Source organism: Cytobacillus sp. FSL W8-0315 (assembly GCF_038002905.1).
Lineage (GTDB): Bacteria > Bacillota > Bacilli > Bacillales > Cytobacillaceae > Cytobacillus > Cytobacillus pseudoceanisediminis.
In genome coordinates, this window is record NZ_JBBOOC010000001.1 from 3,110,876 (window position 1) to 3,168,546 (window position 57,671).

The 57,671-nt window shown below is 40.9% G+C and carries 61 protein-coding genes and 1 pseudogene (2 of these 62 running past the window's edge); 45 read left to right on the forward strand and 17 right to left on the reverse strand.

The features are described 5' to 3' along the window. The 9 genes from MKY20_RS15885 to MKY20_RS15925 form a co-directional block, all read left to right on the forward strand. Window positions 1–604, forward strand: partial view of an ABC transporter ATP-binding protein gene (locus MKY20_RS15885; RefSeq protein WP_341001950.1) — the 3' portion only. 473 nt of this gene lie to the left of the window's left edge; 604 of the gene's 1,077 nt are visible here — the last part of the coding sequence; the start codon falls outside the window, past its left edge; it ends in the stop codon at window positions 602–604. Between the two features lie 5 nt (window positions 605–609). Further along, window positions 610–1,527 (forward strand): ABC transporter permease, encoded by a 918-nt coding sequence (locus MKY20_RS15890; RefSeq protein WP_009334213.1) that lies wholly within the window; start codon window positions 610–612, stop codon window positions 1,525–1,527. Next, window positions 1,524–2,324 carry an ABC transporter permease gene (locus tag MKY20_RS15895; RefSeq protein ID WP_192908697.1) on the forward strand — a complete coding sequence of 267 codons (801 nt, stop codon included), beginning with the start codon at window positions 1,524–1,526 and terminating at the stop codon, window positions 2,322–2,324. Before MKY20_RS15890 ends, MKY20_RS15895 begins: the two co-directional genes overlap by 4 nt. Window positions 2,325–2,339: 15 nt before the next feature. Then, window positions 2,340–2,663 carry a (2Fe-2S)-binding protein gene (locus MKY20_RS15900; RefSeq protein WP_019383441.1) on the forward strand — a complete coding sequence of 108 codons (324 nt, stop codon included), beginning with the start codon at window positions 2,340–2,342 and terminating at the stop codon, window positions 2,661–2,663. Beyond that, window positions 2,653–3,732 (forward strand): NAD(P)/FAD-dependent oxidoreductase, encoded by a 1,080-nt coding sequence (locus MKY20_RS15905; protein WP_341001952.1) that lies wholly within the window; start codon window positions 2,653–2,655, stop codon window positions 3,730–3,732. The genes MKY20_RS15900 and MKY20_RS15905 overlap by 11 nt, the downstream gene beginning before the upstream one ends. A 29-nt stretch (window positions 3,733–3,761) precedes the next feature. Continuing rightward, entirely contained in the window at window positions 3,762–4,091 is a 330-nt protein-coding gene (locus tag MKY20_RS15910; RefSeq protein WP_019383443.1) for a (2Fe-2S)-binding protein, read from the forward strand. Further along, complete coding sequence (locus MKY20_RS15915; RefSeq protein ID WP_192908696.1) at window positions 4,092–5,165, forward strand: NAD(P)/FAD-dependent oxidoreductase; 1,074 nt, start codon at window positions 4,092–4,094, stop codon at window positions 5,163–5,165. An 87-nt stretch (window positions 5,166–5,252) separates the two neighbouring features. Further along, window positions 5,253–5,585: a DUF1904 family protein gene (locus MKY20_RS15920; protein ID WP_217026683.1), complete on the forward strand. Its 333-nt coding sequence runs from the start codon at window positions 5,253–5,255 to the stop codon at window positions 5,583–5,585. Between the two features lie 16 nt (window positions 5,586–5,601). Beyond that, a complete protein-coding gene (locus MKY20_RS15925; protein ID WP_019383446.1) occupies window positions 5,602–6,729 on the forward strand; it encodes an NAD(P)/FAD-dependent oxidoreductase in 1,128 nt (375 codons plus the stop codon). 53 nt (window positions 6,730–6,782) lie between these two features. Here the strand turns inward: MKY20_RS15925 and MKY20_RS15930 are convergent, their stop codons facing one another. From MKY20_RS15930 to MKY20_RS15950, 5 genes are all read right to left on the reverse strand, one after another. After that, window positions 6,783–6,920, reverse strand: a complete 138-nt coding sequence (locus tag MKY20_RS15930) for a YvrJ family protein (RefSeq protein WP_019383447.1) — start codon at window positions 6,918–6,920, stop codon at window positions 6,783–6,785. A gap of 78 nt (window positions 6,921–6,998) precedes the next feature. Continuing rightward, window positions 6,999–7,217 carry a DUF2922 domain-containing protein gene (locus tag MKY20_RS15935; protein WP_009334227.1) on the reverse strand — a complete coding sequence of 73 codons (219 nt, stop codon included), beginning with the start codon at window positions 7,215–7,217 and terminating at the stop codon, window positions 6,999–7,001. A 43-nt stretch (window positions 7,218–7,260) separates the two neighbouring features. After that, window positions 7,261–7,479, reverse strand: coding sequence for a DUF1659 domain-containing protein (locus MKY20_RS15940; protein WP_009334228.1), 219 nt, complete (start codon window positions 7,477–7,479; stop codon window positions 7,261–7,263). Window positions 7,480–7,544: 65 nt separating this feature from the next. Then, a complete protein-coding gene (locus tag MKY20_RS15945) occupies window positions 7,545–8,048 on the reverse strand; it encodes a sigma-70 family RNA polymerase sigma factor (protein WP_019383448.1) in 504 nt (167 codons plus the stop codon). Window positions 8,049–8,246: 198 nt separating this feature from the next. Next, a complete protein-coding gene (locus tag MKY20_RS15950; RefSeq protein WP_341001957.1) occupies window positions 8,247–9,056 on the reverse strand; it encodes a hypothetical protein in 810 nt (269 codons plus the stop codon). Between the two features lie 604 nt (window positions 9,057–9,660). On the opposite strand from MKY20_RS15950, the gene MKY20_RS15955 reads away from it, so the two are divergent. Continuing rightward, a complete protein-coding gene (locus MKY20_RS15955) occupies window positions 9,661–10,056 on the forward strand; it encodes a hypothetical protein (RefSeq protein WP_217026677.1) in 396 nt (131 codons plus the stop codon). Window positions 10,057–10,347: 291 nt separating this feature from the next. After that, window positions 10,348–10,781, forward strand: a pseudogene (locus MKY20_RS15960) (MarR family transcriptional regulator). Between the two features lie 76 nt (window positions 10,782–10,857). Here MKY20_RS15960 and MKY20_RS15965 read toward each other — a convergent pair. Continuing rightward, complete coding sequence (locus tag MKY20_RS15965; RefSeq protein ID WP_251174460.1) at window positions 10,858–11,586, reverse strand: YwaF family protein; 729 nt, start codon at window positions 11,584–11,586, stop codon at window positions 10,858–10,860. 273 nt (window positions 11,587–11,859) lie between these two features. On the opposite strand from MKY20_RS15965, the gene MKY20_RS15970 reads away from it, so the two are divergent. The 10 genes from MKY20_RS15970 to MKY20_RS16015 all read left to right on the forward strand — a co-directional run bounded on the left by MKY20_RS15970 (window position 11,860) and on the right by MKY20_RS16015 (window position 19,382). Next, window positions 11,860–12,327: a flavodoxin gene (locus tag MKY20_RS15970; protein ID WP_251267153.1), complete on the forward strand. Its 468-nt coding sequence runs from the start codon at window positions 11,860–11,862 to the stop codon at window positions 12,325–12,327. Next, a complete protein-coding gene (locus MKY20_RS15975; protein WP_071157675.1) occupies window positions 12,320–13,207 on the forward strand; it encodes a hypothetical protein in 888 nt (295 codons plus the stop codon). The genes MKY20_RS15970 and MKY20_RS15975 overlap by 8 nt, the downstream gene beginning before the upstream one ends. A 15-nt stretch (window positions 13,208–13,222) precedes the next feature. Then, window positions 13,223–13,672: a flavodoxin gene (locus tag MKY20_RS15980; RefSeq protein WP_019381255.1), complete on the forward strand. Its 450-nt coding sequence runs from the start codon at window positions 13,223–13,225 to the stop codon at window positions 13,670–13,672. A 32-nt stretch (window positions 13,673–13,704) separates the two neighbouring features. Then, the gene (locus MKY20_RS15985) at window positions 13,705–13,845 is read left to right on the forward strand and encodes an FbpB family small basic protein (protein ID WP_157380234.1); all 141 of its coding nucleotides are present in this window, start codon (window positions 13,705–13,707) and stop codon (window positions 13,843–13,845) included. A gap of 532 nt (window positions 13,846–14,377) precedes the next feature. Continuing rightward, window positions 14,378–14,854, forward strand: a complete 477-nt coding sequence (locus MKY20_RS15990) for a small multi-drug export protein (protein WP_009334237.1) — start codon at window positions 14,378–14,380, stop codon at window positions 14,852–14,854. A 127-nt stretch (window positions 14,855–14,981) separates the two neighbouring features. Then, entirely contained in the window at window positions 14,982–15,296 is a 315-nt protein-coding gene (locus tag MKY20_RS15995) for a Clp protease N-terminal domain-containing protein (RefSeq protein ID WP_341001964.1), read from the forward strand. A gap of 62 nt (window positions 15,297–15,358) precedes the next feature. Further along, entirely contained in the window at window positions 15,359–15,778 is a 420-nt protein-coding gene (locus MKY20_RS16000; protein WP_341001966.1) for a GNAT family N-acetyltransferase, read from the forward strand. Between the two features lie 169 nt (window positions 15,779–15,947). Further along, entirely contained in the window at window positions 15,948–18,188 is a 2,241-nt protein-coding gene (locus MKY20_RS16005; protein WP_019381259.1) for an ATP-binding cassette domain-containing protein, read from the forward strand. 81 nt (window positions 18,189–18,269) lie between these two features. Continuing rightward, a complete protein-coding gene (locus tag MKY20_RS16010) occupies window positions 18,270–18,992 on the forward strand; it encodes a GNAT family N-acetyltransferase (RefSeq protein WP_251174464.1) in 723 nt (240 codons plus the stop codon). Between the two features lie 6 nt (window positions 18,993–18,998). Further along, window positions 18,999–19,382 (forward strand): DUF3221 domain-containing protein, encoded by a 384-nt coding sequence (locus MKY20_RS16015; RefSeq protein ID WP_236887885.1) that lies wholly within the window; start codon window positions 18,999–19,001, stop codon window positions 19,380–19,382. 452 nt (window positions 19,383–19,834) lie between these two features. On the opposite strand, the gene MKY20_RS16020 is transcribed toward MKY20_RS16015, so the two are convergent. Next, window positions 19,835–20,038, reverse strand: a complete 204-nt coding sequence (locus MKY20_RS16020) for a hypothetical protein (protein WP_251267155.1) — start codon at window positions 20,036–20,038, stop codon at window positions 19,835–19,837. A 233-nt stretch (window positions 20,039–20,271) separates the two neighbouring features. On the opposite strand from MKY20_RS16020, the gene MKY20_RS16025 reads away from it, so the two are divergent. The 10 genes from MKY20_RS16025 to MKY20_RS16070 all read left to right on the forward strand — a co-directional run bounded on the left by MKY20_RS16025 (window position 20,272) and on the right by MKY20_RS16070 (window position 30,658). Beyond that, window positions 20,272–21,447, forward strand: a complete 1,176-nt coding sequence (locus MKY20_RS16025; RefSeq protein WP_251267156.1) for an LL-diaminopimelate aminotransferase — start codon at window positions 20,272–20,274, stop codon at window positions 21,445–21,447. A gap of 25 nt (window positions 21,448–21,472) precedes the next feature. After that, window positions 21,473–22,954: an aldehyde dehydrogenase family protein gene (locus MKY20_RS16030; RefSeq protein WP_251265014.1), complete on the forward strand. Its 1,482-nt coding sequence runs from the start codon at window positions 21,473–21,475 to the stop codon at window positions 22,952–22,954. 114 nt (window positions 22,955–23,068) lie between these two features. Next, window positions 23,069–23,917 (forward strand): 3-hydroxyacyl-CoA dehydrogenase, encoded by an 849-nt coding sequence (locus MKY20_RS16035; RefSeq protein WP_252244942.1) that lies wholly within the window; start codon window positions 23,069–23,071, stop codon window positions 23,915–23,917. A 27-nt stretch (window positions 23,918–23,944) separates the two neighbouring features. Beyond that, window positions 23,945–24,676 carry a CoA transferase subunit A gene (locus MKY20_RS16040; protein WP_019381266.1) on the forward strand — a complete coding sequence of 244 codons (732 nt, stop codon included), beginning with the start codon at window positions 23,945–23,947 and terminating at the stop codon, window positions 24,674–24,676. After that, window positions 24,642–25,319: a 3-oxoacid CoA-transferase subunit B gene (locus tag MKY20_RS16045; RefSeq protein WP_019381267.1), complete on the forward strand. Its 678-nt coding sequence runs from the start codon at window positions 24,642–24,644 to the stop codon at window positions 25,317–25,319. The genes MKY20_RS16040 and MKY20_RS16045 overlap by 35 nt, the downstream gene beginning before the upstream one ends. A 16-nt stretch (window positions 25,320–25,335) precedes the next feature. Further along, complete coding sequence (locus MKY20_RS16050; protein WP_019381268.1) at window positions 25,336–26,112, forward strand: enoyl-CoA hydratase/isomerase family protein; 777 nt, start codon at window positions 25,336–25,338, stop codon at window positions 26,110–26,112. A 28-nt stretch (window positions 26,113–26,140) separates the two neighbouring features. Beyond that, window positions 26,141–27,313 carry an acyl-CoA dehydrogenase family protein gene (locus MKY20_RS16055; RefSeq protein WP_251267160.1) on the forward strand — a complete coding sequence of 391 codons (1,173 nt, stop codon included), beginning with the start codon at window positions 26,141–26,143 and terminating at the stop codon, window positions 27,311–27,313. A gap of 45 nt (window positions 27,314–27,358) precedes the next feature. Beyond that, window positions 27,359–28,552, forward strand: a complete 1,194-nt coding sequence (locus tag MKY20_RS16060) for a thiolase family protein (RefSeq protein WP_251267246.1) — start codon at window positions 27,359–27,361, stop codon at window positions 28,550–28,552. 20 nt (window positions 28,553–28,572) lie between these two features. Next, the gene (locus MKY20_RS16065) at window positions 28,573–29,568 is read left to right on the forward strand and encodes a hydroxyacid dehydrogenase (RefSeq protein WP_251267161.1); all 996 of its coding nucleotides are present in this window, start codon (window positions 28,573–28,575) and stop codon (window positions 29,566–29,568) included. Between the two features lie 10 nt (window positions 29,569–29,578). Next, a complete protein-coding gene (locus tag MKY20_RS16070; RefSeq protein ID WP_251267162.1) occupies window positions 29,579–30,658 on the forward strand; it encodes a tartrate dehydrogenase in 1,080 nt (359 codons plus the stop codon). Between the two features lie 87 nt (window positions 30,659–30,745). Here MKY20_RS16070 and MKY20_RS16075 read toward each other — a convergent pair whose 3' ends face one another. Continuing rightward, a complete protein-coding gene (locus tag MKY20_RS16075; RefSeq protein WP_251267163.1) occupies window positions 30,746–32,026 on the reverse strand; it encodes a CdaR family transcriptional regulator in 1,281 nt (426 codons plus the stop codon). Between the two features lie 185 nt (window positions 32,027–32,211). Here MKY20_RS16075 and MKY20_RS16080 point away from each other — a divergent pair, with 185 nt between their 5' ends. Further along, window positions 32,212–33,378, forward strand: a complete 1,167-nt coding sequence (locus tag MKY20_RS16080; protein ID WP_019381274.1) for an NAD(P)/FAD-dependent oxidoreductase — start codon at window positions 32,212–32,214, stop codon at window positions 33,376–33,378. A 54-nt stretch (window positions 33,379–33,432) separates the two neighbouring features. On the opposite strand, the gene MKY20_RS16085 is transcribed toward MKY20_RS16080, so the two are convergent. Continuing rightward, window positions 33,433–34,632: a CdaR family transcriptional regulator gene (locus MKY20_RS16085; RefSeq protein ID WP_019381275.1), complete on the reverse strand. Its 1,200-nt coding sequence runs from the start codon at window positions 34,630–34,632 to the stop codon at window positions 33,433–33,435. Window positions 34,633–34,706: 74 nt separating this feature from the next. Next, entirely contained in the window at window positions 34,707–35,381 is a 675-nt protein-coding gene (locus tag MKY20_RS16090) for a GntR family transcriptional regulator (protein WP_019381276.1), read from the reverse strand. 234 nt (window positions 35,382–35,615) lie between these two features. Here MKY20_RS16090 and MKY20_RS16095 point away from each other — a divergent pair, with 234 nt between their 5' ends. From MKY20_RS16095 to MKY20_RS16125, 7 genes are all read left to right on the forward strand, one after another. Next, window positions 35,616–36,419: a transporter substrate-binding domain-containing protein gene (locus tag MKY20_RS16095; RefSeq protein WP_019381277.1), complete on the forward strand. Its 804-nt coding sequence runs from the start codon at window positions 35,616–35,618 to the stop codon at window positions 36,417–36,419. Window positions 36,420–36,526: 107 nt separating this feature from the next. Further along, window positions 36,527–37,681 carry a saccharopine dehydrogenase family protein gene (locus MKY20_RS16100; protein WP_251174470.1) on the forward strand — a complete coding sequence of 385 codons (1,155 nt, stop codon included), beginning with the start codon at window positions 36,527–36,529 and terminating at the stop codon, window positions 37,679–37,681. A 54-nt stretch (window positions 37,682–37,735) separates the two neighbouring features. Further along, a complete protein-coding gene (locus MKY20_RS16105; RefSeq protein WP_019381279.1) occupies window positions 37,736–38,392 on the forward strand; it encodes an amino acid ABC transporter permease in 657 nt (218 codons plus the stop codon). Window positions 38,393–38,493: 101 nt separating this feature from the next. After that, a complete protein-coding gene (locus MKY20_RS16110; RefSeq protein ID WP_019381280.1) occupies window positions 38,494–39,246 on the forward strand; it encodes an amino acid ABC transporter ATP-binding protein in 753 nt (250 codons plus the stop codon). Between the two features lie 193 nt (window positions 39,247–39,439). Next, entirely contained in the window at window positions 39,440–40,531 is a 1,092-nt protein-coding gene (locus tag MKY20_RS16115; RefSeq protein ID WP_019381281.1) for an aromatic ring-hydroxylating oxygenase subunit alpha, read from the forward strand. 71 nt (window positions 40,532–40,602) lie between these two features. Then, window positions 40,603–42,018 carry an amino acid permease gene (locus MKY20_RS16120; protein ID WP_019381282.1) on the forward strand — a complete coding sequence of 472 codons (1,416 nt, stop codon included), beginning with the start codon at window positions 40,603–40,605 and terminating at the stop codon, window positions 42,016–42,018. Between the two features lie 72 nt (window positions 42,019–42,090). Continuing rightward, complete coding sequence (locus tag MKY20_RS16125) at window positions 42,091–43,410, forward strand: flavin monoamine oxidase family protein (protein ID WP_019381283.1); 1,320 nt, start codon at window positions 42,091–42,093, stop codon at window positions 43,408–43,410. Window positions 43,411–43,469: 59 nt separating this feature from the next. Here MKY20_RS16125 and MKY20_RS16130 read toward each other — a convergent pair whose 3' ends face one another. After that, window positions 43,470–43,577: a MetS family NSS transporter small subunit gene (locus MKY20_RS16130; RefSeq protein ID WP_019381284.1), complete on the reverse strand. Its 108-nt coding sequence runs from the start codon at window positions 43,575–43,577 to the stop codon at window positions 43,470–43,472. Next, window positions 43,577–45,094: a sodium-dependent transporter gene (locus MKY20_RS16135; RefSeq protein WP_341001981.1), complete on the reverse strand. Its 1,518-nt coding sequence runs from the start codon at window positions 45,092–45,094 to the stop codon at window positions 43,577–43,579. The genes MKY20_RS16130 and MKY20_RS16135 overlap by 1 nt, the downstream gene beginning before the upstream one ends. A 423-nt stretch (window positions 45,095–45,517) precedes the next feature. On the opposite strand from MKY20_RS16135, the gene MKY20_RS16140 reads away from it, so the two are divergent. Together MKY20_RS16140 and MKY20_RS16145 are read left to right on the forward strand one after the other, a co-directional pair. Then, entirely contained in the window at window positions 45,518–46,801 is a 1,284-nt protein-coding gene (locus MKY20_RS16140; RefSeq protein ID WP_019381286.1) for an NAD(P)/FAD-dependent oxidoreductase, read from the forward strand. Between the two features lie 86 nt (window positions 46,802–46,887). Next, window positions 46,888–47,877, forward strand: coding sequence for an ornithine cyclodeaminase family protein (locus MKY20_RS16145; protein WP_251174472.1), 990 nt, complete (start codon window positions 46,888–46,890; stop codon window positions 47,875–47,877). Window positions 47,878–48,004: 127 nt separating this feature from the next. Here the strand turns inward: MKY20_RS16145 and MKY20_RS16150 are convergent, their stop codons facing one another. Next, window positions 48,005–49,195: an ROK family transcriptional regulator gene (locus tag MKY20_RS16150; protein WP_341001983.1), complete on the reverse strand. Its 1,191-nt coding sequence runs from the start codon at window positions 49,193–49,195 to the stop codon at window positions 48,005–48,007. Window positions 49,196–49,376: 181 nt separating this feature from the next. Between MKY20_RS16150 and xylA the strand changes: the two genes are divergently transcribed. The 4 genes from xylA (at window position 49,377) to xylE (ending at window position 54,871) form a co-directional block, all read left to right on the forward strand. Then, window positions 49,377–50,708: a xylose isomerase gene (xylA, locus tag MKY20_RS16155; protein ID WP_341001986.1), complete on the forward strand. Its 1,332-nt coding sequence runs from the start codon at window positions 49,377–49,379 to the stop codon at window positions 50,706–50,708. Window positions 50,709–50,815: 107 nt separating this feature from the next. Further along, window positions 50,816–52,318, forward strand: a complete 1,503-nt coding sequence (gene xylB / locus MKY20_RS16160) for a xylulokinase (RefSeq protein ID WP_019381290.1) — start codon at window positions 50,816–50,818, stop codon at window positions 52,316–52,318. Between the two features lie 21 nt (window positions 52,319–52,339). Beyond that, window positions 52,340–53,377, forward strand: coding sequence for an aldose epimerase family protein (locus tag MKY20_RS16165; protein ID WP_019381291.1), 1,038 nt, complete (start codon window positions 52,340–52,342; stop codon window positions 53,375–53,377). A gap of 93 nt (window positions 53,378–53,470) precedes the next feature. Next, window positions 53,471–54,871: a D-xylose transporter XylE gene (xylE, locus tag MKY20_RS16170; protein ID WP_009334246.1), complete on the forward strand. Its 1,401-nt coding sequence runs from the start codon at window positions 53,471–53,473 to the stop codon at window positions 54,869–54,871. 246 nt (window positions 54,872–55,117) lie between these two features. Here the strand turns inward: xylE and MKY20_RS16175 are convergent, their stop codons facing one another. The 4 genes in view from MKY20_RS16175 to MKY20_RS16190 are tightly spaced (at most 37 nt apart) and all read right to left on the reverse strand, a layout consistent with a single transcriptional unit that may run on beyond the window. Further along, window positions 55,118–55,492, reverse strand: coding sequence for a metal-dependent transcriptional regulator (locus MKY20_RS16175; RefSeq protein WP_019381293.1), 375 nt, complete (start codon window positions 55,490–55,492; stop codon window positions 55,118–55,120). Between the two features lie 34 nt (window positions 55,493–55,526). Further along, complete coding sequence (locus MKY20_RS16180) at window positions 55,527–56,468, reverse strand: metal ABC transporter solute-binding protein, Zn/Mn family (RefSeq protein WP_251267170.1); 942 nt, start codon at window positions 56,466–56,468, stop codon at window positions 55,527–55,529. A 37-nt stretch (window positions 56,469–56,505) separates the two neighbouring features. Further along, complete coding sequence (locus tag MKY20_RS16185; protein WP_251156993.1) at window positions 56,506–57,363, reverse strand: metal ABC transporter permease; 858 nt, start codon at window positions 57,361–57,363, stop codon at window positions 56,506–56,508. Continuing rightward, window positions 57,363–57,671, reverse strand: partial view of a metal ABC transporter ATP-binding protein gene (locus tag MKY20_RS16190; RefSeq protein ID WP_251157008.1) — the final stretch only. 438 nt of this gene lie beyond the right edge of the window; 309 of the gene's 747 nt are visible here — the last part of the coding sequence; its start codon lies beyond the right edge, outside the window — the gene reads right to left on this strand; it ends in the stop codon at window positions 57,363–57,365. The genes MKY20_RS16185 and MKY20_RS16190 overlap by 1 nt, the downstream gene beginning before the upstream one ends.

Below are 57,671 nucleotides of genomic sequence, written 5' to 3' on the forward strand. Positions count from 1 at the left end.
TGAACCACTCAGCAATCTTGATGCAAAGCTGCGCCAGGAAATGCGTGAAGAAATAGTGGATATCCAAAAGCAGGTGGGGATTACAACGATATTTGTCACACATGACCAGGAGGAAGCATTGGCCATATCGGACCGAATCGCGGTCATGTATGAGGGCCGGATTGAACAGGTAGATGATCCGGCATCTATATATAACCATCCAAAGACTGATTTCGTGTCTCAGTTCATAGGGGAAGTCAACCACATTCAGGGGAAAGTCCTGGAAACCTATGAAAATAAGAAATGCAAAATGCACTTTTTTGGGAATGAACAGATCGTTTCAGTTCCATCTGTAAAGAATTCCGAAGTTCACTTTTTCATACGGCCGGAAAAAATCCAAATCGCCTTAGCACAATCAAATGATAGAAATGAGGCTTTTCAAACCAAGGTGGAAAGGAAAATGTTCCTCGGAGCCAAGACACGGTACATTCTGAAGGTACATGACCGGCATCTGATTGCAGATATTTCCAATACTGTTTTAAATCCCACCGAAATTAAAGAAGGAAACAGTGTCTACACGTATTGGAACCCTGAAGACCTGCTGCCTTCCAGAATGGCGAGGTGACTCACATGCAAGCCGGAATCGGAACGGAACATGACTTATTGCTTCAGCAAAAGAAAAAGAATTTGAATAAAAAACGGCTTGATACGTGGCTGCTTTTACTTCCGACGCTGGGGATCTTCATTTTCTTCTTTTTGCTGCCATTGTTTTTCTTATTTATTACAAGCTTTAAAAATTTTGATGCAAGCACCGGAGTGGGAAATGAGTGGACACTTCAGAACTACATCAAGTTCATGTCAGATCCTTTTTACCTTGGAGTGGTCTGGCGCACTGTGAAAATTGCTCTTTTAACGACTTTGATTACCATCATCATTTCTTATCCCGTAGCTTTTCAGATTTCCAGAGCAAAAGGAAGAACCAGGAATTATTTAACCCTTCTTGTGCTTTCCCCGCTTCTGATCAGCATGGTTATACGCTGCTACGGCTGGGTGATTCTTTTATCCAACAATGGTGTTGTTAATAATACTCTATTAAAGCTGGGCTGGATTGATCAGCCTTTAACCCTCTTATATACCGAACTGAGTGTGGTCATCGGGATGGTGCATGTTCTTTTCCCGTACATGGTGCTGAGCATCATGGGATCTCTTGAAAAAATAGACCCTTCTGTCATCAGAGCCTCGCAGAATCTTGGGGCCAGCTCCTTCAGAACTTTCTTTTCCATTTTGCTGCCGTTAACCTTGCCAGGCGTTTTCGCCGGTTCTGTTATGGTGTTCAGCTTAAGTGTCAGCTCATTTGTTACACCGGCTATTCTTGGCGGCCCGCAGGTGAAGGTTATGTCCTATTTAACGTATGAACAGGTAGCTGTCATGCTGAACTGGCCGTATGGAGGCGCAATTGGCTTCCTGCTAATCCTGATTGCCACCATTACCATCATCGCATACAGCAAAATCCTTGCCAGGTCTGAGAAAGGAGTGGCCATACAATGAGCAGGAAGCTGCCCAAGTATTTCTTTAACTTTGCTTGTTTACTGGTGTATATTTTCCTTCTGGCGCCAATCTTGGTTGTATTGCTTTCTTCCTTAACAACTACCGAATACATTGTATTCCCTCCAGAAGGCCTGACCCTCAGATGGTACACAGAATTAATTGAACATCCGGAATTTATGCAGTCCTTTACACTGAGCATTATTGTGGCGTTCGGAACCGCCATTATTTCCACCGCCATTGGCACTTTGGCTTCACTTGCGGTCGTCCGGCGCCAATTTAAAGGGAAGACAGCGATTGTTCAATTAGTGGGTTCGCCTCTCTTGATTCCATCTGTTGTGTTTGGTGTGGCTCTCTTGCAGTTTTACTCATGGATTGGCTTAGCTGCGAGCCCGCTTGCATTGATTTTGGGTCACATCATCTTAACGGTTCCATTTGTGATGCGCCTGGTTGTTGCAAGCCTTGTAGGCTTTGACCGTTCTATCGAACAAGCGGCCCTGAACCTTGGTGCAGGACCGATGAAAGTCTTCTTTCAAATCACACTGCCAATCATTAAATCAGGCGTGATAGCAGGCGCCATTTTTGCCTTTATTACTTCATTTGATGATTTAACAGTTGCTTTATTCATTGTCAGCACTGACGTTGTGACACTGCCAGTGCGGATCTACACATACATGCAATATCAATATGATCCGATTATTACATCCGTATCAAGCATTATGATTCTATTCACTGTTGTATTAATGCTTGTAATTGAAAGAGTGCTTGGTGTAGGGAAAGTGTTTTCCTCGAAAAATTAGATAGGAGAGGTCTTTATGCACATTGAGAAACATCCCGTTCTAAGCAGGCAGCTTCTCAAGCCTGTAACCATTTATTTCAATGATCAGCCATATCAGGCCTATACGCAGCAATCGGTCGCTGCCGCCTTAATGGCAAATGGAATTAAAAAATTGGGTGTCAGCAGAAAGCTGGTCCAATCCAGAGGATTATTCTGCTCGCGCGGGAGATGCTGCAGCTGCTATATGACGATTGATGGTGAGGATCATGTACGGAGCTGCATGACAGAAGTTGAAGAAGGCATGCGAATATACCCGAATATGGATGACCCCGAGGTAAGGAGGGAGTTTGATGAAGACTGATGTACTGATCATTGGAGGCGGTCCTGCAGGTCTATCAGCAGCAATTGAGACGGCATCAAGGGGACTGGATGTAACAATAGTTGACGAAGCTTCCAAACTCGGCGGGCAGCTTAACCAGCAGACTCAAGAGATGCGTCCGCTTCCTTCTGTATATGAACCCATGCGTGGCTTTGAATTGGCAAATAAACTAATCGAGCAGATTAAGGATTTTAATGTGAGGCCGCTCCTGAAACACCGTGCGGTTGGATTTTACGCAGATGGAAGTGCCGGAATTACCGATGAAGAAAATGTATTCCCTATAAAAGCAAAAAAGATTATTGTGGCTTCCGGAGCGGCTGAAAAGGCTGTGGCATTTCCAAAATGGACAATGCCGGGGATTATGACAATCGGTGCTGCACAGATATTGATCAATCGTGATTTTGTGTTGCCTGGGAGAGAAGCTGTTATTGTGGGCTCAAGTGATTTTGCCATGGAAACGGCAATGCAGCTAATGGCTGTCGGCACTCGGGTGAAAGCGATCATAGAAAAACAAAGTGAAGCTTCAGCAAAAGAGCAGGAAAAAGTAAGTGAACTGTTACGGAATGGAATTCCTTTTTATTTTAATAGTTTTATAAAAGAAGCAAGAGGAAATGGGCAGGTGGAACAGATTGATATTGAGATGCCAGACGAAGTCATTACCCTGAATGTGGACCTCATTTGCATGGATGGAGGCAGGATGCCCATACTGGATGTTTTTTACCAGCTGGGGTGTTCCTTTGGCTTTCAAGAGGAGCTGGGCGGCTGGGTCCCGCAATATAGTAATACATTCCAAACCGACAGGGAGGATGTATTCATAGCTGGGAATGCGGCTGGCATTAGCACTCAGGGTGCGTTGCTTTTAACAGGAATGATTGCCGGCATCAGTGTAAGTGAAGAACTGCAAACAATCAGCCCGGCAGAGGCAAATGAGATGAGAGAGGCACTTTGGAAAGAACTCGGATTATTGGAGTACAAAGAAGTGTACAGCGGAAGAGTTAAACATCTCGAGAACTTTACAAGCCCGGTACTGAAAGATCAATTTATCTCCTAGATAGGAAAAGAGAGAAGAAGGTGAATTAGTTGGATAAAACGACGATCATCTGCAGATGTGAAGAAATCAGCTGTGAGGAAGTGGAAGAGGTTATCAGCAATGGAGGAAGGACCTTTGATGATGTTAAGAGGATTACCCGCTGCGGAATGGGTCCTTGCCAGGCTAAAATCTGCACCAGCATGGTGGCAGAAATTATTCACCAGCAGACTGGGCTGTCACCTTCAGAGATTCCCCTGCCGAGGATGAGAATGCCGCTTTCCCCTATTAAGCTTGAAACACTGGGAACGAACAGTACATCCTTTAGTGCCGTCAAGTCTGTTCTGGATGAGGTGGAAATTGAAGAAGGGAAGGTGAGGTAATTGGAAACAAATTATGAAACGATTGTTATTGGAGGGGGTGTAGTGGGCAGCGGAATTGCTTACCACCTTTCTGAGCGATACAAAGAAGGCGTGCTTGTGCTTGATAAAAAATACCCCATGTCAGGCACCTCCGGATCCACCCAGGCCTGGGTATGGGTACATAATAAAACTCCTTCCTGGTATGCGGAATTTAGTATGTACAGTGCGGAACTCTATCCTTATCTGTCTAAAAAGATTGGAGACGTAGAATACAAACGGACAGGCGGACTTTCGCCTTTTTTCAATGAAAGTGATCGTGAAAAAGCACAGAAGCTCGCGGAATCTTATCGAAAAATCGGCATCAAAATCAAAGTCTTATCCAGGGAAGAAGTTCTCGAAAAAGAACCCTATATGAATCCGGAAGTAGCCGGGGCTACCTACAGCTCTATTGATGGCAATGTCAATCCATTCCGCCTTATTGATATGTATATGAGAGCAGCTAAAAGAAATGGCGTCCGCTATTCTGCTTATAATAAGGTAACTGAGATTAAAAAGCAGGATGGAACATATTTAGTAGTCTCAGATAAGGGTGCGTTTAAATGTAAAAACCTTATTCTGGCTGGCGGAACCTGGTCGAGAGAAATCGGTGACATGATTGGAGTTAAGATTCCTGTTAATCAATTAAGGGGGCAGATCCTGGTGTCTGAACCATTGAAGCCTTTCTTAAATTTTACAATCAGCGGATTAAGGCAGGCAAACAATGGGGAAGTTCTGATGGGCTATTCAATGGAAGAAGCAGGCTTTAATCGGGCAACAACGCTTGATGTGATTCAGGAAACAGCCAATATGGCAGTCCGATATGTACCCGGATTAAGAAAAGCTAAAATTGTCCGCGCCTTTTCCGGAATTCGGGCAATGCCTGAGGACGGCTTTCCGATTCTTGGTAAAGTACCAGGCCATGAAAGCCTTTATGTTGCCGCCACCCATAGCGGAGTAACACTATCTCCTTTAATTGGTACTCTTATAACAGAGTTAATCACGGAAGGGGAAACTTCGATTCCGATCGAAAGGTATTCTTTAAGCAGATTTGGTTAAAGAAAATAGTATTAAGTTATAATATTATAACTTTTTTAATAAGGTTGTCAGGAAAAACATTATGTATACAAAATTGGAGGAAATAGGATGCCGCATTTGTATATAAGAGGAATTTCAGTGGATCAGACGAAGGAAATCAGTACCCAGCTGGTGAAAGACCTGGCTCGGCTTTGTGAGTGTGGAGAAGATAACTTTACATTGGAAGTTTTGAATTCAACTTTTGTGTTTGATAAAAATGAAGTTCCAGCATATCCATTTATAGAAGTTAAGTGGTTTGACAGGGGCAAAGCAATTCAAAACCAATTTGCCGGGATTATTTCGAAATATGTTCGGTCGCTTGGAGTGCCGGAGGTAGAAGTTGCATTTTCAGCCTTTTTAGAGGCGGATTATTATTTGAATGGGAAAAGTTTTGCGGATTAAAAGGGGGAGTTCAACCATGAAAATAGCAGTCATAGGCTCAGGAATTACAGGTGCAAGTGCAGCCTATCATCTCACAAGGGAAGGTGCAGAGGTAGTTATTATTGATAAGGCACATCAGGGACAGGCAACTGCAGCAGGCGCAGGAATCATTTGCCCGTGGATTTCCCGAGCAGATCACAAAGACTGGTACACCATTGCAAAACGAGGCGCTCTTTATTATCCATCTTTAATAGCGAACCTTAAACAAGATGGCGAAGAGGATTTTGGATATGGCATGGTAGGAGCTCTGGCAGTCAGCAGCAGTTCTGATGAACTGGATGCGATCGAGCAAAGTGTTCGGCAAAAAAAAGCTGAAACCCCTGAGGTTGGAGAGATTACGAGATTAACAGCAGAGGAAGCCCGGGAACTTTATCCGCCGCTCCGTGAGGATCTGCAGGCTATCCATGTTACAGGTGCAGCCAGGCTCGATGGGAGGCTGTTAAGAGACGCCATGCTAAATGGTGCAAAAAAACATGGTGCAGCAATAATTGAAGGTGAAGGTGATCTTGTATTTCAAAATAATAAGGTTACAGGAGTAATAGTGAACGGGGAAGTCATTGCTGCCGATGCAGTTATCGTTACTGCCGGTGCATGGGCTAAAGACTTACTTAACCCGTTAGGCATTGATCTTAAAGTCGAGCCTCAGCGTGGGCAAATTGCCCATCTGGAAATAGGCAGTATGGACACCTCCAGCTGGCCGGTTGTCCTTCCGCAAAGCTCACACTACTTAGTGGCTTTCGATCATTCCAAAGTGGTGGTTGGAGCTACCAGGGAAACGGGATCCGGGTTCGACTATCGACTTACAGCGGCAGGTGTGAAAGAAGTTCTGGATGAAGCATTAACAGTGGCACCAGGATTAGCTGAAAGCACACTAAAAGAGGTAAGAATTGGCTTCCGTCCGGCTGGACCTGATATTTTGCCGCTGCTGGGTACGGTTCCAGCTGCAGAGGGGCTGGTTATCGCAACAGGATTAGGGGCATCAGGGCTTACAATGGGACCTTATGTGGGCACCTTGGCTGCAGATCTTGCTTTGAAAAGGGAGATGGAAATAGATCTAACACCTTATGATCCATTAAGAAAAGGCTTGGAAGCAGGAGTAAAGTGAAATTAATAAGCAGAAGCTGCCATACTGTTTTTGTGGCAGCTTATCTCTTTTTCCTATTCCTTCAATCGATCCGGCAATCCCTGAATGGAAGAAACCACAACATCAAGTTTCGCTTCGATCCGGTTCAGCAAAAAAAACGTGACAACGATCGGGAAGCCGAGTTCGCTGATCAATGTAATCATCTGTTCCATGGCAGCTGCTCCTTTCTTGTGAATTTACAATAAGCATTTTAAAAATGGCCGGGTTCCAAAGAATCCGGCCACTGCACCTTAAATTAATTCATAATCAGTTACATTACGCTCAACCAGCCTGACACTATCCGCTGTAATCAAGTCACCGCCATTGCCGTCAAAAGCGTTGGCAGCAATGATTTGTTCCATAGCTGCCTTCACAGCTGCAGGATCAATCGGCTCGATGGGGTTATCGACGGATAATTTCGTTGGCTTGCCCAGTTCTGACAAAAAGGTCATTTCTAATGTTTTAGCCATTATAATTCCCTCCTTTAATTTTTTTGTATTTTAATAGAATGAATTAGCCCAGGATTTCGAAGCTGTCATTTCTGTTCATTTCAGCCAATGGATAGCTGCATAGTCCAGAAATCGCTTGTCCCACTGAGAAAAGCTGGTCTGCTGTTGCCGATTGTTTTACGCTGCTGTAGGTTTTGGATTTGTGAATTGGCTTGCCCTGCTCGTTAAGTCCTGTTTCAAACACTAGACGAAGTTTAGAATCAGTGATAATTGCTTGTGCCATCTTTGTTCACCTCCTTTCACCCTCTATATACGTATTGCGGGGTGATAAGGACAGGGTAAAATAAATTAATCTTCAAAAAAGCGATTATTTTCCATTATAATTCTTAGCTTCTCACGGGCACCATGCCGCCAGTTTTTGACTGCTGACGGGGTGACTTGTTCTTTTTCAGCTATTTCCTTGACAGACATTTGATCACATAAGGTATACTGCAGCCATTTCAGTTGATTGGCAGATAGGAGTCTGCATCTTTTAAGCATCTCGTGTGTATGATCTATGGCGGGGAATGGGGAGGGGTCTTCAATAAGTTCCCAGAATTCATCTTTCGGATAGAAATATTGCTGGCTTTGTTTATTTTGATTGGTTAATTCGTTCATGATTTTTCCTTTTATCATACTGTAAGCATAGGAAAGCAAGGTCCCTTTTTCAGGGTCATGATTTTTCCACGCCTCCCAGAGTGTAATTAATCCCAGCTGGTAGAATTCCTCTTTGTTTTTATAGATGTTCAGGCTATGCATAATTTTATGAATCATCGTCTCATATTGGGCTGCTAACTGTTCAAAACTCTCCATGAATACGGTCCCTTCAAGGAAAGCGCGCTCTCTAAGTATTCCCGGGTAGCTCAAACATAGCGTGTAAACATTATTTTGGCGAATCTAGAAAAAGTGCCAGATGAGTCAGTTAACCCCTCTAACTCTGGAGTTAAGGGGTCTAAGTCCGTAGTTAAGGGGTCTAACTCACGAAAAACCGGGAGTTAGCTGTTTTTTTTATTATTTGTAAAAAAAATTCATGAAGAAGTCATTTTCTTCAGCTGAAAATCCCATTTTAAACAAATCCTCAAAGTACATTTCTTCAAATTTCTTAGTCAAGATTCCATAGAAATAAGCGACAGGATTAGTAATTGCGCGGGTTTTCATCTTCCCGATCAGCTGCTTAAACGAATGGATGGCTGTAGCCAAAACAGCGTTCAAATTTTGGTCACAATTGTTTTTATATGCTGCAGTGGATGCCATTCTCCAAAACTCCTCAATTTGCTTTGCTTCCGGAAAAAAGTATTTTACAGTGCTGGTGAATGATTCTGGTACACGATCATTTGTATAGGTGTGATCGAGGACGGTATCGTTACGTTTATTTATCTTTTGATTTTTATTAGCTTTAGAAAGATTAATAGTTTTATTAGGGTGGTTCAATTTTTCTTTTTTAGGTGGTTCACTCTTGGGAAAACGATTAAAAACATACAAATTACTCGACTGGGACCCGTTTTCTCTCTCAGTTTCAAGGACAGTGATAATCCCTAATTCTAAAGCTTTGGCAATCATCCTTTTAAAAGTGGATCGGGAAATGCCACTGCCGTTATATTCGTCGTGAATGGCTTTTAAAACGGTCCCGATCTTAGCATTGGAGACTCCAGGAATTTTCGCAGCAAAACGAACCAGCCTCTTTAAACCAACTAGCTCACCCTTTGAGAACTCTTCCTTATGCACCGAAAGCCACATCTCCACATGAGCATTAAACTCCTTAAGATTTTTAAACTGGGAATATCCTTCAAAATGCTCAATTCTGCCTGATTTTATATTCATATAAATGCACCACCCTTTCACCTTCTAAATACAAATGAAGGGTGGGGAAGGACAGGGGGTTTTTTGAGGGATTGTGACGGAATCGTGAACGGGGGTGTTTTTTTGAAATGCATGTGGAAAGCATGGAGGCGAAAGAACAAATATTCATAGCGCAAAGTCGCCATATAAGATTATGACGACGCTGCTTCGTTGGTTCAAAGAAAAATGTACGTCATTTGAGATTCATGTCTAAGAAACCTCGGAGGTCCAAGTGAAAACGGTAGACATAATAAGTCTATAACGACCAAAATACGGAGGTTCAAGTAAAAACGGTCGCCAAAAAAACCATAAAACTAAATTATCATAACTTCTCCGATTTCCTTGACAATGATAATCATTTTCACTTAAAATAAATTTTATTAATGATAATCATTATCACTCAATTGGGTTTACATAATAAGAATCTACTCTGAGGGAGGGATATAAGTCGATTAAACATCACATTTGCGGCTGGTGCGGTTATATGGCGGATACTGAATCTGATGATAATAACGAAGCCCAATGCCCTTGCTGCGGTTTGGATATTAACGAGGCAGCTGAATATGACATGTAGGAGGGTTGAGAAATGAGTGAGTTTTATATCGCAATAGATCATTTTGATCATCAAATCGATTGCTTTTGTCCGGATGCTGATCATGTGAATATACTGCATTTTCAAAAAGGAGATCTAATTGAGGTCACTCCTGAGCGTAAATCTACAATGCTGGGATGGTATGCGCTTGTGGTGATTAATGGACAGCAGGCGTTTTACATGGCTATAGAGGATATTGAGAGATATTTCATGAGTGAATGCATATCATCACAGTTAGATATAGACCTGAAAATCAATTATCTGCAATATAAAATTGATCAGGATCTTGAAGCGGGGGACAAGGACTCTTTTGCGGAGAATAGCAGAAAGCTGAGCGAAACCTGCAGTCTGAAAGAGGAATTGGAATATTACATAGCCAAGGCCATCTAAAATGAGTAAAACAGGAATAAAGCTAACGTATCTGAGCGTTAGCTTTATTTATCTTTATTCCGTTTCTATATCCCAATATGCATATAGAAAATTTCCACGCACGAAAACTGGCCGTTTGTTAATTGCCTTTTCTTTTTGATGCAAGGATATGTTCCTTCTACCAAACCTTATCATCCTCCCCTGACCTGTTACTGGTATTGAAGCAAAGCCATAAGTGGCAGCCAAATTAATACCACCCACCAGTTTTTATATAGTAGGGACGAAGATAAGATAAGGATTGGAGTGAATTAGTTGACTTCAAACTCTGAATTGCAGAATTTAGATCTGATAAATTTAATCAGTGAGCGGCATAGTTTAATCCGAAAAATAGCTGAGAAAGCATGGAATGATCAGAGCGATATATATATTTCAAATTCTGAATGGTATGGCCCGGATATACAAAAAAAGGCCAACCATCTCGTATGTGACAAGGAATGTTGAGATTTCCAGACAGGCGATACATAAGTTTATAAAGAATCTTGCTGCAAAAGGCCTGTCGACGTTCATAATGTCGAGAATAACAAAAAAGAGAAGTGTATTGAGCTTACTGCTTTAGGAGAAGAATGCTATGAGAAAAATGAAGCTCTGAAGGCTCGTCTTGAGCATAAAATTGCGGAGAAAATGGAGCCGGGCAAGTGAATAACTTAAAGGCTATTTTAAAGCTGGATTGGGGAATAGAAGAATAATTCCGCACGAGGTTTTGTAAAGAAAAGCAGCCATCTGCTGGCAGCTTTTCTTATTGGCTAAAATCAGCCCAGTTTATTAAAAATGAGAACGTCCTTTATGACTATTTTCCCGTTTTCGTAAGATAAACCATGCGATTAAGCTCAGAATCAGCAGTAAGCTCTCCAAAGAGAAGATATACCATGGATAGGGACCCAATACGTCAAAGAAACTTGGGGTTTCAGGTTTATGACGCAAAAACCAATAATTTCCTTTCGTTTGGTTGTTAATCAGGAGGATCACCGGCAAGAGCAAATTGATAAATACAATTAGCTTTATGACCGATTGAAATGATGGATAGTAATTTCTAGCCCACAAAAAATATAAGGCTGCCCATACAACCATCATGTGTGCATAGAAAAAGTGAAAAAAGCGAAAGTGAGGAAAGTCGTATGTTAAAGCTGGAGTAAGTATAGCTTGAGTAGCACCCAATATCGCAATAAAAAATAATAGTTCAAAAATAATCTTTTTCCTGGTCATGAGTAAAAGGATACATAAAATAAGTCCAATATTACACAATTCCAATGGCATGGATCGTCCAAATTTCCAGACTCCATTCTCTAACATCCATACGTGATTCGATATCTCGACCATTATTAAGGAAATGGCTGATCCAACTTCAAACCTTCTCCATCCAGCACCATTCAGCTTTTTCCGGTATAGAAAAATGGCGGATGAAACCAAAAAAAAGATTGCCAATGTAACAAGATGACTGGCTGAAAACATTTCAAAATTGTAATACTTATGACTTTTGCCAAACCACTCCATCCATGCACACCTCATGTCTTTTTAATGAATCAGGCATAAGTTGTGCATCTATTCTATTTTTTATACAGCTTTTCTGCTCCTTCGAAGATCAAGCTTATTTACAACTGCTAAGTTAACTCATTATGCAGTACATATTTTTTCCCTTTGCTTTTTTTATCACATTAATCAGGAAAAAGGTCACAAAATTAAAATATTCATTGACATTGATAATCATTATCACTTATGATCAATTTAATAATAATTGAAAATCATTATCAATTAGGAGGCTGTGAAATGAAGGCTTTCATTGGATATTTAAGTATGTCAGGAAATACAGAAGATATGGCATCCATTCTGAAAAAAGTTCTTGAATCTAAAGGATGTGAAGTGTATATGGATAGCCTGGATTTGACAGATATTCATAGTATCCTTGCCTATGACTGTATTTTCATTGGTGCTTATACATGGGGGGATGGCGATCTTCCTTATGAAGCTGAGGATTTTTTTGAAGAATTGAATGATCACGATTTAACAGGAATACATGCTGCATGCTTTGGTTCTGGTGATCATGCTTATCCAAAATTTTGTGCAGCAGTGGATACGCTTGCTGACAAATTGAGTGAAAGAGGAGCCAATGTTTTTCAGCAAAGGTTAAAAATAGAACTTAACCCTGAAACAGATGAGCAGATTCTTGAGTGTCAGCAATTTGCCGAATCTGCCTATGAATGGATAGTGAAAAATGAGGAGATGGAACATGTTTGATAAGGGCTCCACAGCAGTGCTATCAACCCCAAATCTTCCTTTCATAGTAGCAGTAAAGCAGGCGGGCATTTATTCCTTTGAGGATGGAGACTGGTTCCTTCAGTATGGGTTAACACAAAATATATACAAACTTGTGCAATTAGGTCATTTCATATTCGGAATCGGTGACAATGGCACAATTATCCGATACGATCTGCAGCGAAAAAAATGGAATCAGACCTCATTCCCAACCGCCCGGCGGCTGTGGGATATTACAGGAAACCAGATGGGATATATCGTAACTCATGGCGGCAGCAGCTTATACATATCAACTAATTTTGGTTCTGATTGGTCTGTCTTAAGTCCATTTCAAAATATGTCCCAAAAGCCCCTTATCCGATCTCTGCTATATCATCAGGGGAGCATTTATATTGGAACACAAATCAACTCCCAGAATGGAGGGGTATGGAGATATTATGTTGGAAGCGGGGAATTACAGCTCATAAAAAAAGAAAAGCATTCAATGATTTCCTCCATTTATAGAAATGAAAATGACCTTCTCATCATTGCAAAGGGAAACGCTAGGTCCGGTATGGGAACGATTGAGATTCTGAATCCATTTACAAATAGGTGGAGTGTATGCCAGCAGCCTATCTCAGAAAGAGCTTTCCTGGATATTTTTGAGGCGAATGAAAAAGTATATGCCACGACAAGTCAGGATGAAGACGGTTTTTCAAGAATCTACGAAGTCCATAAGAAAAGCATGTCCCTGATTCCCATTGAAACCGTAGCTGGACATGGATTCAGGGGTGCGGGCTTTAAAGACCAGCTTTTTATCTGTTCACATAGAGAAAGTAAATGGATCACCCACAGATATAACCCAACAGCATTAATTCATTGATAGGAGTGAAGAGGAATGAAAATTGGCGTATTTTATGCAAGTATGTCGGGGAACACAGAAGCCATTGCGGACATAATCGCAGGGGAGCTGAAGGATCAAAATCATGATGTGGATTTAGAAGATTTTATGAGTGTTCAAAGTGCTGCTGAACTACTAAACTATGATCTTACTTTTATTGGATTGTATACATGGGGAGATGGGGACTATCCTGATGAATGTCTCGATGTCATTGAAGAAATCGAACAGCTGGATCTCGAAAATCATCCCTTTGCCATCTTTGGATCAGGAGATACCTCCTACCCTGAATTTTGCGGCGCCCTTGATCACCTTCAAAAACTTATAGAAGAACAAGGGGGAACAGTTGTCGGCAGTCCCCTGAGGATAGAGTTCAATCCGGAACCGGAAGACGAAGAGGAAATAAAAAAGTTTGTCTCTGAAGCTTTGATGTTAAAGGAAACCTGCTGAGTATGGCGGCAAGCTTAGAAAGGATGGCATTAATGAAAAAGAAAACATTTCATAAACTAGTAGAAGAAAACATGAAAAATATCCTAAAAGATAAAGATCAATTGGAAGAAATATATCGAAGGGTTGATGAAAATATTTTGATGGAGACAGAAAAAACAAGAGTTAATCACTAGGAATATTCAGGCTGGAAAAGGAAAGAATTATGCGTTTCTGCAATGCAGGGACGCATATTTTAATGTCGGCAGTCCGTTGTTTATCATTTGGGGAAAACTGTATCTGTGTTATATTTCAAAAAAAATCCCCCCATGGGGAATGAAAGAGTAACTCATTATTTTGATTTTTTCTCATTCGACTTTTCCTTTTGAAGCTTTTCTTTTTCCAGACGTTCAGCATCCTTCTTAAACGCCTCCATCGCTTTGTAAAAAAGGAGAGTCATCGTTTTTTCACCTCCTTACCTGTTTACTTCGTTATCTGAATTCTTTATACCTCCTTCTATTTTTGGTGAAATCAAAATTTTGACAACGGGCGTCACTTTTAAGTACTAACAGCATCCTTTGAGTAAAAGGAATACTTCGATAAAGTCAGGTGGAATAAAGTGACAAAATTGTCACATCCAAGGGGGGATTGTAAGGTATTGCGATGGTGATTGTATGCTTTTTTTCATAATGTAAGAGTAAGCTGGATTTTTCATGGGAGGGAAGAGATATGCTGGAATGGGCACAAGATGCACCTATATACATGCAATATACAGTATTATTTTTGCTTGCGGCAGCACCCTGGATGGATGTATCAATTATTGTCCCTCTTGGGATTCTTTGGGGACTATCGCCTATCGGAGTCAGTCTCACTGCATTTACGGGAAATCTTCTGTTAATCCTTTTGCTCGGTGCCTTCTTTAAACAGGTTGAAAGCTTGCGGCAGGCAAGGAAATTAAAAAAGGGCATTACAGAACCAACAAGAAAAGAAAGGCGGTCTAAGGAGATTTGGCAAAAATACGGGATCCCGGGATTAGCATTATTAGCTCCAATCATTGTTGGAACCGATATTGCGGCCATTATTGCTCTGGCATTTGGGGCATCAAAATCGGGAGTGATAAGGTGGATGACCATAAGTTTGGCACTCTGGACTATCATTTTTGCTGTGGGTGCAGTGTATGGATTCAGCTTTTTAAATCTTTTATAAATAAAGTGGCAGGAATTTTTTATTTTGGGTTGAATATGAAGTGGTGTCCGGAAGCTGAAAAAGGGTTTTAAAAGGGGTGATTGTTCTGAGAAGTACAGCAAACTTTACGGATAGGATGAAAATAATCATGAAAAATGCCGAACGGGAAGCCAGCTTTTCAGAACAAAAAGTGCTCCATCCAGTTCATCTGTTTATCGCATGCCTGGAAGAAAAGACAGGAGCACTGGGTGAAATTTCTTTGAAAATCAATTTGAATAAACTTTCTTTAAGTGATTTGACTGGGAATATAAATGGCAAAACGCAAAGCGAATTTTTTAGCATGACTGTTACAAAAGAAGTAGTGCAGGTTTTTGAATCTGCCTTTAAGTATATGAAAAGGTATAATCAGGTTTATGTTAACGAAGGTCATCTTCTTAAAGCTTTATTAACAGACCCTCCATAAAACACCATTTATCTGAAGAAGATAAGCATACCATTTTAACCCTTGGTACAACCTCCAGGGACATGATCGCTCACCTTGGCAGATATACCTTCCCCAGGTTAAACTTCCAGACTATTCGTAAAGCAAAAAAAGATGATCAAATTATACTGGGAAACTTTGTTGAAGAGCATTTCTCCAAGGAATGGTCTTATACGATCCGCAGCGGATTCCAGCAAGAGAAGCCTTCCATTTATATTGCGCTTAATCAAAATGATGAAATAATTGGATTCGCAGCATTTGATGTCTACCGGAACAAAAAGGGATATTTCGGCCCTATGGGTGTAGTAAAAACCAGCAGGGTTAAAGGCGTAGGAAATGCATTGCTTCATCACTGCTTAAGAGATATGAAAGAAATAGGATATGAATATGCAATTATTGGTGGAGCAGGGCCAATTGAGTTTTATGAGAAAGCTTGCAGGGCTGTTGTCATTCCTTCTATATAATCTATCAATTACCGGCAGCAGTGGCCTGAGTTTATGGAAAGGACCGTTTTCCCCAAAAACTTTAAATGAATTAGAGAATATTGTTGCAATTTGATTTTCATTATTGGTATGATTGTTCTCCGCGCATATTTCATACATAAGAAAATTGATTTCAAAAGGAGCTGATTGTGTGAAGCAGGAATTCATCGAAATTTTCAATGCCAGAGTTAACAACCTGAAAAATATTGATCTGAAGATTCCAAAAGGAAAGATCACAATATTTACAGGTGTCTCCGGTTCAGGCAAATCATCTATCGTGTTTGATACGATTGCCCAGGAGGCAGGCCGCCAGTTAAATGAGACGTACAGCAGTTTTCAGCGGCTTTTTCTTCCGAAATATAGCCGTCCGGAAGCAGATGAAATCAACAATCTTTCTACTGCCGTTGTAGTCGATCAAAAACGGCTCGGCGGAAATGCCCGATCCACACTTGGAACCGCTACAGATATTAATCCTCTTCTTCGCCTGTTATTCTCCCGGTTTGCAGAACCTCATTTAGGTTACAGCAACGCATATTCATTTAATGATCCCAGCGGCATGTGCCCGAAATGTGAAGGGATTGGGAGAATTATTACGCTAAATCTTGATGCTGCTCTTGATAAGGAAAAAAGCTTAAATGAAGGAGCTATTCTGCTTCCGGGGTTTGGACCTGGAACATGGCAATGGAAAGCGTATGCGGAATCCGGATTCTTCGATATTGATAAGAAAATTAATGATTATACAGAAGAAGAATTTAATAAGCTTGTCTATGCAGAGCCGCAAAAAGTAACAGTCAGTTATATGAATAATGATATGAATGCAACCTATGAGGGCCTGGCAGTCAAATTTATGCGGCAGCATGTGAAGAGGGACAAAGAGACTTCAAAATCAGGCGAGAAGCTCCTGAAGAACTTCAGCACCATGACGGAATGCCCTTCCTGCGGAGGAAAACGCTACAATGAGAAGGTGCTTTCATCCACAATCAAAGGCTATTCCATTTTTGACTTGACGTCCATGCAATTGGATCAGCTAATCGAAACCCTTCCACAGGTTACATCACCGGAAGCTAAGCCAATCGCTGACGGGATCATGGAACGATTGGAAAACCTTTGTGACATTGGGCTCGGCTATATGGATTTGACAAGGGAAACGCCAACACTATCGGGCGGTGAATCCCAAAGGGTGAAAATGGTCAAATATTTATCCAGTAACTTAACCGGTCTTATGTACATATTTGATGAACCCAGCACCGGCCTGCATCCGCGGGATGTCCACCGGTTAAATGAATTGCTGGTTCGGCTGCGTGACAGGGGCAATACAGTACTAGTTGTGGAGCATGATCCTGATGTCATCCAAATAGCCGATCATATTGTTGATGTTGGGCCTCAAGCCGGAACACACGGGGGAGAGATTATGTATACCGGCAGTTATCAGGATTTCTTATCTTCTGACACATTGACTGCCAATTATTTAAACCGAAGTGCAGAGATCAACGCCAATCCGAGACCGGTTTCCGAGTTTATGGAAAGCAGGAAAAGCACCCTTCACAATTTGAAGAATGTGAGTCTTTCAGTTCCAAAAGGGATTTTTACTGTTATTACAGGTGTAGCTGGTTCCGGGAAAAGCACACTTGTGAACGAAGTGTTTGCGAAAGATTTTCCGGAGGCAATCCGTATTGATCAAAGCCCGGTCCACGCGAACATACGGTCCAATCCGGCAACTTTCACTGGCATTATGAATTCGATTCGCAAGTCTTTTTCAGATGCCAATGGAGTGGAGAGCGGATTATTCAGCTATAATTCGACCGGGGGCTGTCCGTCATGCGGAGGCACTGGAACGGTTGAAATCAATTTATCCTTTATGGATACAATGGAAGTCGAATGCAGCGAATGTTATGGAAGCCGTTTTAGGCAGGACGTGCTCCAATACCTATATAAGGGAAAAAATATTGTTGAAATCATGGAGATGTCTGTAGCGGATGCTGTAGAGTTCTTTGATGCAAAAGATATTCAGAAAAAACTCAAAGCACTGGAAACTGTCGGTCTTGGCTATTTGACATTGGGACAGCCTCTGACCACCTTGTCAGGTGGCGAATGTCAAAGGCTTAAGCTTGCAAAGGAACTGAATACTAAAGGAAACATTTATATACTTGATGAACCAACAACTGGATTGCATATGTCCGATGTCGCTAATATTCTGGAAATCATTAATAAATTGGTGGAAAAGGGCAATACCGTTATAGTCATTGAACATAATCTGGATGTTATCCGCAAAAGTGATTGGATCGTTGACTTGGGTCCGGATGGAGGTGCTGGAGGCGGTGAAGTCCTGTATGAAGGACCGCCAGGAGGAATTTTGGAATGTGAACGTTCGGTTACTGCTCGGCATCTGTAATGGAATAAGGATAAGACACCAAATGGCCTTGGAATTTATTCAATGGCCATTTTCTTTATCTCTTAAGTGGAGGTGATTACTATGGAGGAACTATTAAAAGACCTGAAAGCAGAAGGTGTACACAGTATAAAAAGTGATTCCGAAATTATTTTGGAAATCTTTCAAGATGAACTAAGAAGTCCTAATAAAGTAGATTATTTAATAAATAGGCTTCTTACCCTGGATAAGAGCAGAATTGAAAAAGTAAAGATTGAGTGCCCTCAAGGAATTTTGGATAAATTAGTTGTCACTCGAGGAAAAATGAAAGTGATTGGTGAAAGACTTATTTTTAAAAAGCAGTTTGCAGAATGTGAGAATAAAAAGGTCCCTCCTTATGAAGTTTGGCCGCGCCTTAACAAAAGTTCCATTACTTTCTTATCTGAGGTTATGAATTTTACTTATGAACAAACTGAGAAATTTTTAAAGAGCATGAAAACAGAGCTCCCTGAACAAGCAGATAAAATGTTTACGGTTTATACGGTTCATTCTGAACCGGCAGGAGTCGTTTTTCCTCATTTGGAACCTGGCCGGGATCGGGAAGGAAGGATGTTTTGGATCGGCATCCACCCTGATTTTAAGGGTAAAGGGTATGGTAAGAACCTGCATTTAATTGGACTCCATAGATTGCAGCATGATTTTAAAGCTGAAACATATCTCGGGGTAACCCGGGCCAATAATGGTGCCATGAGAAAAGTAATGGAAGCAAATGGATGTCTTCAGGAGAGTAATTCTGTCTTTTCCTTAGAGTATTCTTTTTCTGGATAATCAAGAATGATGTATGAAAACACGGTTGGAGAGAATAGAACAATGAAAAGAGCAGCAGCCATTTTTATCTTAATAATAGTATTGTTATTGCTTTGGCTGATAGGGATATTAAGTCAGCAGGCTCAGGTTAATGAGGGAGCGGCAACTTTGGAAGGAACAATCGTTATGAAAGAAAATATCATACTGCTTATTGAAGATAAAGGATTTACGTTGGCAGATGCAGAAACACAATCCGTCAATGAATTAATAGGAAATTATAAATCTGTGTATAAATTGAATAATGCTGTTTTGAGTGGAATAAAGAGTGGAGATATGGTGAAAATCTGGTACACAGAAATACTGGAATCCTTCCCGGCACAAATCAATGTGTTAAAAATAGAGAAATTATAAATAGAAAGATCGTTTTTGGGGGCTTTTCTAGATGGAACCATACACAGGCTTTTTCATTACACTGCTTCTGATTTTTATTATACTGGTGGGTAAAAAGAGTCATTGTTGCCTACTATATATGGGATGCCTATTATTTTATTACTGTAAAAAACAGTATTGAGAAGGAATTCGAAGGAGTATCACCTGTGCCTGATGCTTATTGGGATCAAAATCAGGATGGGTTGACACAATCACAAATTTCTGTTCCTGCCGCTTGCAACGACCCTGATTTACATTTATTTCAAGTAGTTTACCAAGGTCCAAAGTAAAAAGGCTTTATTTTCTTTTGCTTATGGCTAAGGGCCATAAGAGGCAAGGATGCTTTACTATCGATATTCATCTTCATAAGCATTTACTTATCGTCCGTTTTAGGGATTATCTTCTGTCTTAATCATAGCGGTTATCAAGAAGGCCTAAAATGAGCGGCTAGTCGTGATGAACACGTTTTTGCAGGCGGTTTCTTTTGCACTAATTGTATGGGGTATACAGCCTCGATTGGCGTTTAAATCGGGGAATCGACGGAAAGATAAAGTTCGAAAATCTTCAGAAGATGAAAGAATGTCCCAGACATTCTTTTTCTTTTTTTCATTTATTTCTTCCACCACTTCAATAATCACAGGAAACTTCCATGTGTGTTTAAAGGTTGAAAGTAAAAAATACATTTTATTATAAGATTTTTATTCTTTTAAAAAAGCATAATTTTGTAAAAAACGTACGGAATCTATTGGAAAATAGGATATTTTTTTGTACAAATCAACCATAGTGATTTATTAATAAATCCTTTAAATTAATAGTATGAATATTTAATTTTCAGAATTTACGAAAATTTATTGGTCAGGATGGTGAGCATTTGAATTTTTCATCAGATAGAATAGGGCAAATACCTCCCTATTTATTTGCAGAGGTTAATAAAAAGAAAGAAGCTATGAAAAGAGCGGGTATCGATATCATTGATTTGGGGATAGGAGATCCGGATTTGCCAACTCCAAATCATATTCTTGAGAAATTTATACAAGAGTCACAGGAGCCCGCCAATTTAAAGTATCCCAGTTTTGTAGGATGTATGGAGTTCAAGCAGGCGGTAGCTGATTTCTATTGGAGGCAGTATCAAGTAAGGTTGGATCCTGAAACAGAAGTTCTTGCCTTAATCGGATCTAAAGAGGGGATAGCCCATCTGGTCCCAACTCTTGTGGATCCCGGTGAATATGTGCTTATCCCGGATCCAAGTTATCCCGTTTACCGAATGGCCACACTGCTGGCAAATGGACGGTATCATAACATGCCAATGTCCAGGGAAAATAATTTTAAGCCAGATCTGAATGCCATACCTGATGAAATTTTGAAGCAGGCAAGGTTAATGTTTTTGAATTATCCGGGAAACCCGACTTCAGCTACAGTGGATATTGAATTCTTTGAGGAAGTGGTTGAATTTGCGCATAGCCATCAAATTCCGATTGCGCATGATTCTGCCTATAATATGGTCACTTTTGATTCCTATAAAGCACCTAGCATTCTTCAAGCGCAAGGAGCCAGAAACATTGCTGTAGAGTTTGGCTCTTTATCTAAAACCTATAACATGACAGGATTTAGAATAGGCTATGTGGTTGGAAACAAAAACATAATTAAAGCGCTTTCGGTGTATAAAAGCAATACGGATACAGGTCAGCTAACTTCCATCCAAAAGGCAGCAGCCTTTGCTTTAAACAGTGATCAAACGTGTATTGCAAAGCATAACGCTATATATAAAGAGCGGATGAATGCGATGCTCGACGGTCTGAGCCAGATTGGGATTGAAGTAGATCCGCCAAAAGGAAGCTTCTTCATATGGGCTCCAGTGCCTAAGGGATACACTTCTGCCGAATTTGTTTCCAGCGTTATGGAACAGACGGGTGTCATTCTTACTCCTGGCAATGCTTTCGGGCCCTCTGGAGAAGGGTATTTCCGAGTCTCTCTGTCTGTGCCCAATGATCGATTATATGAAGCAGTTAATCGAATTAAAGAGAAATTAAAAATTGTAATAGGATAATTACTAACTAATGGAGGTCCTTTAAATGAAGAAAGTATTAAATTTTATTAATGGTGAATGGTGTGAATCGTCAACTGGGAAAGTTGCTCCTGTATTAAACCCAGCAACAGGTGAAGTTCTTGCTGAAGTAACACAGTCTGCAAAAGAAGATGTTGATAGAGCTGTTGCAGCAGCGAAAACCGCGCAGAAATCCTGGCGATTAGTGCCAGCCCCTGAACGTGCTGAAATTCTCTATCATGTTGCTTTTTTATTGAAAGAAAGAAAGGAAGCCTTGGCCCAAATCCTTACCAGTGAAATGGGAAAAGTGATTGACGAAGGACGAGGAGAAGTACAGGAAGCTATTGATATGGCGTACTACATGGCAGGAGAAGGACGCAGAATGTTTGGAGATACAGTTCCGTCCGAGCTTCGCAATAAATTTGCCATGAGTGTCAGGGTTCCTGTTGGAGTGGCAGGATTGATCACTCCTTGGAATTTCCCGATTGCAATTGCTTCATGGAAGTCGCTTCCTGCTCTTGTAACAGGAAATGCTCTAGTATGGAAGCCGGCAACTGAAACTCCAATCCTTGCAGCTGAATTTGTGAAAATTTATGAAGAGGCAGGTCTTCCGAAAGGCTTAATTAACCTTGTGCATGGGTCGGGAAGTGTTGTTGGAAATGCAATGGTTGAACATCCGGACATCGATTTAATTTCTTTTACAGGATCGAATGAAGTCGGCAGAGATATTAATGGAAAAGCAGGAGCTTTATTAAAGCGAACTTCTCTTGAAATGGGCGGAAAGAATGCCATCACCGTGTTGGAGGATGCAGATCTTGATCTTGCTGTAGAAGGAATTCTTTGGGGGGCTTTTGGTACCAGCGGCCAAAGATGTACCGCTACAAGCCGTGTCCTTGTGCACAACGATGTAAAAGAAAAACTTGAAGGAAAGCTGCTGGATCGCATTGGAGAATTGAAGCTTGGCAATGGGCTGGATGAAACAGTTAAAGTTGGACCGGTCATAAATCGTTCTTCCCTTGAAAGAATAGACGAGTATGTAAAAATAGGCCAGGAAGAGGGAGCAAAGCTGCTTGCGGGCGGAAAAATTGCTGATGATGAGGATCTGAAAGAAGGCAACTACTACCTGCCGACTATTTTTACAGATGTAAAGCCAAATATGAGAATCGCCATGGAAGAAATTTTTGGGCCAGTCGTTTCCATAATTCCAATTCAAAGTATGGAAGAAGCCATTGAAATTAATAATATGGTAGAATTCGGTCTTTCCAGCGCTATTTATACACAAAATGTCAATCAGGCTTTTGAAGCTATGAGAGATTTGGATACTGGTATTGTTTACGTGAATGCAGGAACTACCGGAGCAGAAATTCACCTTCCATTTGGAGGAACGAAAGGAACGGGCAATGGCCATCGAGATTCTGGGGTAGCATCACTGGATGTTTATACGGAATGGAAATCGATTTACGTGGATTACAGCGGTAAGCTCCAGAGAGCGCAGATAGATAACTATTAATTTGGTATTAGGAGAGAAGAGGAGTTTAAGAAGTTTTTAAACTCCTTTTTTTAATATAAAACAAAAAGAATAATGAGAGAAACCACCATAATCTTGCAAAAGGAGCAATTTAGTATGGAAACTTTAACAGTTGTCGGTTCCGGCGTTATGGGCAGAGGAATCGCTTATGCAGCAGCACTTGGAGGATTTCACGTCTTTTTACATGACGTGAGCGAAGAGAATCTGGATAAGGCTAAAAAATATATTGAATCTGAAATGAGTAAAAGTGCTGAAAAAGGCTACTTGAACCATGATCAGGTAACAGCTGCTCTCAGCAGCTTAGAATTTACAACAGATTTAAAATCGGCTGCTGAAAATGCAGATGTAGTTATAGAAGCTGTTTTCGAAATGATGGAGTTAAAGATCGATATTTTTAAACAGCTTGATCAATATTGTCCGGAACGTACGATTCTCGCAACCAACACTTCCACCATGAGCCCCACAGAAATTGCCGCACAAACATCCAGACCGGAAAAATGTATTGCCATGCACTTTTTTAACCCTGTTCACAAAATGAAGCTTATTGAAATTATTAGAGGTCTGCAGACATCGGATGAGACCGTAGAAAAAGCAAAAGAAATAGGCAGGAAGCTTAACAAGGAGACAGTCGAGATAAACGAGTTTCCTGGATTTGTTACCAGCCGGATGAACTGTCTGATCGGCAATGAGGCTATGAATCTTCTGATGGAGGGTGTAGCCTCTGCAGAGGATATTGATAAAGCAATGAAGCTTGGCCTGAATCATCCCATGGGTCCCTTGGCGCTGGCAGATTTGGTTGGATTGGATACGAGACTGAGAAACATGGAATATTTGCATAAGACATTAGGTGAAAAATATCGTCCATGTCCGCTCCTTATTAAATATGTTAAAGCCGGAAGACTCGGGCGCAAATCAGGACGCGGATTTTACAAATATGAAGTCTAGCGTTGTGCAAGATTGGAGGCCGGTATCATGAACAACACTAAAAACTGTGAAAAACTTGTCACAGCCGAAGAAGCCGTTCAGTTTATTCAGCGGGGAGACAGTGTATTAGTAGGCGGTTTCGGTCTTTGTGGAACTCCGTTTACGCTGATAGACACAATTACCGAAACAGATCACGCCCGTGAATTAACGATCATCAGCAATAACTTAGGAGAAGCAGGAAGAGGCTTAGGAAAACTATTAATCTCTAAGCATATTAAAAAGGCAGTCGGGTCTTATTTTACATCGAATCGCGATGCTGTAAAAGCCTGGAAAAACGGCGAGCTGGAGATTGAACTCATTCCTCAGGGAACTCTTGCTGAAGCAATTCGTGCAGGCGGGGCGGGTATTGCCGGCTTTTATACTAAAACGGCTGTCGGAACCAAGCTGGCAGAGGGGAAAGAAGAACGGACCTTTGATGGGGAAAGATATATCTTCATAAGAGGTTTAAAAGCAAATGCAGCTCTTATTAAAGCTGAAAAAGCGGATACACTTGGAAACCTCATTTATTCAAAAACAGCCCGGAATTTTAACCCAATGATGGCAACGGCTGCCAAGCTTGTAATTGCCGAAGTGGATGAAATAGTCGAAGCAGGTACGCTTGATCCTGAAAAGATAGTTACCCCGCATTCCTTTGTTGATATGGTCGTGCTGAATGATCGCTATGAAAAAATAGGGGGTGAATTTGTTGAGCGTGGCAGGCAAGAAACTGGATACAGATAAAGTGAGGATTGCAAAAAGAATTGCCATGGAGCTCCCGGAAGGCTCTGTTGTCAATCTCGGTGTAGGAATCCCCACCTTAATACAGAACTATTTAAGGCCTGAAAGCAAGGTGTATCTGCAATCAGAAAACGGGTTACTGGGAATGGGGCCTACTCCGCCTAAGGAAGAAATAGATATGGACCTTATCAGTGCCAGCAAACACCCGATCTCATTGGGAATAGGCGCCTCTATCTTTTCAAGTTCCGACTCTTTTGTCATGATTCGCGGCGGGCATATTGATGTTGCAGTTTTAGGTGCACTCCAAGTGAACGGATCGGGAGAAATCGCGAACTGGGCAGTCCCAGGTCAGGATATTCTGGGAGTTGGCGGTGCCATGGATTTAGTGGCGAGTGCAAAAAAAATTATTGTCGCTATTACCCATTTAACCAAAGATCATCTTCCGAAAATTGTTAATACCCTAACTTATCCAACCAGCGGAATTCGTAAAGCGGAAATGATTGTGACAGAAAAAGCTGTATTCAAAGTGAACAATGGAGAACTGTATCTCGAGGAATTATCTGAAAACAGCACTATTGATGAAATAAGAAGAATGACAGATGCAGCTTTCATCATATCAGAAAATCTAAAGAAAATGCCTGTTTAATAGAAAGGTGCTAAATATGGATTTTAATAATATTTTGGTTCGTGAAGAAGAAGGTATTGGTTTTATTATTATTAATCGTCCTGAATTGAGGAATGCCTTAAATACAGATACCCTGCTGGAAATAGAATCAGCACTGGATGTATTTAGAGACGATAAAAACATCCGTGTCATCATTTTTACAGGTGCTGGTGAAAAATCTTTTGCAGCTGGTGCAGACATAAGCCAGTTAAACAAAAGGACCATGATTGATGCTCTCAAGCCTAATATGACAGCAACTTACCGGAAAATTGAGGACTATGAAAAGCCGACTATTGCAGCAATAAATGGTTTTGCTCTGGGAGGTGGAATGGAGCTTGCGCTTGCCTGTGATATCCGTGTAGCTTCTTTAAATGCTAAGCTTGGGCTGCCCGAGGTGGGATTAGGAATTATGCCAGGTGCCGGCGGTACGCAGCGACTGTCCAGAATTATTGGAAGAGGCAAAGCTATGGAATTGATCTTAACTGGTGATGTTATCACTGCAGCAGAAGCTGAAAGATTCAATTTGATCAGCAAAGCCGTTCCGCTAGAGGAACTTATGGATACAGCAAAGGAATATGCCAGAAGAATAAGTTTAAAAGGGCCTCTCGCAGTAAGAATGGCAAAGGCAGCCGTTAATCGCGGGGCAGACATGGAAATGGAAACTGCGCTTTATTTGGAAAAGCTTGCCCAGACCATATTAATCGGATCGGAAGATAAACTGGAAGGAACACAAGCCTTTTTGGAGAAAAGAACACCACAATTTAAAGGTAAATAACCAAGAATGCAATTAGGGGGAAAGAGTGATGGATTTTTCATTTTCAGAGGACATTCAGCTTCTAAAAAAAGCAGTTGGAGACTATGTACAAGGAGAAGTAGAGCGGGTAGCGATGGAAATAGAGGAGAATGATGAAATCCCAAGCCATATCGTTGAGAGTTCCAAGGAAATGGGACTATTTGGATTAAGTATTCCTGAGGAATATGGCGGATTAGGGCTAAACTGGGTTGGGAAATGCGCCATTTATGAAGAACTGGGTAAAACCCATAATGGATACACCACGTTAATCGGCGCCCATACAGGCATCGGTACGGCGGGAATTGTCGAGCTGGGGACAAAAGAACAAAAGGTAAAATATCTTCCTAAAATGGCAAGCGGTGAATGGATTGGTGCATTTGCGCTAACTGAGCCGAGTGCAGGTTCAAATGCGTCGAATTTGAAGACGAAGGGAGAAAAAAAGGGAGATAAATATATATTAAACGGTTCTAAACATTATATTACCAATGCTGTCTGCGGAAATGTTTTTACCGTGATGGCTGTCACCGATCCGAGCAAAGGGGCAAAAGGAATCACTTCATTTATTGTGGAAAAAGACTTTCCCGGATTTATTGTTGGTGCAGTGGAACGGAAGATGGGCCTTCGCGGTTCCCATTCAGCTGAACTGTTCTTTGAAAATTGTGAGGTGCCTGAAGAAAATGTTCTTGGAGAAGAAGGCAGAGGATATGTGAACGCACTTAAAATTCTCGCAAATGGCAGAGCTGGGCTTGCAGCAAGAAACCTTGGCTCATGTGAAAAGCTGCTTGAACTCAGCATGAGCTATGCCATGCAGCGAGAACAGTTCGGCAAACCGATCTTTGAACAGCAAGCTGTTCAGCATATGCTTTCAGACATGGCTTTGGAAATTGAAGTGCTCCGTTCCATGACTTATCGGGTCGCCTGGATGGCTGACCAGGGAAAGCGGGTTGTCAAAGAGGCAGCCATGGCAAAGTTATATGGATCTGAGGTATATAATCATGTGGCCGATTTAGCTGTTCAAATACACGGCGGCATAGGCTATATGAAGGATTATCCAATTGAACGTTTTTACCGGGACGCGAGAATCACAAAAATTTATGAAGGCACAAGCCAAATTCAAAAAAATATTATTGCCAGCGAACTGGACCGGGAGTTTCATAAAAAATTGCCTGTGAACAGTCGATAAGCCTATTCGTTTAGAGATTACTTCACATCTAACAGGGGGGAAATGATGAGAAACGCAGTTATAATTGATGGTGTTCGAACTGCCATAGGACGAATGGGCGGTACACTGAAGGATATAGAGGTTGATTTTCTTTCAGAAAGAGTAATGAGAAAAGCGCTTGAAAGAAGCCGGTTGGATGGTTCAGAAGTGGATGAAGTGGTTTGGGGCCATGCGAAACAAAGTTCAGATGTCCCCAATTTAGCCAGGCTGGCAGCTTTAAGAGCCGGATTTCCTGTCGAGGTGCCGGGATATACCGTTCACCGCCAGTGCGGGTCAGGATTGCAGGCGATAAATAACGCAGCACTGCAGATTCAGTGCGGATTATCTGACATTGTTCTTGCTGGCGGCGGGGAAAGCATGAGTACTGCTCCATATTATTTAAGAAAAGCAAGATATGGGTATGGTGCAGGAAATGCAGAAATCGTAGACCCGAATACAGAAAGCCAGCCAAGGGCACAGCCGATTGAAGTATACGGTAACCTGACAATGGGACTGACAGCTGAGAACCTCGCTGAAAAATATAATATCAGCAGAGAAGAACAGGATGAATTTGCCCTTGAAAGTCAGCAAAAGGCTACAGCCGCTATTCAGCAAGGGAAGTTTAAAGACGAAATTATTCCATATGAAGTGAAATTGAAAAAAGAAAAGATTATATTTGATACGGATGAGCATCCCCGCTCAACGAGTCTTGAAAAGCTTGGATCTTTAAAGCCTGTGTTTAAGCAGGGCGGCAGTGTCACGGCTGGAAATGCGAGCGGACGCAACGATGGAGCTGCAGCATTGGTGATGATGGCCGAGGACGAAGCATTAAGGAAAGGCCTTAGACCGCGTTTGAGGGTTGCTGCACAAGCGGCTGCCGGAGTCTCACCGGAAATAATGGGGATTGGGCCAGTGCCAGCTGTTATGAAAGCGCTTAAGCTTGCAGGGCTGACTCTTGAGGACATTGACCTAATAGAGCTGAATGAAGCCTTTGCTGCTCAAGCACTGGCTGTTGTCAAGGAACTCAATATAGAAAGAAGTAAATTAAATGTAAATGGCGGTGCTATTGCTTTAGGACATCCTATTGGAGGAACAGGAGCCATTTTGACTGTCAAAATAATGAATGAGCTCGAAAGAAGAGGCGGCCGCTATGGTTTAATCACTGCTTGTATTGGCGGCGGTCAAGGAATTGCCACGATTGTTGAAAATTTACGAGTTTAAATTGCTGGAGGGACAATTACATGGGCAGACCGAGAATTTTGCAAATCCTTCCGATGTATCATTCAGAAGGAGAAAAGCTTCTGCGTGAAGGTGGAGATGTAATTCAAACAGACAATTACAGTCTTGACCATTTATGTGAGATGGTGAAGGAAGTGGAAGGTATTGTTTTGAGAGCCCCTGCTCGAATTACTAAAGAAGTCATTGATGCAAATCCTCACTTAAAAGTCATTTCTGGTGCAGGAGTAGGGCTTGATAACATTGATGTGGATTACGCATCGCAAAAGGGGATCCCTGTCCTTCATGCACCGTCTGTCAATAAAGTTTCGACTGCTGAACATGCAGTCATGCTTGTTATGGCACTGGCTAAGTCGGTTATCCCGCTTAATGAGAAGATGAGGCAAGGAGATTACAATTCACGAAATTATCTCATCCCTCAGGAACTGAAAGGCAAAAAAGCGGGTCTGATTGGCTTTGGCAATATTGCGCAGGAAGTCGCTAAACGTTTAAAGCTTGGCTTAGAAATGGATGTAACAGCCTGGGTGAGGGAATATAAACCTGATAAACATGGGCTGGCAGAGAAACTGGGCATTCGAATTCATACAAATATGAAAGAAGTGTTCGAAGAATCAGATTTTGTATCTCTGCATATTCCCTTAAATGAATCAACAAGGCATTCAATTGATCATAAACTGTTCTCGATCATGAAGCCCTCCGCTTATTTAATCAATACAGCCCGGGGTGCGGTTATAAATCAGCATGATCTATATGAAGCATTAAGAGATGGAAGAATCGCCGGCGCTGGATTGGATGTATTTGATCCTGAGCCTCCGTCCAAAGATCTTCCGCTTCTTTCATTGCCAAATGTGGTGCTTACACCGCATGTAGGCGGTACAACGGCTGAGTGCAATTTCATTACATCTGTTACCGTTGCCAAAAATGTAATTAAAGTACTTAATGGAAAGAGACCTGAATATATTGCGAATCCTGAAGTTTTAATTTCAAAAATTATAGAATAGGAGCCTTAGCATGAATCATTATTCAATCGCCCTGATTCCTGGTGATGGCATCGGAGTGGATGTTGTACGGGAAGGGAAGAAAGTGTTAGATGCGATATGCAATCTGCATGGCGGCTTCTCTTTAACTTATAAAGAGTTTGATTGGAGCTGTGAATATTACGCGACCCATGGCAAAATGATGCCGGAAGATGGCCTGGAACAATTGAAAGACTTTGATTCTATTTTCCTGGGAGCAGTCGGTTACCCGGGAGTGCCCGACCATGTATCGCTTTGGGGCTTATTGCTGCCGATCAGGCGTCACTTTGAACAATATATCAACCTGCGTCCGGTGAAGCTCTTAAAGGGCCTTGACTCTCCGTTAGCGGGAAAAACATCTGAACAGCTCGACTTCATTGTCATTAGAGAAAATAATGAAGGAGAATATTCCAGTATCGGAGGCAGGATGTACGAAGGAACAGATCTCGATATGGCGATGCAAACCAGTGTGTTTACGCGCAAGGGAGTAGAAAGGGTTCTGAGATATGCGTTTGATCTTGCTGATAAGAAAGGCAAAAAGAAGCATGTAACAGCAGCTACAAAGTCAAACGGCATAAACCACACGATGCCATTTTGGGACGAATATGTAGAACGGATTAATCATGAGTATCCACAAATTAAAAGCGATACTGTCCATATTGATGCGCTTGCAGCTTTTTTTATCAGCAAGCCAGAGACCATGGATGTTGTGGTTGCGTCCAATTTATTTGGTGATATTTTAACAGATCTGGGGGCAGCCATTGTGGGAGGCTTGGGCATTGCCCCTTCTGCCAATATCAATCCTGAAAAGAAATATCCATCGATGTTTGAACCTGTTCATGGTTCGGCACCGGATATAGCCGGTAAAGGAATAGCAAATCCGCTTGCATCTATCTGGTGTACAAGTATGATGCTTGATCACTTGGGCCAGAAAGAATCAGCAAAAGTCATAGTTGATGCCATGGAAGATGTTTTACAAGAAAAGGAAGTGCTGACTCCGGACCTGGGAGGTACAGCGACGACAGAGCAAGTTGGCGATTATATCTGCAAGAAATTGAAAGAGCGTCTAGCATAGTCATGCACAAGGTATTTTAAAGTTAATGACAAAGAATGAAAAAAAGCGGCAAAAATTATTTGCTGCTTTTTTGATTTAATAGTGAAACTATTTGGAGGAGAGGGCCGCATCTTCAGCATGCCCCGGTGCCAGGGGATTCTTTGTTTCCTGCAGCCTTGCTGCAGATATGCCTGAGTTTTTTATCGCGAAAAATAACAGCATACAGTGATCAAACCTTGAGATATCCAGGCTGGTAAGTTCATTGATTTTTTCCATGCGGTATACAAGTGAGTTTCGATGGAGAAACAGCATTCGTGCAGTTTCGCTCATATTCATGTTGCATTTGCAATAAGCCATGAAGGTTTGAGCGAGGGTGCGAAAATTTACATGATTAATGAAAGCTTCCAATTTTTCCTTTAATCTCTCATTTACATATTTATTTAAGCCATTTCCCAACAGTTCAAATATAATGTTCCAATCATTATAGTAGAAAATTTTTGGAGAGCGGTTTGATTGTTTTCCAGCAGTTAATGCTTGTAAAGCTGCTTGATAGGAAACTTTTATTCCAAGCGCTCCTTTATTGGCGCTGCCGATGGAAATGTTCGCTGTACAATTCTTTTCTTTCTCTAAATAACGAAGTAATCTTTGAATCTTATGTTCTAATCTTTTGATAAAAAGGTCTTGGGGTTCATCTTTATTCATAACTTTAATCAGCAGAAATTGATCAAGTGTCAGAGGCGAAAGGATATCTTCTTTACTATCCATTAAATAATAACTTAGTATTTCGGAAAAATTATTTTGCAGAAAATGCCAGGAATACTTATCGCAGGTCTGTCCGTCTTTGGCTAAATGGCTGGAGTCCATGCCTATTTCGAACTCGATTAATAAGCAGATGCGGCTATGGTCCGGCTCCAAATCAAACCCCAGCATTTTGGCATATCTTATGCTGTATTCCAAATCCTCAGGTTTTTGAGAGTTTAAAAGATAACGTATCAAGTTATCCAAGGTTTTTGACTCAATCGCAGTCATTTCTTTTTTTAGGTACTCATGGCACATTAATTCCACATGGCTTTTTACCAACTGTGCATATTTGCGCACCTCAGCAGGCTCTCCTACAATCCCCAGAACTCCAATAGGTTCATGATTGATCATGATTGGGGCTGCTACACCCGGCAATACGTTATTGAGTTTTTTTACTTCGTTTATCTCATAAGCAATGGTTGTTTTTCGCTCCACTATCTCAAGAGAAGCCTGATGAAAACTTCCTAATCGGCTGGTATCACTAGAGCCAATAATGATGCCTTTATTGTCGCTGATACTAATAGGATATTCTATTATATTGGAGGTGTTTTCTACAATTAACTGTGAGATTTCTTTTAAAAAACTCAAATGCATCACCCTTTATATGCTAATTATTAATAGATTCTTCTACAATAAGATAAAATCCTTGTTAAAATACACAATTAAAAATTTTCTAAATATTCTTTTTCTGTGAATTTTGCACATAGCATCCCAGACTTCTAATTAGTAACATTATAACTATATAATGCTAGAAAGAAGGGAAGGGAAGCGAATTGTCTAGCCATGCGGATATTATTATTATTGGCGGGGGAGTCATCGGTTCAAGCATTGCTTATAATTTGTTAAACGATGGATTCACAGGTAGGATTGTTGTATTTGAGAAAGATGGGCTATATGAATTTGCTTCGACACCAAGGAGTGCTGGAGGATTCAGGCAGCTGTATACTACCGTCATCAATATGCAGCTCAGCAAATACAGCCTTCAGATTTACAAAGATTTTTCAAAGGACATGTCCATTGACGGTGAAACAGCAGAGATTGATTTTAAGCAAAGGGGCTACTTATTTTTAGCCACTGACAAAATGATGCCCCGTTTTGAAAAACACTTAAAGCTTCAAAATGAACATGGTATACTTTCTCAGCTTCTTGAAGGGGAAAGTCTTTTGAATATTATCCCAGAGCTTAATATAGATGATATCGCAGGAGGATTGTATTGCAGTGAAAGCGGCTATTTAGATCCATATTCTGTGATGCTGGGATATGTGAAATATGCCAAAAAGCTTGGTGCAGAATATATTTACGATGAAGTGGACAATCTGATTACTGAAACAGGGAAAGTGAAGGGCATCAAACTTGCTGATGGCCGGGAATATCATGCTCCCGTGGTGGTGAATTGTGCAGGGGCCTGGGCTTCCATATTGGGAGATAAAGCTGGACTGCCGCTTCCTGTTGTACCGCTTCCCAGACAAATTTTTCAATTCGATATTAAGGAACCGCTTAAAAACTATCTCCCATTAACGATGGACCCGACAGGTGTTTATTTCCGGCATGAAGGGGAAAAATTCATATCCGGCTATGCCGAGGAAATTGAGCCTGGCATCAACTTTAAATGGAGAAGATCTGCTTTTGAGGAACATATCTGGCCGGTGCTGGCAAATCGGATCAAGAATTTCGAGCATGCTAAAATCGAAAGAGGCTGGACAGGACTGTATGATTTTAACACGGAAGACCATAATGCCATTCTTGGTGAATACCCTGCAATGAAAGGCTACTATGTTGCTTTTGGTTTCAGCGGACATGGCATGCAGCAGGCTCCTGCAGTCGGAAAGTGTCTGTCTGAGCTGATCCGGACGGGAAACTTCGAAACTCTGGACTTATCTCCATTAAGAGTGGAACGTTTTGCAGAAAAAGACCTTATTATCGAAGATGCGATTTATTAATAAAACACCTTCGTAGGAGCAAGGCTCTTACTGAAGGTGTTTTTTAGGAATGTATCATCGGGAGGATGCCCGCATTTCTTCATAGCATTTGATGGCAGTAAAGAGAAGCATGCAATGTTCAAAGCTGCTGGTGTTAAGGGAAGTGATTTCGCTGATTTTTTCCAGTCTGTAAATGATGGTGTTCCGGTGGATAAACATGTTTCTTGATGCTTCACTCAAGTTCATATTGTACTTGCAGAATCCAGTAAAGGTAGAGGCTAACACCTCATAATTATCTTGCTCTCTTAAAGAAGATATTAGGTTTAAGAGTTTTTGCTTATAGGCAGGGGAAAGCTCCCTTGGCAAAAGACTTAGCATGGCTTCCCGCTCATTATACAAATGAATATGAGAGTGATCTTGAAACCCCAGTCCGATATCCAATGCTTTCATAGCGTTTTGGTAAGATTCAGAGCACCCCTTGTGGCCATTTTGAACATCTCCTACACCTAGCTTTGCAGAAACACTGTATTTAGCGTCAAGAAATGAATTGATTTTTTCCAGCCTCTCATCCAATTTTCCCAGGAAAGATGCAAATGACTGGGGAAAGGGCATGGATTTAAAAATAATGAAACGTTTGAAGTCCAGTAAAGACACGATATCATTGTCATTTTCCTGAAAAATTAACTTTAAAAAGCTCAGCACTTCTTTTGGGAAATATTGAAACGAAAGATCCCCAAAAAGGTTACGGTCACCTGATGGAGGGTTAGTGATATCAATAATAATACAGGCACGATTGATGGTCAGATCGAAATTGAGCAGTTTCGCATACTGGGAAATATGCTCTTTTTCTTCTTGCTCAGAGTCTATATAGTGAATAAGCTGATGAACCAGCATTTCTGCCATTTTTTCTTCCAGCTCCACTATTTCTTTTCGGAAAGCATCCTGGCACATCATTTCAACTTGATTTTTGACAAGCTGTACATATTTCTCGACCTCAGCGGGATTGCCCACAATACCAAGTACACCAATTACTTTGTTATTAAACTTTAAAGGAGCAGATACACCGGGAAGAATTTTTTTCTCAATTTCATTCCTGCAGACCACCGTGGTATTTTTGTTAATTACGTCAAGAGAAGGACGGTGAAAAATACCGATTCTGCTTTGATCCGTTGAACCAATGATGTATCCCTCATTATCGGTAATGCTTATTGGATACTCCAATATCTCACTGGTTTTTTCCACAATGTCCTGGGCTATATTTTCAAGGATTTTCATTTTTTTGCATTCCTTTCTAAACACAATCCTTTTCTCATTTTACCTGTAAAAACTGCACTATGCTTTTTGATTATCTAAAAAATTTCATCAATCTCTTTATAACGGTAATAATGAGTTTCCAGGCTGTCTATCGCACGTTTAAAATGGTTCTCTAACACTATTTTCAGTTTCTTGGTATCCTTATCTTCGATAAGAGAAAGTATAAAACTGTGCTCATCAGGACTATAGGGTTCTTGTTTAGGGTTTGAGAAAAAATCATCAAATAGGATCAGATAGATATTCGTCTGAGTGATAAGCCTTAAAATAAACTCGTTTAAAAATTTATTGTTGCATTTCTGTGTGATGCTAATATGAAATTCCTTATTATACCTTACATATTCTTCCGGGCTGCGGTTATAAAGTGCAGCTTTTTCTTTTTCAAGATTTTCCTTAATGGCTCTAAAATCTGATTCAGTTAAGAAATACATCGCTTGGCATACTGCAATATACTCTAATTTAGCCCTCAATTCATAAGCTTGTATCATTTCTTCTTTGGTCGGATTCGTAACAAAAGCGCCTCTATTCGGGATGATATCTACTAGACCCTCGATTGATAATCTTTTGATCGCATTCCTAATAGGGGTACGGCTCACACCCAGAGAGTTTGATAGATTATTTTCCACCAGCTGCTTTCCTGGCGCTAATTTCCTTGCAAGTATAGCTTTTTTAATATGGTTATAAACGTTTTCTTCCATGGAAACTTTCTTCATAAATCTACCTCCATAAAACTAATCATCTTTTGAAAAAAGGATTCTTATATTAGTATAATAATATTTTTAATATTCAAAAAATATTGACAATTATGTAACCTAAGTTTACACTATTCTTGTAGATTGTTCTACAATTTTGAACAACAATATTTTAGAGTGTTTAAAAATAGACTAACATTTATTTTGCCGCCTGTGTTCGCATTCTGAAATATTGGAAATTAAGGGGGAAATGGAATGAAAAAGGGCTTTTTGATTTCATTGATTGTTCTGATCATTGCTGGAATGCTCGCTGGCTGCGGAGGAAGCAAAACATCGGGTGGAAGCAAAACAGACAGTGTGTTAGCTCGGGTAAAGGAGTCTAAAGTACTGAAAGTCGGCTTTGAGGGTACATATCCACCTTTTAACTTTTTGAATGATGATCAGAAATATGATGGCTTTGATGTTGATATTTCTAATGAGATAGCCGAGCGCTTAGGTGCTGAAACTGAGTTTGTTGCTACTAAATGGGAGAGCCTTATTGGAGGTTTGAAATCGGATAAGTTTGATATTGTGATTGCACAAATGACGGTTACTGAAGAGCGTAAAAAGAGCGTTGATTTTACTGACCCTTATGTTGTGACTGGTTCCGTCCTGATAACAAGAGAAGATACTGATGGAATCTCTAAATTAGAAGATATCAAAGGAAAAAATGTGGGTGTCGGCGGGGGAACTACTTTTGAAGAAGTTGCCAACAGTGTGGACGGTGCGAATGTAAAGACATATAAGGCTGTTAATGATTATATTGCTGATCTAATGAATAAACGTCTGGATGTTATCATTAACGATCAATTATTAATGAGTTATAACATTAAAGAAAATGATCTGCCGCTCAAGATTTCAAGTGACATTGTTAACAAGGATGAAATCGGAATGGCCATTAAAAAGGATAATGACGATTTTGTTAAGGAAGTCAATCAGATATTGACAGATATGAAGGAAGACGGAACCTATTCAGAAATCTATAAGAAGTGGTTTGGAACGGAACCGCTAGAAAATTAAAGAATTTCTCCCTAAAAGACAGGAATTTCTCTTCTCCTGTCTTTACTTTAAAGGGATATATTTAATTGAAGAGCCTATAAAGAGTATTTATAAGAGGAGGGAAAATGATGAGGGCTGTTGTTCTAGGGACTGGAATGATAGGCACGACTGTAGTATGTGAATTGGCAAAGTTTCCTAAGATTGCAGCGGTTACTGCCGTTGACGTAATTGAAAGCAGTGTGGAAAAGTGTGTTGAAATAGCCAATAACCAAAAGGTATATGGGAAACAGGCTTCTCTTGAAAAAATTGAAGATATACAAAATGTTTTAAAGGATGCGGATGTTGCTGTGGCTTGTTTGCCGCATTCCTTAAGTCCATTAGCTATTGAAGCAGCTATCAGAGAAAAATGTCACTTAGTAGATTTAGTTGGATCCAGGTATGAGGAAAAAGTAAAGCTTGATCAAAAAGCAAAAGAGGCTGGAGTGGTTATTGTACCAGGCTGCGGAGTTGCGCCGGGTATAACTAACTTTTTGGCAGCACAAGGCATCGAAATGCTGGATGAGGCTGACGAAGCAGTTATGACATGCGGAGGCATTCCGCGGTTTCCCCAGCCGCCTTTATGGTACCAAGTGGTGTTCCGGCTCGAAAGCGTACTCGGCCTGTATACAAGACCTGCATTAGCAGCTGAAAATGGCGAATTGGTTGAACTTCCGGCATTATCCGGATTTGAGAAAATGTCATTCCCTGAACCGGTTGGCATGTGTGAAGCGGTCATTACAGATGCACATAGTACCGCCTATACGTTAAAAGATAAAGTGAAGAGACTATATGAAAAAACGGTAAGGTATGAAGGACATTGGGAAAGGATGAAGTTCCTTAGTCAGCTTGGTTTTTTTAATGATGAACCAATTGATATAAATGGAACGAAAATTAGACCTCGTGCATTCTCTGAAAAAATATTAGCTCCAAAGCTTCAAGGCAAAACGAAAGAAGATATCACGGTCTTACGAGTCGAAGTTAACGGACGGAAGTCAGGCGTCCAAACGAAATATACCTGGGAAATGGTTGACTTTTATGACTATGAACGCAATATCACCTCTATGGCCAAAACCACTGCTATTCCTGCTATGCTTTTGGCTAATTGGATTGCAGAAGGAAAAATTACCGAAAAGGGCATTGTTTCAGTAGAAGAGCTAATTATTAAAGACCGCTTTGCTTCATTCATGGAGCAATTGGGAGAATTAGGGATAAACATAAGATTTAAAGAAGAAGTCCTTGTATAAAGATCAATATGTCCATTCCTAGATGAAGAAGATAGTTAAAGGGGAGGAGTGCTTATGGATTTTTTAATTGTAATAGAAGCCTTGCCGCCATTATTATATGCAACCTTGATGACTATATTTTTAGCTGTGATATCCATTGTGATTGCACTTTTTCTTGGTTTTTTTACGGCTTTGGCACGAATTTCAAAAATTACCGTATTAGTTAAAGCCGCTGAAGCATATGTATCTGTCTTTCGGGGAACTCCGCTGCTTGTACAAATTTTTGTCATTTATTATGGTTTGCCGCAAATAAATATTGAACTTGATCCCATTCCATCCGGGATTCTCGCATTAAGCTTAAACGCTGGGGCGTATTTATCTGAATCATTTCGCGCGTCCATCCTATCAATTGACAAGGGACAGATGGAGGCAGCTGTATCACTGGGAATGACCTATAGCCAGGCCATGAGACATACAATTCTGCCGCAGAGCTTACGAGTAGCCATACCGACCATGTCGAATACCTTTATCATTTTAATCAAGGATACTTCCCTGGTATCTGTCATTACTGTTACAGAGTTACTGCAAATGTCTTCTTTGATAATAGCCAAAACGTTTGAGCCGCTGACAATTTACTTGGTTGCAGCTGCACTTTATTGGGTTTTGATTGCATTCTTTACAGCTATATTGGATCGGTTTGAAAAACGCGCTTCCAAGCATGTAGCCGTATAATTTCATTGGATTTTCAGCAATTAAAGTGCATTTTCTTATAAAAAGAGCAGCCCTTAAAATTTATAATATTATTCTGCCAAATCGGAGGAGTGGGGGCAATCATGGGTGTAATACAATTAGAAAATTTAAAGAAAAGATTCGGAGAAACGGAAGTTCTTCATGGAATAAACCTTTCTGTAAATAAGAGTGAAGTAGTTGTCTTGATGGGACCAAGCGGTTCAGGTAAATCCACTCTCCTCCGCTGTTTAACCTTTTTAGAGGAACCAACTGAAGGTACCATTCAAATTGGATCTCAAATAATAGCTGCAGGAGGTAAGCCAAATCGTTCACGTAAAAATGAAATAAGAGAGCTGCGGAAAAGAACTGGATTTGTATTTCAGCAATTTAATTTGTTTCCTCATAAAACGGCAATTGAAAACGTCATGGAAGGTCCAATAGTTGTACAGGGAATGGAGAGAGAACAAGCAGCGAAATTAGCGCATACTCTCCTTGAAAAAGTCGGACTTGGAGAACGCTGTCACCATTATCCTGCACAGCTATCAGGAGGACAGCAGCAGCGTGTAGCAATAGCCCGAGCGCTGTCAATGAACCCGGATGTAATGCTTTATGATGAACCTACATCGGCATTAGATCCCGAACTTGTCAGGGAGGTTCTCCAGGTAATGAAGGACTTGGCGAATGAAGGCATGACCATGGTAGTTGTCACACATGAAATGAAATTTGCGAAAGAGGTAGCTGACAGAGTCATCTTCATGGATGGCGGTGTAATTGTAGAGGAAGGAAACTCTGAAGACATTTTTAACAACCCGAAGGAAGATCGAACAAAACGGTTTCTAATGCAAGTTAATGATTAGTCAATTATAAGAGTAAGTGAACTGCAGACCTAGTTGCCTGCAGTTTTTTAGATGAAAAAACCAAAAAAAGTTTTTTTATAATCCCTGTTTTTGTTCAATTTAAACATATAATTCAGAATATTTTTAATTTAAAATAAACTTAATACACTGATTTTAGTATTCTTAGATGTATTTGTAAAAGGAGGGAAAAATTATGAAAGAAGTTAGAGTCAGTAATACCTTAAGTGAAGCTCATACACTGCCATCGTGGATTTATACGGATCCAAAAGTTTTGGAGGCGGAAAAAAGAGAAATCTTCAGAAAGACTTGGCAATATGCAGGACATATGAGTCAAGTTAGCAAGCCGGGAGATTATTTTACGGCTGATGTGGCTGACCGACCCATTATTATTAGTCACGGACAGGACGGAGAATTGCGGGCGTTTTATAATGTTTGTTCTCATCGCGCTTCCAAGCTGGCTGAAGGGGAAGGGAATAAGGCCGTTTTTACTTGTCCCTATCATGCCTGGACGTACCGGACAGATGGTTCGCTCCTCAAAGCTCCGAATATGAAGGGGTGCGATCATTTCGATCATCAGGACTTTTGCTTAAAAATGATTAGACTGGAAATTATGCACTCTTTTATTTTTGTCAATCTTAATCCGGATGCTGTTTCAATGAAAGTGCAATACCCTGATCTTTTCAAGCATGTGGCAAAATACGACCTGGAAAGCTTAAAGCGTGTATCCGTAAAAGAGACGATCTGCCGTTCAAATTGGAAAATAGGCATTGATAATTATCTCGAGTGCGATCATTGTTCAATCGTACATAAGACACTCGTTTCAAAACTTGATATGAAGCAATACGAGATGACCATGTCCGATTTTTATTCTTATCAGGGAACACCCTTAAAGGGGAAAAATTTGGACTTTGAGATGGGACAAGGAGGCAGGTATTATTGGCTTTATCCAAATACATGGTTTTCTTTCGATCCGGGTCCAGCTAATCTATCCATTCATCAATCGATACCAATAGACTCTAAAACCACAAAATATGTGTACACAACGTTTTTCTTGGGTGATGAGATTACAGAGGAAGAAAAAGAGTTAATGAAAATGGATGAGCTGGTTAGAAAAGAAGATCTTGATATTTGTGAGATGGTACAAACAGGGATAGAGACAGGGGCTTATTCACAAGGGAGATTCTCGCTCACCGAAAATCTGGTTCATCATTTCCATTTAATGATTCAGAGAGATCTTGAAAGAGTACTGCCGCTTCCTAAAAATACAGCCGCAGCCGTAGACTAAAAAATTTTCACCATTATTGTAAGCGCTTACGAGTGAAATGATTGAATTTAATCTGAAAGCAGGGTGAAAATATGGGTCAATCAACATTAAAAAGGCAAATGAAAAGCCGCCACTTATTTATGATGTCGCTGGGAGGAATTATCGGAACAGGACTATTCCTTGGTTCGGGATATGCAATAGGGGAGGCTGGACCCGCAGGGGCAATAATGGCATACCTTGTTGGCGGTCTTCTAATGTATTTGGCTATGGTCTGTCTGGGAGAATTGTCTGTTGTTATGCCTGTTTCAGGTTCTTTTCAGGCGCATGCGACCAAGTTTATTGGTCCTGCAACCGGCTTTGTTGTCGGCTGGGTCTATTGGCTAAGCTGGGCCATGTATGTCGGACTTGAATTCGTTGCTGCAGGATTGCTGATGAAAAGGTGGTTTCCAGATGTTCAAACATGGATTTGGTGTACAATCTTTATCGTTCTGTTATTTTCAATTAATTCGCTTACAACGAAAGCTTTTGCTGAGACAGAGTATTGGTTCGCTGGAATTAAAGTCCTTACTGTCATCTTATTTATCATTATCGGATTAGGTGCAATATTTGGTGTTATTTCTATGGAAGGCTCCCCAGCCCCTTACTTAACCAATTTCATTGGGGACGGTATATTCCCTGCTGGCTTGGTTGGGGTATTCATTTCAATGATGTCTGTGATCTATGCTTTTCAGGGTTCGGAAATTATGGGTGTGGCTGCAGGAGAGACCGAAGAGCCTGAAAAAAATATTCCCAGAGCCATTCGGACTATCGTTTTTAGAATCCTGCTATTCTATGTTCTGGCTATCTTTGTTTTATCAGCCATTGTTCCATGGCAAGAGGCTGGGGTAATGGAAAGTCCGTTTGTAACAGTCTTTGATATGGTAGGCATTCCATATGCAGCAGATATTATGAACTTTGTTATCTTAACGGCCATCTTATCTGTCGGAAACACGGGTCTCTACGCCTGTACAAGAATCATGTATTCGCTTTCAGAAACAGGGATGGCTCCAAAAGTCTTTGGAAAGCTGAATAAGCGCGGTGTTCCTTCATATGCCCTTTTAGTGACTCTTGGTTTTGCACTGTTATCCCTTTTAACTAGTTATGTAGCAGCAGATACATTATTTGTAGTTCTTCTGGCTGTCAGCGGAATTGGCGGCACACTTACATGGCTGGCCATTGCCGCAGCACAAATAGGGTTTCGCAGACAATATACGAAAAATGGCGGGAAAGTGGAGGATTTAAAATATAAGGTCCCTTTATATCCATTTATTCCGATCTTATGTATTGTCATGTGTCTGTCCATCTTTGCAGTTATGGCTTTTGATCCTACACAGAGAACGTCTCTTTATTGGGGCTTTGGGTTTATAGCCCTTTGCTATGTGTATTATTACTTCATGTATACCCGCAAAAAGATCACATTACCTATTAATGCAGAGAATGTAACCCCAGCTGTGAGGGATGAACTATAAAATTATTTTAACTGCAGTTCGCCTATAAGGCGCTGCAGTTTATTTCATGAAACTGAGAGGAGAATGAAGAAAATGACTATAAAAAATTATGATGTTATTATCATTGGCGCAGGTTTCTCCGGATTGACTGCTGCAAGGGAGTTAAAGATGCTGGGCAAAAAAGTATTAGTCCTGGAGGCGCGTGATAGACTTGGCGGCAGAACATGGGTGGATCACCGTTTAGGGTTAGACCTCGAAATGGGAGGTACATATGTTCATTGGCATCAGCCGCATGTATGGTCTGAAATTACACGATATGGGCTTGAACTGGCTTCAGGGCCAAAAGCAGAAAAAGTGTATTGGATTACAGGCGGAAAAACTTATTCATCAACAGCTGATGAGTTTAAAGCAAGGCTTAGAGCAACTGTTGAAAGGGTCATGAAGGAAAGCAATAAGCATATGCCATATCCATTTGAACCCCTTTATACAGAAAGTTTCCGGAATATGGATCATGTATCTGGAGAGCAATTCTTAAAAGATATCAATTTAACAACAGAAGAATTCGATGTGCTGCATGGCTGGATTGGATCAGATTATTGCGGAGATCCTGCAGAGGGTGCGGTTACACAGATATTTCGCTGGTGGGCTTTTTCCCAAGGAAACTGGGATACTCACAGTGCGATGGTCTCGAGCTTCCGCATAAAACATGGAACCAGAAAGTTAATCGAATCAATTGCTGCGGACAGTGGTGCGGAAATTAAGTTATCTGCTATCGTTGGACGAATTGAACATGAAGATGGATCTGCTAAAGTCTTTACGGCAGAAGGGGAATGTTATGCTTCCAAGGCAGTGATCGTTACAGTACCATTATCGACACTAAATAATATTGAGTTCCAGCCATCGCTTTCAGAAGCAAAAAGGGAATCTTCCAGAGAGGGACAAACCTCAAAAGGCGTTAAAGTGTGGGCAAAAGTGAAAGGAGAATTAGAGCCATTCGATGCATTAGCCCCTGGCAGCTATTCTTTAAATTCAGTTCATTTGGATCGGTATGCTGATGGCAATAGCATCCTTGTCGGTTTTGGTCCAAGTGCAGCAAAGCTGAATCCGAACGACAGGGAAGCGGTAGAAGAGGCATTAAAATACTGGATTCCGGATATACAAGTACTTGAAAGCACAGGACACGATTGGGTCAATGACGAGTTCTCAAAAGAAACCTGGCCAATGCTGAGACCCAAACAGTTAACTGCCTATCATGAAGAGTGGAACACGCCTGAAGGTTCTGTGTTTTTAGCTGGTACGACTTATGCAAATGGCTGGGCAGGCTTCATTGACGGGGCAATAGAGAACGGATTAACTGTAAGCAGAAAAGTAGATAGGTATTTATTAAGCAAACATTATGTTCATACGGAGTAAATAAATAAAAGGTGCCAGGTTAACCATGAAATATGGTACCTGGCACCTTTTTTATTTAATTACTTGTCATGGTAGTCTGTTGTAAGGGTTCTATAAATCATATAGGAAAAGCCCCCCCAGAATAAGCCCAAGGTAAAGATCATCATAATTATTGCAGATGCAGTCATTATAATTCCTCCTTGATGTCTGTATTTGAAGGAATCGGAGTTTCTTGATCGTTTAGTCCTTCTTCTATTACAGAGCTTCTTAATCTTTTATTAAATCGAAGCAGCACGAATGCAAGCAGGAAAGTAATTCCGAGCTGCAGGATTATTGTTCCAACATTAAATTCTTCGAATGGCTTCCACCAAGTGTCAGGATACCATGTCACACCCTGATATAGCCACCATCCAGTTACAATGACAATCAGAGCGGGTATTAAATACTTAATGGAATAAACCCACCATTTGTTTATCTTAATGAAGCTGACTTCATTTATCTCGTTACGCATTTTTTCGACACCATATTTTATCGCAGCGTACGCATATAGGAAGCATGAAAGCAGCAGCGCAACTCCCCAAACCCAATCCTGGTTATTGAACACTTTCATATTAATGGCTGAAGGGATCCCTCCAAGAAAAATCAAAACAACAGTTAGCAGGATTGCTTTGTTTCTGCGGATTCCATAGTCTGACAGGTTTCTAGTAATCAATTCAACCATTGCAACTAATGAAGTAAAAGCTGCAAATGCCAATGCACCAAAAAATGCAACGCCAAAGATATAAGTCTGCGGCATGACGCTAATCAATTCTACCATATAAATAAAGGTTAATCCGGTGTTGCCTGAACTTGTTGCCTGGGTAATATATTCTTGCGAAGGCGCTAAAGCAAAGATAGCTGGAATGATGGTTAAACCGGCAAGTAATTCGACTGAGTTGTTTCCGAGGCCTGCTGTTAACGAATTTTGGGCAATGTCATCACGTTTTTTTGTATAAATGGCATATGTGGCATACAATCCCCAGCCAGCACCGACTGACCATGCAGATTGGGATAAAGCTTGAAGCCAAGTTGATGCTTTCCCTAGATATTCCCACTGAGGTGTAAACATGTATGAAAGCCCTTCCATTGCTCCCGGCAAGGTGATGGAGCGGAAAGCAGTAAAGATGAGTAAGAGGAATAAAAGCGGCAGGAATATCTTAGATATTCTTTCAATTCCCTTTGTAACCCCTATAAAAACGACAATTCCACAAAGAGCAGCTGCAATAAAGTGATAAATGACTGGTTCTGCCGCATGACCCGTAAAGTTTTCCCACTGGGCAGCTGAGTCAATTTTTTCTGTAAAAGTTCCCTGTAATGCTAAGATTAAGTATTTAAAAGTCCATCCCACTACTACAGAATAATAAAATGTGATTCCGGCTAAAACGATCGTGATGATAGGTCCAAACCAGGCAAATTTTTTGCCGATAAATTCTCCAAAGGATCCCATCGTTCCCATTCTGGTTCTTCTTCCGATGAATATTTCAACCATGATAAGCGGCAATGACCAGACAAATAAAAAAATGGCCCAGCCGATTAAGAAAGAACCTCCGCCATGTTCAGCAACCATTCGCGGGAACCTCCAAATATTTCCGGTACCCACTGCCATACCCATTGCTGCCAATATAAATCCAATCCTTGAACCCCAAACTACCTGGTTTTCTTTCAAATAAAACAACCCCTTTGTTATAAAGCCTCAAAAATATAGGATCTCTAATACATAATTAGGGTGCGTGCTGCATAAATAGATCGAACCACCAGAGTAACCCGCTATATATTATCCCTCCTTCATCGCTAGATTATTCGATTTATTTAAAAAATTCTGTATTTAAAATATATTATCTATGAAAGTCTTTATCTATGTGCAAATTTCACAAAAAATACTGCTAATTCCAGCTAGGATTAGATTATTATTACCATAATCTTATCTATGTATTTTAATTCCTGCATATTAGAATGTAAAATGCCACAAAAAATTTAGCTTACAACCCCTTTTTATCATATATTTTGTACATTTTGTTCAGAATATTCTATCTGTACAATTATAGTATTATCCTATTTTGAAGTATTACTAATAATGGAGGGGAAGGTAATGACGAAATCTATCGTTATTGGCGGAGGAATCATTGGCTTAGCAAGCGCTTTTTTCCTTAGGAAAAAGGGGTTGGATGTAGTATTAATTGACAAAGGTGAACCCGGAGCGGAATGTTCGAGCGGAAATATGGGATGGGTGTGCCCCAGTTTATCCGATCCGGTTCCTGCTCCGGGTCTGATTAAGGCAAGTTTGAAGTGGATGTTAAAACGGGATAGCCCTCTATATATTAAGCCATCCATTTTCGCTTCATTGTCCCCCTGGCTACTCCAATTCTGGAGGTATTGCAGTGAAGAGGCCTACCAGAAAGGGTATGCCGCTGGTTTGGAATTGAGCAGAAATACCTTGAGATTATTCGATGAACTGGAGCAAGATGGCAGTCTGGAGTTTGAAATGTATCGAAAAGGGCTGCTTTTTGTATTCTTAGACAAAAGTTATATTGATGAAAAGCTAGATAACTATAGTATTGTTGAGAGCTTTGGTTTGCCTGCGCCTGCTGCAAAATCTAAAAAAGAAGTACTAGAAATGGAACCTGCCCTTTCTGATGCAGTGGCTGGAGGCATTTATCTCCCTTCTGAACGGCATGTTCGCCCTGAAACCCTTACAAAAGCTCTAAAAGACTGGCTTATCTCGAATGGGGTTGAAGTGCTTTCCCATACGGAAGCAATGGGATTCATCCAAGAAGGGGACAAGATCAGTGGGGTTAAAATCCGAGAGCAAACCATGGAAGGGGATCACTTTCTTGTCACTTCAGGAGCCTGGGCAGGCCTGGTTTTAAGACAAGCTGGATTGCACATCCCCATGACTGCAGGGAAAGGCTACAGCATCACCATTTCAAATCCTTCCATTCAGTTTCAGCAGCCGCTTTACTTAGGGGATTCAAGGGTGACGATTAGCCCGTTTCATGATTCAGTAAGAATCGGGGGAACAATGGAACTTTCGGGCATTAATACTAATCTGGATCAGCGCCGAATTGATAGTTTAAAGAGTTCTGCGGCTCAATATTTACGTACAGCAGTTCGCGGAGATGAGCAGCCATGGTGCGGAATGCGGCCTATGACTCCCGATGGTCTGCCAATAATAGGCAAAGTGCCTTCTCTGAATAATCTATTTATCGCGTCCGGCCATGCGATGAGTGGAATTTCAATGGCACTATCAACAGGCAGTGCTATGAGTGACCTAATTTCAAAGGGCAATTCAGATATTGATTTAACTCCGTTTAGATTGGACAGGTTCTCTTCAAAGAAAACACATGAAAATCAAAATAAAACTGTCAATATGTAGAAAGAAGCCAAAAAACTGAGCTCCGGGGAGAAAATAATTGATTCTATTAACGAATATACGACAAGTTCATATTGGAGTGAATTACTATGTTAGTGATTAGTAAAGAAACGATAAAAGAATTATACTCAATGGAAGAGTGTATTCAGGATGTTGAAAAAGCATTTAGTTATGGCCAACGGAATAAAACGCTGACACCTGTAAGAATGTCGATTCCTCATTCTAAATACGAAGCGGAAACTTTATATATGCCTTCCTATATTGAACCAGAAAATTATACAGCAGTTAAAGTTGTAAGCATTTTTCCCCGCAATTCCGGCGGGGACAAACCAGTTCTACAGGGAGTGATTCTGCTGACTGATACTCGTACAGGCGAGCATGTTGCGTTAATGGATGCCAGCTACTTAACGGTCTTAAGAACAGGTGCTTCAAGCGGTGTGGCAACGAAATATTTAGCTCGGAAGAATTCAAAAGTCTGTTCTGTATTAGGGTGCGGAGCTCAAGCTGCAGGCCAAATTCAAGCTGTCATGTCTGTGATGGAATTAGAACATATCATTTTATATAATCGCACAATAGAACGAGCGGAAGTATTCAAAAATGAAATCCATTCTTTGTATCCAGATTGGAGGGGGACCATTACAATTCAAGCGGTTGCCGATGAGGCTGCTGCCCAATCAGATATTGTCATCTGCAGTACGAAAAGTTCAACACCCATATTTAATGGATCTGTACTGAGGGAAGGAACTCATATTAATGCCATCGGTTCCTATCAGGCGCATATGCAAGAGGTTGATTCCCTAACACTTATCAGGAGCAATAAAGTAGTTGTCGATACATTGGAAGGAGCCATGCACGAGGCTGGAGATTTCCTTGTTCCGCATAATAAAGGAGAATGGAATACGCATCTCATTTATGGTGAAATTGGTGAAATAGTATGCGGGGAAAAAGCTGGACGTGAAAAATCAAGTGAAATAACCTTTTATAAATCTGTCGGGGTTGGGTTTCTGGACACTATGGCAGCCTCTAAGATATATAGAAAAGCTTTGAGTGAAGAAAAAGGTTACTCCTTTTCACTATAAAAACATTTATGATACTCTTTTAAGTATGACACCGGATTATTCTAGTATGAATAATCCGGTGTTTTTTTAAAAGAAATTACAATGAAAAAAGGATTTACTTTAGGTCGGCAGGAGTTTGATAGGTCAATCAATTTTCCTGCTTATTTAAATTCTCCTGCAGATCCGAGTTCAGAAAGTTTTCTGTGGCATAAGCTGAAGCCCCAAGTGCTGTTGAGTAGATCGATAAATCTGCAAATGTAATGTTTACGTTTTCCTGATTGAATCTTAAGGAATGAGTCTTGACAACTTCCATTATTGAATCCAGTAATAATTCTTTGGCGATTGCTAAGCGATTTCCGATAATGATTTGCTCGGGGTTGAATGTATTAATGATATTGTTTATGCCAATGCCAAGGCATCGGCCGATTTGATGGAACAGATCCTTTACTTCCTCATCTTCTTCGGCCATTTCAACTAATGACTCCAGGTTCAAATTATCCCGTTTTAAGTATGATTCAATATTCTTTGCCTGGTTTAGCAATGCCTGTTCAGAAGCGTACAATTCCCAGCAGCCTTTGCTGCCGCATCTGCATTCTTTTCCATCTATATCGATCACCATATGGCCCATTTCACCGGAGAATCCTTCAGCGCCACGGTAAAGGCTGTTTTGTAAAATAAAGCCGACTCCAATGCCAATTCCAGCGCTAACATAGATGAGATTCTCAAAGTTTTTCCCGGCTCCGAAACGCTTTTCCCCGTATGCTCCGGCGTTCGCTTCGTTGTCGATAATAACGGGAAGGTGAAACTCTGTCTCAATTTCTGCCTTTAAATGGATATCTGTCCAGCCCAGATTAGGTGCCAGCAGGATATTGCTGCCTTCCTTATTTACAATTCCCGGCACTCCAATACCGATTCCAATCACGCCATAGGGGCTCTCAGGGGTTGAGTCCAATAAGGATTGGATAACTTCTTTTATGACAAGAATGGTTTCTTCATACCTCATGCTATTCATATGCTTCAAATGTTCGCTCACAATATTCCCCGATAAATCAGTCATGACACCTAAAATATAGTTAACCCCTAAATCAATTCCAATGGCATATCCTGCTTGTTCATTAAAGAGCAGCATCACAGGCCGCCGTCCTCCGCTCGATTTGCCCGGTCCTGTTTCGGAACAGATTTGTTCTTCTATCAGCTCGTTGACTAAAGAGGAAACAGTTCCTTTAGTCAGTCCCAAATGCTGTGAGATATCAGCCCGGGAGATAGGGGATTGGTCGATGATCGTCTGCAGAACGCGTGATTTGTTTTTCATTTTTACCAGCTGCTGATTCCAAGTCATTATCTTTCTCCTCAAATCCTCAATTTCTTTGTCTATTACAATCATATTCCATTTATACCATAATTAAAAATAAAAATAAAACTTAGTTCATTCGATAGACAAACTAAGTTTATGGTGGTAAAATCGATTTGTAATCAAATGAAAGCGATAACAAATGAAAAGAGAAGATGGAGGAATGAAAATGAACTACTTTAATAATGTGAGTGGAGTAAAATACGAAGGTCCAGATTCTAATAATCCATTGGCTTTTAAATATTATAATCCTGAAGAAATGATCAACGGCAGAAAAATGGAAGACCTTCTCCGTTTTGCAGTGTCTTACTGGCATACGTTTACTGCGGAAGGCACAGATCCTTTCGGAAATGGAACGATGATCCGTTCCTATGACAGATTTTCCGGAATGGATTTGGCCAAGGCGCGTGTTGAAGCATCCTTTGAATTCTATGAAAAACTGAATGTTCCGTTTTTCTGTTTCCATGACGCTGATATTTCGCCTGAAGGCGATTCATTAAGCGAAACTTTTATGAACTTAGATGAGATTACGGCCATGATAAAGGAATACATGAAGTCCAGCAAAACGAAGTTATTATGGAATACCGCTAATATGTTTTCGCATCCGCGCTGGCTGCACGGTGCGGCGACAGCACCTAATGCTGATGTATTTGCCTATGCTGCTGCAAAAGTGAAAAAGGGACTTGAGATCGGCAAGGAGCTGGGTGCTGAGAACTATGTGTTCTGGGGCGGCCGCGAAGGATACGAAACACTGCTGAATACGAACATGAAGCTTGAACTCGATAATCTTGCGCGGTTCTTCCATATGGCAATCGATTATGCAAAGGAAATTGGGTTTGACGCACAATTCCTAATCGAGCCAAAACCGAAGGAGCCCACCAAACATCAATACGATTTTGATGTGGCAACCAGTTTATCATTCTTGCAATCTTACGGCTTAAAAGACTACTTTAAATTCAATATTGAAGCAAACCACGCGACCCTTGCCGGCCATACATTTGAGCATGAACTGCACACAGCACGCATAAATGGAATGCTTGGTTCAGTGGATGCAAACCAGGGTGATACCCTGCTGGGATGGGATACTGACGAATTCCCGACAGACATCTATTCTACAGCACTGGCAATGGTTGAAATTCTAAAAAATGACGGCCTTGGAACAGGCGGCCTTAACTTTGATGCGAAAGTACGAAGAGGATCATTTGACCCTGAGGACCTGTTCTATGCTCATATTGCAGGAATGGACACATTTGCGGTTGGCGCAAAGGTTGCACAGCGTCTAATGGAAGATAAAGTATTAGACAATTTTATTGCTGACAGATATAGCAGCTATACAGAAGGCATCGGCCTTGAAATCGTTGAAGGAAAGGCAGACTTCCGCAAGCTTGAAAAGCATGCCCTTCAGCTTGAAAAGATTGAAAATAAATCAGGAAGACAGGAACAGCTAAAAGCTGTCTTAAATAAATACATTCTCGAAGCTTATGCGAGTGTAAAAGCGTAATAGATTAATATAAAAAGATTAAATGTACTGGGAATACAAAAGTGTCCCAGTACATTTTTAAAAACTAAAACTTAGCATACATTTCATTATCTAAAGGATGATCAATCATGAAATATGTAATCGGGATTGACCTTGGCACGAGCTCGGTAAAAGTTTTATTAATGAATCAAAAGGGAGTAGTATGCAGCGAAGTTTCCAGGTCTTATCCGCTCATTCATGAAAAGTCGGGTTATAGTGAACAGGACCCTGGTGAATGGGTTGATAAAACAGTGGCTGCTCTTAAAGAACTTACAGAGCAGTTTGATGGAAGTGCGGAAGACATTCAAGGAATCAGTTTTTCAGGCCAAATGCACGGTCTGGTCCTTCTGGATGAAGAGAATAAGGTTCTGCGTAATGCAATCCTTTGGAATGATACCCGCACGACAGAGCAATGTAAACAGATCTATGACATGGCTGGTGAGAAGCGTCTGCTTGAAATTACAAAGAATCCGGCATTGGAAGGCTTTACTTTACCAAAGCTGCTTTGGGTGAAGCAATACGAGCCGGAAGTTTTTGAAAAAGCGTCTGTATTTATGCTCCCTAAAGATTACCTGCGCTTTAAACTGACTGGCAGGATTCATAGTGAATATAGTGATGCAGCGGGTACTTTGCTGCTGAATGCCGGCCGGAAAATGTGGAGTGAAGAGATTTGCGGGCTAACGGGGATTGATGTGAATATCTGTCCGCCTTTAGTTGAATCCCATGAATGTGTAGGAACGTTAAAGCCTGAGATTTCTGAGAAGACGGGATTATCTCCTTTAACTAAGGTATTTGCAGGAGGAGCTGACAACGCCTGCGGTGCGATCGGTTCCGGCATTCTGTCGGAAGGCAAAACATTATGCAGCATTGGGACATCCGGGGTCGTTTTATCCTATGAAGAACAAAATGACAAGGATTTTCAGGGGAAAGTCCATTATTTTAATCATGGTGAAGAAAATGCCTATTACACAATGGGCGTAACCCTGGCAGCAGGACATAGTTTGAACTGGTTTAAAGATGCGTTTGCAGAAATGGAATCATTCGATTCCCTGTTGGCTGGAATGAGCGAGGTTCCGATTGGGTCGAACGGACTTTTATTTACACCCTATTTAGCGGGTGAGCGCACACCATATGCAGATTCACAAATTCGGGGAAGCTTTATCGGCATGGACTCCTCACATAATCGAAATGATTTTGTACGATCGGTCATTGAAGGTATTACTTTTTCTTTAAATGAATCGATTGAAATATTCAGGGAAAGCGGAAAGCTTGTCGATACCATTATTTCAATCGGCGGAGGAGCTAAAAGTGAGGCCTGGCTGCAAATCCAGGCCGATATCTTCAATTGCACAATTGTAAAGCTTTCAAGTGAACAAGGACCTGCTGTAGGTGCGGCTATGCTAGCAGCATACGGATGTAAATGGTATGAATCTCTGGAAGCCTGTGCCGAAAACTTCATAACATACGAAAAGACATATACTCCAATCCCTGAAAACGTTAAGAAATATCAGGAGCTTTTCCAGTTATACAAAGAAGTTTATGCGCAAACCAAAAAGCTGAATGAGGGTTTGGCCGGGTTTAGAAAAAAGTAAGCTGACTTGAGGGAGATCGACATGAACATAACTGAAAGTATATTTGGCGAATGGAATGGACACAAGATTAAATCCTATACAATCAGCAATGATCATGGAATGGAAGTATCGTGTATCGAATACGGGGGAATCATTACCGGGATATCTGTCCCTGACAGTAAAGGAAATATAGAGAATGTGATCCTGGGGTTTGACACTCTTGAAGAGTATATTAATTATTCACCATTCTTCGGCGCTATTATCGGAAGGGTGGCCGGAAGGATAGCGGGCTCGGCTTTCACTCTTGATGGAACTGCTTACCAGCTGCAAAAAAATGATGGGGAACACCATCTGCATGGAGGTTCAGGCGGCTTTCATCATGTTATTTGGGACTCGGCCGCCGAAAAGAGCATGAATGAGGCGAATATCAGGTTCTCCTATGTAAGCCCGGATGGGGAACACGGGTATCCTGGGACACTTGAGGTAACGGTAAACTATACACTGAACAATGAGAATGAACTGGTCATTAGTTATGAAGCGATATCTGATGAAAAAACGATCATCAATCTGACAAACCATACTTATTTTAACCTAAGCGGGGACTTAAAGAGGGACATTCTGGAGCACGAGGTGACCATGCAAAGCGATCACTTTCTGGAGCTTGATGAAACATTGATTCCTACTGGGAAACTCATACATGTTGAAAATACACCGTTTGATTTCAGAGCAGGGAAGAAAATCAAAGAAGGCGTAAAGTCCGGCCATCAGCAGAACATGCTTGCGGGCGGAGGTTATGATCATCCATTTCTATTAAATACAGGTGAAATGACTGTAGTGGATTCTGCCAGCGGACGAAAACTGACAGTGAAAACGGATAGGCCGAGTGTTGTTTTATATACAGCGAATATGCTCGGAAATGATTTTCAAATTAGAGGTGTTCAGTCAAGAAGCCATTTGGGGCTGTGTCTTGAAACTCAATGTCCGCCTGATGCTGTTCATCATGAAAACTTTCCTTCTATTGTCCTGGAGAAAAATGAGGTCTTCAAAACAAAAACCAGTTTCAAGTTTCTTGTTGTTTAATCATTTCTAATAGAAAGGAGTAAAGATGGATTTGAATTATTAATGTAAAATTGTAAGCGCTCTATTTTGGTTCAAATCTGTCTTTTACAATCTATGAAACAGAATCGGAACTCTCTATATATTGGTTCACTTACATTGGTTGCTGCGATAGGCGGTTTGCTTTTCGGATATGATACGGCTGTTATTTCCGGAGCTGAAAAGTCACTGGAAATCTATCTGATTAATAGTTTGGGATTAGGATCGCTGGCTCACGGGGCGACAACCTCAAGTGCATTGATTGGCTGTATCATTGGCGGTTTAATATCCGGTTATTTTGCGTCGAAATTTGGGCGGAAAAAATCGCTGATAGCCGCGGCTGTACTATTCTTCTTATCTGCATTAGGATCCGCTTTCCCTGAATTTTTATTTTTCACTAAAGGGGAACCGACCATCTCGCTATTATTGACTTTTAATCTTTATCGCATTATTGGCGGAATTGGGGTTGGTCTGGCGTCAGCTATTGTTCCCATGTATATCGGCGAAATTGCACCTGCCGATATCCGCGGACGCCTTGTTTCATTCAATCAGTTTATGATTATCTTCGGGATGCTTGTCGTGTACTTTGTAAACTGGGGCATTGCCAGCGGCCGTCCATTGGAATGGATCAATGATGTTGGCTGGAGGTACATGTTTGCTTCAGAAGCTATTCCGGCCCTTGCCTTTGGTCTTCTGCTGCTCCTGGTTCCGGAGACACCACGTTACCTGGCCATTCATAATCATGATGATAAAGCTTTAGCAGTCCTTACGAAAATTAATGGTGCAGCAGAGGCTAAAACGATCTTGGGTGAAATCAAAAAATCGGTAGCAGCCTCAGCAAATGTTCCAGCAGAAAAGCTGTTTGCATACGGAAAATTAGTGATTGTTATAGGAATTCTGCTCTCTGTATTCCAGCAATTTGTCGGAATCAACGTTGCTTTGTACTATGCACCGCGAATTTTTGAAAGCATGGGAGCAGCAAAGGATGCCTCGATGCTGCAGACGATTGTTATGGGTGTCATAAATGTCATCTTTACAATTGTGGCAATTTTAACTGTAGATAAATGGGGACGCAAGCCATTATTGATCACAGGTTCCATTGGCATGGCCATCGGGATGTTTGGAGTAGCAGGAATGGCTTTCTCCAATATAATCGGCATGGGCACATTAATTTTTATCATCGTTTACACAGCTTCCTTCATGATGTCATGGGGACCGATATGCTGGGTATTGATCTCTGAAATTTTCCCAAACAAAATCCGAGGACAGGCAGTTGCGGTAGCTGTAGCAGCACAATGGGCGGCAAACTATTTTATTTCATCGACTTATCCGATGATGATGGAATTCAGCGGCGGCTTAACTTACGGCTTCTATGGACTGATGAGTGTTCTTTCAGCCATTTTTGTATGGAAGTTTGTACCTGAAACGAAAGGGAAGACTCTTGAGAACATGGAGAGTATTTGGAAAAGAACTGCCTGATTAGCTTATTCAACCATGAAAAAAGAATGTCCCGATGAATATCACATGCAGAAGGGACATTCTTTTTTCTGTTATCTGCTTGTTTTTATCATTTCCTTCACTAGTTCTTCTATCTCTTCTGCACTCTTATCCAATGAAAGTGACAATTCCTTAAATAAGATTTTTTGAACTGCATTCAGAAGTATGATCAACTCTGAAGGTTCAGTGGGCTGAATAAATCATCAGGACAAAAAAACGCTTGAATATTCAAGCGTTTTTCTTATGATTTTCTATAAAGCTCTTAATTTTAAAAACAACTTCCGTACCGATATGCATTTCAACTTCCCTAACTTTCTTTTTGATCAGTTTCTCTTCAACCCCGATTATTTGATAAAACTCCATTAAAACCTGATGATCTTGGAAGAGTTTTTTGGCAATTTCTAATCCGGCTTTTGTCAAAGTAACTGTTCCATAGGGCTGAAAATGAATGTAACCGTCTGTTTTAAGCTTTCCGGCCATTTTAGATGCAGCTGAGACGGTGACCCTCAATACCTTTGCAATGCCGGAAATGGTCGCATGCCCATGTGCTTCCTGTAATAAATATATCTCGAGAATATACCTCTTTGAACTAATGGGGATCACATGTTTCACCTGCTTGCTGGAATAGTGACCTTTATTACCGGGTCAAGCCTTTTTTAATGGTTTTAATATTCCATTCCATCATCGAAATATAAGTATCGCCATCTTCACCCGGCTTTGCCAAGGAGTCTGTAAATACCTTTCCCATGATTGGAACATTGGTTTCATCGGATACAGCTTCCATGCTTCTTGCGTCAATGCTTGTTTCCAGGAATAGTCCTGTAATTCCTTTTTCATTAATAATATCTGTAATTCTTGTAATTTGGTCTGGTGTTCCCTGGTTTTCCTGGTTGATTTCCCAGATGTATTCTGCCTGGAATCCGTAGGCTTCGCTGAAATATTTAAAAGCACCTTCACTTGTTACGAGAACACGTTCGTTTTCTGGAATTTCATTAAAATGTTCGACTGCTTCATCATGCAGCTCTTGAAGCTTTGCAATGTATTCTTCAGCGTTTTTTTCGTAAATCTCTTTATTGTCTGGATCTGTTTTGATAAGTCCATCTCTGGCATTTTCCGCGTATTTGATCCCATTTCGGATGTCCAGCCAGGCATGGGGATCTTCTTCACTTTCTTTGCCCTTTGTGGTTAAGTGCATGGCATCAACGCCTCTGCTCATTAGGAAGACAGGCGCATCTTCACCGTCTTTTCCGGCAGTTTCCATCAGCTTATTGAACCATGAGTTGCCGGCTTCCAGGTTCAGCCCGTTGTAAAATACTGCATCTGCATCCGTTGTTTTTTTCACATCCTCAGGAAGGGGGTCATATTCGTGGGGATTGGAGCCAATGGGTGCTAAACTATGAATCTCAACCAAATCCCCGCCTACATTTTTAACAATGTCATACACAATCGAATAGGTAGTCACAACTTGGATTTTCCCATCTGCATTGGACGAGGTGCTGCTTGTTCCGCTGCTGCAGGCTGACAGGAATAACACAGACAGAAGGAATGCAGCTAATAAAAGAAAGCCTTTTTTAATCATCGGTTTTCCCTCCTAAAAAAATTTGTTTTTATTAAAATTAAACTAATGAAGCTCTCTTTTTCTTTACTTTCAGCGTTTTCCATATTAGCCCATGCTTAGGTGAAAATAAAAAAACGAGAATGAAAATAGCAGTGGATGATATGACTATTGTTGCTCCTGAAGCTAAGTTGTAGGTAAAGCTAAAGTATAGTCCCACGATGGATGAAATTACACCAATGCCAGACGCAAGGAAAATCATCATCCACAGCCGCTCGGTTAACAGATAAGCTGCCGCTGCAGGGGTGATCAGCATGGCAACAACCAGGACAATACCTACTGTCTGGAGGGATGCAACGGTTACCATCGTCAAGAGAGTCATTAGGAAATAATGAATGAAACGAACTGGCAGTCCGTAAGCTGCTCCCATCGTTTCGTCAAACGAGGTGACCAATAATTCTTTGTAAAAGAGGTATACAGCCCCCAATACAAACAGGCTGATGCCCAGTGTGATCCACATGTCGGATAATCTTACTGCCAGTACATTGCCAAATAATATATGGTAGAGATCTGTACTGCTTTTAAGCATGGTAATAATAATGATTCCTGAAGCAAATGCCGCTGTAAACATAATTCCAATCGAGGTATCATGCTTTATCCGGCTGTTTTGGGATACAAACCCAATGGCGATAGCTGTAATCACTCCGCTTATGACTGCTCCAAAGAAGAAGTTAACTCCCAGCATATATGAAATAGCGACGCCTGGAAGGACAGCATGTGATATGGCATCTCCCATGAGAGACATTCCTCTAAGGATGATAAAGCACCCAATGACTCCGCAGATAATTCCTACCATAACCGAGGTTAATAACGCTTTTTGCAGAAAACCATATTGCATGACCGCTTCAATAAAAGCCATTATAGCGACACCCCAATCTCATTCATAAAAGCAAATTGCCCCTTGTATGCTTTTGCAATTACTTCAGGTTTAAACACTTCTTCAACGGTCCCAAAACTGATCAATTCCTTATTTAGCAGAATTAACTGGTTGAAATAATCATTTGCTTTACTTAAATCATGGTGTACAACAATCACTGTTTTTCCTTGTCTGCAGAGCTCCTTCAAAATGTTCACAATGGTTTCCTCACTGGATACATCAACTCCAACAAATGGCTCATCCAGAAAGAACAAATCCGCTTTTTGAGCAAGTGCTCTCGCAAGAAAAAC

Coding starts and splice junctions, on each gene's coding strand:
- MKY20_RS15890 (WP_009334213.1), top strand. CDS start 610: ATGCAAGCCGGAATCGGAACGGAACATGACTTATTGCTTCAGCAAAAG.
- MKY20_RS15895 (WP_192908697.1), top strand. CDS start 1,524: ATGAGCAGGAAGCTGCCCAAGTATTTCTTTAACTTTGCTTGTTTACTG.
- MKY20_RS15900 (WP_019383441.1), top strand. CDS start 2,340: ATGCACATTGAGAAACATCCCGTTCTAAGCAGGCAGCTTCTCAAGCCT.
- MKY20_RS15905 (WP_341001952.1), top strand. CDS start 2,653: ATGAAGACTGATGTACTGATCATTGGAGGCGGTCCTGCAGGTCTATCA.
- MKY20_RS15920 (WP_217026683.1), top strand. CDS start 5,253: ATGCCGCATTTGTATATAAGAGGAATTTCAGTGGATCAGACGAAGGAA.
- MKY20_RS15925 (WP_019383446.1), top strand. CDS start 5,602: ATGAAAATAGCAGTCATAGGCTCAGGAATTACAGGTGCAAGTGCAGCC.
- MKY20_RS15930 (WP_019383447.1), bottom strand. CDS start 6,920: ATGGAACAGATGATTACATTGATCAGCGAACTCGGCTTCCCGATCGTT.
- MKY20_RS15935 (WP_009334227.1), bottom strand. CDS start 7,217: ATGGCTAAAACATTAGAAATGACCTTTTTGTCAGAACTGGGCAAGCCA.
- MKY20_RS15940 (WP_009334228.1), bottom strand. CDS start 7,479: ATGGCACAAGCAATTATCACTGATTCTAAACTTCGTCTAGTGTTTGAA.
- MKY20_RS15945 (WP_019383448.1), bottom strand. CDS start 8,048: ATGGAGAGTTTTGAACAGTTAGCAGCCCAATATGAGACGATGATTCAT.
- MKY20_RS15950 (WP_341001957.1), bottom strand. CDS start 9,056: ATGAATATAAAATCAGGCAGAATTGAGCATTTTGAAGGATATTCCCAG.
- MKY20_RS15955 (WP_217026677.1), top strand. CDS start 9,661: ATGAGTGAGTTTTATATCGCAATAGATCATTTTGATCATCAAATCGAT.
- MKY20_RS15965 (WP_251174460.1), bottom strand. CDS start 11,586: ATGGAGTGGTTTGGCAAAAGTCATAAGTATTACAATTTTGAAATGTTT.
- MKY20_RS15970 (WP_251267153.1), top strand. CDS start 11,860: ATGAAGGCTTTCATTGGATATTTAAGTATGTCAGGAAATACAGAAGAT.
- MKY20_RS15975 (WP_071157675.1), top strand. CDS start 12,320: ATGTTTGATAAGGGCTCCACAGCAGTGCTATCAACCCCAAATCTTCCT.
- MKY20_RS15980 (WP_019381255.1), top strand. CDS start 13,223: ATGAAAATTGGCGTATTTTATGCAAGTATGTCGGGGAACACAGAAGCC.
- MKY20_RS15985 (WP_157380234.1), top strand. CDS start 13,705: ATGAAAAAGAAAACATTTCATAAACTAGTAGAAGAAAACATGAAAAAT.
- MKY20_RS15990 (WP_009334237.1), top strand. CDS start 14,378: ATGCTGGAATGGGCACAAGATGCACCTATATACATGCAATATACAGTA.
- MKY20_RS15995 (WP_341001964.1), top strand. CDS start 14,982: ATGAAAAATGCCGAACGGGAAGCCAGCTTTTCAGAACAAAAAGTGCTC.
- MKY20_RS16000 (WP_341001966.1), top strand. CDS start 15,359: ATGATCGCTCACCTTGGCAGATATACCTTCCCCAGGTTAAACTTCCAG.
- MKY20_RS16010 (WP_251174464.1), top strand. CDS start 18,270: ATGGAGGAACTATTAAAAGACCTGAAAGCAGAAGGTGTACACAGTATA.
- MKY20_RS16015 (WP_236887885.1), top strand. CDS start 18,999: ATGATGTATGAAAACACGGTTGGAGAGAATAGAACAATGAAAAGAGCA.
- MKY20_RS16030 (WP_251265014.1), top strand. CDS start 21,473: ATGAAGAAAGTATTAAATTTTATTAATGGTGAATGGTGTGAATCGTCA.
- MKY20_RS16035 (WP_252244942.1), top strand. CDS start 23,069: ATGGAAACTTTAACAGTTGTCGGTTCCGGCGTTATGGGCAGAGGAATC.
- MKY20_RS16040 (WP_019381266.1), top strand. CDS start 23,945: ATGAACAACACTAAAAACTGTGAAAAACTTGTCACAGCCGAAGAAGCC.
- MKY20_RS16050 (WP_019381268.1), top strand. CDS start 25,336: ATGGATTTTAATAATATTTTGGTTCGTGAAGAAGAAGGTATTGGTTTT.
- MKY20_RS16055 (WP_251267160.1), top strand. CDS start 26,141: ATGGATTTTTCATTTTCAGAGGACATTCAGCTTCTAAAAAAAGCAGTT.
- MKY20_RS16060 (WP_251267246.1), top strand. CDS start 27,359: ATGAGAAACGCAGTTATAATTGATGGTGTTCGAACTGCCATAGGACGA.
- MKY20_RS16065 (WP_251267161.1), top strand. CDS start 28,573: ATGGGCAGACCGAGAATTTTGCAAATCCTTCCGATGTATCATTCAGAA.
- MKY20_RS16070 (WP_251267162.1), top strand. CDS start 29,579: ATGAATCATTATTCAATCGCCCTGATTCCTGGTGATGGCATCGGAGTG.
- MKY20_RS16085 (WP_019381275.1), bottom strand. CDS start 34,632: ATGAAAATCCTTGAAAATATAGCCCAGGACATTGTGGAAAAAACCAGT.
- MKY20_RS16090 (WP_019381276.1), bottom strand. CDS start 35,381: ATGAAGAAAGTTTCCATGGAAGAAAACGTTTATAACCATATTAAAAAA.
- MKY20_RS16095 (WP_019381277.1), top strand. CDS start 35,616: ATGAAAAAGGGCTTTTTGATTTCATTGATTGTTCTGATCATTGCTGGA.
- MKY20_RS16100 (WP_251174470.1), top strand. CDS start 36,527: ATGAGGGCTGTTGTTCTAGGGACTGGAATGATAGGCACGACTGTAGTA.
- MKY20_RS16105 (WP_019381279.1), top strand. CDS start 37,736: ATGGATTTTTTAATTGTAATAGAAGCCTTGCCGCCATTATTATATGCA.
- MKY20_RS16110 (WP_019381280.1), top strand. CDS start 38,494: ATGGGTGTAATACAATTAGAAAATTTAAAGAAAAGATTCGGAGAAACG.
- MKY20_RS16115 (WP_019381281.1), top strand. CDS start 39,440: ATGAAAGAAGTTAGAGTCAGTAATACCTTAAGTGAAGCTCATACACTG.
- MKY20_RS16120 (WP_019381282.1), top strand. CDS start 40,603: ATGGGTCAATCAACATTAAAAAGGCAAATGAAAAGCCGCCACTTATTT.
- MKY20_RS16125 (WP_019381283.1), top strand. CDS start 42,091: ATGACTATAAAAAATTATGATGTTATTATCATTGGCGCAGGTTTCTCC.
- MKY20_RS16130 (WP_019381284.1), bottom strand. CDS start 43,577: ATGACTGCATCTGCAATAATTATGATGATCTTTACCTTGGGCTTATTC.
- MKY20_RS16140 (WP_019381286.1), top strand. CDS start 45,518: ATGACGAAATCTATCGTTATTGGCGGAGGAATCATTGGCTTAGCAAGC.
- MKY20_RS16145 (WP_251174472.1), top strand. CDS start 46,888: ATGTTAGTGATTAGTAAAGAAACGATAAAAGAATTATACTCAATGGAA.
- MKY20_RS16150 (WP_341001983.1), bottom strand. CDS start 49,195: ATGACTTGGAATCAGCAGCTGGTAAAAATGAAAAACAAATCACGCGTT.
- xylA (WP_341001986.1), top strand. CDS start 49,377: ATGAACTACTTTAATAATGTGAGTGGAGTAAAATACGAAGGTCCAGAT.
- xylB (WP_019381290.1), top strand. CDS start 50,816: ATGAAATATGTAATCGGGATTGACCTTGGCACGAGCTCGGTAAAAGTT.
- MKY20_RS16165 (WP_019381291.1), top strand. CDS start 52,340: ATGAACATAACTGAAAGTATATTTGGCGAATGGAATGGACACAAGATT.
- xylE (WP_009334246.1), top strand. CDS start 53,471: ATGAAACAGAATCGGAACTCTCTATATATTGGTTCACTTACATTGGTT.
- MKY20_RS16180 (WP_251267170.1), bottom strand. CDS start 56,468: ATGATTAAAAAAGGCTTTCTTTTATTAGCTGCATTCCTTCTGTCTGTG.
- MKY20_RS16185 (WP_251156993.1), bottom strand. CDS start 57,363: ATGGCTTTTATTGAAGCGGTCATGCAATATGGTTTTCTGCAAAAAGCG.